At 48.6% G+C, this 42,470-nt stretch carries 28 protein-coding genes; 12 read left to right on the top strand and 16 right to left on the bottom strand.

Annotation, left to right across the window (positions count from 1 at the left end; genetic code table 11):
- From KDK17_RS13700 to KDK17_RS13690, 3 genes are all read right to left on the bottom strand, one after another.
- Positions 1 to 1,284: hypothetical protein (locus KDK17_RS13700; protein WP_257288286.1), on the bottom strand; the 1,284-nt coding region annotated here is incomplete at its 3' end.
- A 123-nt stretch (positions 1,285 to 1,407) separates the two neighbouring features.
- On the bottom strand, positions 1,408 to 3,552 hold the full coding sequence (locus KDK17_RS13695) for a hypothetical protein (RefSeq protein WP_257280682.1): 2,145 nt from the start codon (positions 3,550 to 3,552) through the stop codon (positions 1,408 to 1,410).
- Positions 3,553 to 3,693: 141 nt separating this feature from the next.
- On the bottom strand, positions 3,694 to 4,020 hold the full coding sequence (locus KDK17_RS13690) for a hypothetical protein (RefSeq protein WP_257288285.1): 327 nt from the start codon (positions 4,018 to 4,020) through the stop codon (positions 3,694 to 3,696).
- 337 nt (positions 4,021 to 4,357) lie between these two features.
- Here KDK17_RS13690 and KDK17_RS13685 point away from each other — a divergent pair, with 337 nt between their 5' ends.
- The 3 genes from KDK17_RS13685 (at position 4,358) to KDK17_RS13675 (ending at position 10,857) form a co-directional block, all read left to right on the top strand.
- A complete protein-coding gene (locus KDK17_RS13685; protein ID WP_257280681.1) occupies positions 4,358 to 6,409 on the top strand; it encodes a hypothetical protein in 2,052 nt (683 codons plus the stop codon).
- A gap of 123 nt (positions 6,410 to 6,532) precedes the next feature.
- On the top strand, positions 6,533 to 8,491 hold the full coding sequence (locus KDK17_RS13680) for a hypothetical protein (protein ID WP_257254320.1): 1,959 nt from the start codon (positions 6,533 to 6,535) through the stop codon (positions 8,489 to 8,491).
- 146 nt (positions 8,492 to 8,637) lie between these two features.
- Positions 8,638 to 10,857 carry a hypothetical protein gene (locus KDK17_RS13675; RefSeq protein ID WP_257288284.1) on the top strand — a complete coding sequence of 740 codons (2,220 nt, stop codon included), beginning with the start codon at positions 8,638 to 8,640 and terminating at the stop codon, positions 10,855 to 10,857.
- An 86-nt stretch (positions 10,858 to 10,943) separates the two neighbouring features.
- On the opposite strand, the gene KDK17_RS13670 is transcribed toward KDK17_RS13675, so the two are convergent.
- The 7 genes from KDK17_RS13670 to KDK17_RS13640 form a co-directional block, all read right to left on the bottom strand.
- On the bottom strand, positions 10,944 to 12,740 hold the full coding sequence (locus KDK17_RS13670) for a hypothetical protein (protein WP_257280679.1): 1,797 nt from the start codon (positions 12,738 to 12,740) through the stop codon (positions 10,944 to 10,946).
- A gap of 307 nt (positions 12,741 to 13,047) precedes the next feature.
- Positions 13,048 to 14,781 (bottom strand): hypothetical protein, encoded by a 1,734-nt coding sequence (locus KDK17_RS13665; protein WP_257280677.1) that lies wholly within the window; start codon positions 14,779 to 14,781, stop codon positions 13,048 to 13,050.
- 119 nt (positions 14,782 to 14,900) lie between these two features.
- Entirely contained in the window at positions 14,901 to 16,781 is a 1,881-nt protein-coding gene (locus KDK17_RS13660) for a hypothetical protein (RefSeq protein ID WP_257254068.1), read from the bottom strand.
- 16 nt (positions 16,782 to 16,797) lie between these two features.
- Positions 16,798 to 18,729, bottom strand: a complete 1,932-nt coding sequence (locus tag KDK17_RS13655; RefSeq protein ID WP_257288283.1) for a hypothetical protein — start codon at positions 18,727 to 18,729, stop codon at positions 16,798 to 16,800.
- 129 nt (positions 18,730 to 18,858) lie between these two features.
- A complete protein-coding gene (locus tag KDK17_RS13650) occupies positions 18,859 to 20,451 on the bottom strand; it encodes a hypothetical protein (protein WP_257280674.1) in 1,593 nt (530 codons plus the stop codon).
- A 372-nt stretch (positions 20,452 to 20,823) separates the two neighbouring features.
- Positions 20,824 to 22,692, bottom strand: coding sequence for a hypothetical protein (locus KDK17_RS13645; RefSeq protein WP_257288282.1), 1,869 nt, complete (start codon positions 22,690 to 22,692; stop codon positions 20,824 to 20,826).
- Positions 22,693 to 22,790: 98 nt separating this feature from the next.
- Positions 22,791 to 24,671, bottom strand: a complete 1,881-nt coding sequence (locus tag KDK17_RS13640) for a hypothetical protein (protein WP_257288281.1) — start codon at positions 24,669 to 24,671, stop codon at positions 22,791 to 22,793.
- Between the two features lie 146 nt (positions 24,672 to 24,817).
- Here KDK17_RS13640 and KDK17_RS13635 point away from each other — a divergent pair, with 146 nt between their 5' ends.
- Positions 24,818 to 25,951 carry a hypothetical protein gene (locus tag KDK17_RS13635; RefSeq protein WP_257254892.1) on the top strand — a complete coding sequence of 378 codons (1,134 nt, stop codon included), beginning with the start codon at positions 24,818 to 24,820 and terminating at the stop codon, positions 25,949 to 25,951.
- Positions 25,952 to 25,980: 29 nt separating this feature from the next.
- Here KDK17_RS13635 and KDK17_RS13630 read toward each other — a convergent pair whose 3' ends face one another.
- The 3 genes from KDK17_RS13630 to tsaD are packed head-to-tail and all read right to left on the bottom strand — an operon-like array spanning position 25,981 to position 27,888.
- Complete coding sequence (locus tag KDK17_RS13630) at positions 25,981 to 26,478, bottom strand: 2-amino-4-hydroxy-6-hydroxymethyldihydropteridine diphosphokinase (RefSeq protein WP_257254893.1); 498 nt, start codon at positions 26,476 to 26,478, stop codon at positions 25,981 to 25,983.
- Positions 26,475 to 26,840: a dihydroneopterin aldolase gene (gene folB / locus KDK17_RS13625; RefSeq protein ID WP_257254894.1), complete on the bottom strand. Its 366-nt coding sequence runs from the start codon at positions 26,838 to 26,840 to the stop codon at positions 26,475 to 26,477. The genes KDK17_RS13630 and folB overlap by 4 nt, the downstream gene beginning before the upstream one ends.
- Positions 26,833 to 27,888, bottom strand: a complete 1,056-nt coding sequence (gene tsaD, locus KDK17_RS13620) for a tRNA (adenosine(37)-N6)-threonylcarbamoyltransferase complex transferase subunit TsaD (protein ID WP_257254895.1) — start codon at positions 27,886 to 27,888, stop codon at positions 26,833 to 26,835. The genes folB and tsaD overlap by 8 nt, the downstream gene beginning before the upstream one ends.
- Positions 27,889 to 28,552: 664 nt before the next feature.
- On the opposite strand from tsaD, the gene rpsU reads away from it, so the two are divergent.
- The 3 genes from rpsU to KDK17_RS19610 all read left to right on the top strand — a co-directional run bounded on the left by rpsU (position 28,553) and on the right by KDK17_RS19610 (position 29,351).
- A complete protein-coding gene (rpsU, locus tag KDK17_RS13615) occupies positions 28,553 to 28,768 on the top strand; it encodes a 30S ribosomal protein S21 (protein WP_034839300.1) in 216 nt (71 codons plus the stop codon).
- A gap of 86 nt (positions 28,769 to 28,854) precedes the next feature.
- The gene (locus tag KDK17_RS13610; RefSeq protein WP_257288280.1) at positions 28,855 to 28,977 is read left to right on the top strand and encodes a hypothetical protein; all 123 of its coding nucleotides are present in this window, start codon (positions 28,855 to 28,857) and stop codon (positions 28,975 to 28,977) included.
- A complete protein-coding gene (locus KDK17_RS19610; protein WP_373691596.1) occupies positions 28,953 to 29,351 on the top strand; it encodes a GatB/YqeY domain-containing protein in 399 nt (132 codons plus the stop codon). Before KDK17_RS13610 ends, KDK17_RS19610 begins: the two co-directional genes overlap by 25 nt.
- On the opposite strand, the gene KDK17_RS13605 is transcribed toward KDK17_RS19610, so the two are convergent.
- Entirely contained in the window at positions 29,305 to 29,463 is a 159-nt protein-coding gene (locus tag KDK17_RS13605) for a hypothetical protein (protein ID WP_257288279.1), read from the bottom strand. The genes KDK17_RS19610 and KDK17_RS13605 overlap by 47 nt on opposite strands.
- A 176-nt stretch (positions 29,464 to 29,639) precedes the next feature.
- On the opposite strand from KDK17_RS13605, the gene KDK17_RS13600 reads away from it, so the two are divergent.
- From KDK17_RS13600 to KDK17_RS13580, 5 genes are all read left to right on the top strand, one after another.
- Positions 29,640 to 30,191 (top strand): hypothetical protein, encoded by a 552-nt coding sequence (locus KDK17_RS13600; RefSeq protein WP_257288278.1) that lies wholly within the window; start codon positions 29,640 to 29,642, stop codon positions 30,189 to 30,191.
- A 322-nt stretch (positions 30,192 to 30,513) separates the two neighbouring features.
- On the top strand, positions 30,514 to 32,463 hold the full coding sequence (gene dnaG / locus KDK17_RS13595) for a DNA primase (RefSeq protein ID WP_257254898.1): 1,950 nt from the start codon (positions 30,514 to 30,516) through the stop codon (positions 32,461 to 32,463).
- A gap of 461 nt (positions 32,464 to 32,924) precedes the next feature.
- Positions 32,925 to 34,748, top strand: a complete 1,824-nt coding sequence (rpoD, locus tag KDK17_RS13590) for an RNA polymerase sigma factor RpoD (protein ID WP_257254899.1) — start codon at positions 32,925 to 32,927, stop codon at positions 34,746 to 34,748.
- A 266-nt stretch (positions 34,749 to 35,014) separates the two neighbouring features.
- Positions 35,015 to 36,406, top strand: a complete 1,392-nt coding sequence (locus tag KDK17_RS13585; protein WP_257280668.1) for a C2 family cysteine protease — start codon at positions 35,015 to 35,017, stop codon at positions 36,404 to 36,406.
- A gap of 131 nt (positions 36,407 to 36,537) precedes the next feature.
- Complete coding sequence (locus KDK17_RS13580) at positions 36,538 to 37,923, top strand: C2 family cysteine protease (protein WP_257288277.1); 1,386 nt, start codon at positions 36,538 to 36,540, stop codon at positions 37,921 to 37,923.
- 37 nt (positions 37,924 to 37,960) lie between these two features.
- Here the strand turns inward: KDK17_RS13580 and KDK17_RS13575 are convergent, their stop codons facing one another.
- Positions 37,961 to 39,481, bottom strand: a complete 1,521-nt coding sequence (locus tag KDK17_RS13575) for a hypothetical protein (protein WP_257254624.1) — start codon at positions 39,479 to 39,481, stop codon at positions 37,961 to 37,963.
- A 240-nt stretch (positions 39,482 to 39,721) separates the two neighbouring features.
- Positions 39,722 to 41,818, bottom strand: a complete 2,097-nt coding sequence (pnp, locus tag KDK17_RS13570) for a polyribonucleotide nucleotidyltransferase (protein ID WP_257254623.1) — start codon at positions 41,816 to 41,818, stop codon at positions 39,722 to 39,724.
- Positions 41,819 to 42,470: the final 652 nt, after the last annotated feature.

The raw sequence follows: 42,470 nt of genomic DNA, 5'->3' as shown, positions 1-42,470 counted from the left end.
GTCTCTGCTTTTGTGATCTGACAGGGCATGAGCATTTCTGCAGACCTTTCCGCAGACTCGCTGCCGACCATCCTCTTCGACCAGGATAACATCACATGTTTTTTGCCCACTGTGGATTCTACTTTTGTGAGACGACAGGCTATTAGCATTCTTGAAGAGCTTCCCGCATGGCCGCTGCTGGCCATCTTCCCTGAACACAATCAGGTCACAGATTTTTTGCTCCGTGTCGTATTTTTTTTTGTGATCTGACAGGGATTGTTGGCAATGGGTAGTCGCTACGGGTGTGAGACAACTCGAAGCTGATATACCCATTGGGCCTGTGAAACAGACAACCGAACAAGAAATCCCGCCTTCTTCTGGAAGAGTACGAGCACCCAGACTAAGTAACCCATCGATTATAATCTGGTCATCATCGGTGACAGGTGAACTCTCAGACATTTGCAGATCATCATTGAGTCGCTCATCAGGGGCAGTGCCAGAGGCCAGCCCTGCATTCATCGAATGTGTAGCGTATCCGGGGTCAAAATAGTGTCTGTAACCAAGGTCGTCTTCATTGGCCGAATGAGGGCGTAAGCTTTGTCCGGGTGTTGCTCCTGCTGGCCGGAATTGACAAACGCCATGACAGGGGTGAACGAAACAATTTAAACCTAAACTGTGCAAATGTTCTTGTGGACTTCCAGTACCATCGCCAGAGTCAAAATACAGGAGTTGAGTGAAAGAGCCAGCAGGATGGCTGTTAGCTGCCAGGACTTGCCGGCAGGATGATTCTGATGGCAAGTTTTGTGGTGGGTTTTCAACAGAGCCATGCATCATGGTAATAGTCACAAACGGGTGATCTCCCTCCATCAGCACAAAGATTCCCTCCTGTTGTTCAGTCGATTTATAGAGCGGTGAATCGAGGTTCCAACAGCCTTTTAAGAGCCAGACAACACCGAAAACTACTTCAACAGATAGCCATGAGCTTGCAGGAGCATCTTTGGTGGTCATAATCAGTTCGTAAGCAACCAAAAGATGAATGGCATAAAGCCATTGCCACGAAATCGTCTCAATAATCACCGCTCTTGCTCCGTAACCTCCAGGTCTGCGTTGTTTTTCATCAGGCGACTTTGGTCTTGCGTAGCCATTGGTTCCGGTAAAGTCTGACGGGGTGCCTGATAATGAATACCGTTGAAGTTTTTTAGAAATGTTCTGTTCTGGAAAACCTGCATCCTGTTCAAGCTCGACAATATGATGCCTTGTCAATGCTTCGGTCTGGCAGACGACAAACAGCAACAGTAACAACAATGGCAAAAACAGTGGTAACAGCAGTGCCCCAAAAAGTGAGTGTTTAATAATTCTATCCTTGAGTTCTGGTTCTGAGAGAGAAAGGATAGATCAAGAAAACCTCCTGAAAGGACGGGTGTCAGATCAAGGACTGAGGTCATCGTTCTGGTCCAAATCAACAGGCTTGCGTTTTCGATGCACTCTTTTGTGATTAAAGAGGGCTCGAGCATTCCTGCAGACTGTCCCACATGGTTTCGGCTGGCCATGCTCCCCGACTACGGTGAAGTCACAGGTTTGATGGCCGGTGTGGTCTCTGAATTTATGATCTGCCAGGTTTTGAGCATTCATGCAGACCTTTCCGCATGGCTGTGGCTGGCCATCTTCGCCAAACACTTTTGCTCCACAGGTTTTTGGCCCGCTGTGCTTTTTTCTTTTGTGATTACTCAGGCTGCGAGCATTCTTGTATACCTTCCCGCATTGCCTCGACTGGCCATCCACCCCGACTGCTGTGAGATTACAGACTTGCTGCCCGGTGTGCTCTAGTCTTTTATGATGCGACAAAGATATTGCACTCTTGCAAACCGCATTGCATCCTTGCTGCTGGCTATCCTCCCCAACCACGATCAGGTGACAGGTTTGTTGCCCTCTGTGCTCTCTTCTTTTGTGACTTAGCAGGGCGTAAGCATTATTAGAGACCTTCCCGCATGGCCGCGGCAGGCCATCCTCCCCGACCATGGTCAGGTCACAGGTTTGTTGACCGCTGTGGACTCTGCTTTTGTGATCTGCCAAGGCCCGAGTATTCTTGCAGACTTTCCCACATGACCACTGCTGACCATCCTCTCCGACCACGATCACGCCGCAGGTTTTATGCCCACTGTGGATTCTGTTTTTGTGAACTGACAAAGCATTAGCATTCTTGCAGACCGTCCCGCATGGTCGAGGCTGGCCATCCTCCCCAATCACTGATTCGTCACAGATTCGTTGCCCTCTATGGTATTTGCTTTTGTGACATGACAGGGATCGAGCACTCTTGCAAACTGCACCGCATGGACGCTGTTGGCCATTCGTCTCGTTCACTGTCTCGTCACAGGTTTTTTGTTCGCTATGGACTCTGCTTTTGTGATCCCACAGGGCTTGAGAATTCTTACAGTATTTACCGCACGGTCGCTTCTGGCCATCCTCCCCGACCACGGTCACGTCACAGCTTTTTTGTTCAGTGTCGTATTTTTTTGTGTGATCTGACTGAGCTTGTTGCCATTGGCTAGCCACTCTGGTGATGAGACAACCGAGAGATGAAAAACCTTTTAGTCGTGAGGAATGGGCAATCGTACAGGAAATTCCATTTTTTTCTGGAAGACTATGACCTCCCAGACTGAGTAGCCCATCGATTATAACCTGGTCATCAGCTTTAGCAGATAAATTCCCGGGGATTTGCACATCTTCATTAAGTGTCCCGTCAGGGACAGTAGTAGATGTGAGCCCTACAGTCATTGAACGTGAAGCGTATCCAGAATCAAAATAGTGTATGCAACCATGGCAGTGTTTATTAACCGAATGAGGGTTTGAACTTTGTCCGGCTGATGTTCCTGATGGCCGGAATTGACAGACGCCATGACAAGGGTGAACGAAACAACTTAAACCTAAAGTGTGCGAGTAATGATGAGGGTCTCCGTTACCACCATCAGAGTCAGGATGCAGGAGATGAGTGAAGTAGCCTTTAGGGTGGATGATGGCTGACGGGACTTGCTGGCCGAACGATTCTGATGGCGTGTATTGAGGTGGGTTATCTCCAGAGCCGGGCATCACAGTTGTGATCGCAAACATATAACCCTCCTTTGTCAGCACGGAGGTTGCCACCTGTTGTTTAATCGGTTTAAACAGCGGTGAACAGAGGTTCCAATAGCTTTTTAAAAGCCAGCCGACAGCGAAAACGACTTCTACAGGTAACCATGAACAGGAGATGACGCTTATAGGGGCATCTTTGGTGGTCAGGATCAGATTATAAGCTACCAAAAGATGAGGGCCATCAAGCCATTGCCATGAAAGCGACTCCATGATGATCGTTTTTCCTCCATAACCTCCAAACCTGTGCCGATTTTCATCAAGCAGCGAAGTTGATCCTGCGTAGTCGTAGGTGTCGGTGAAGCCTGACGAGTCGCCCGGTTCTATACACCGGTGAGGCTTTATGAAAATGTTCTGTTTTGGAGAGCCTGCATCCTGTTCAAGCTTGACAATAAAATGTCTTGTCAACGCTTCGGCCTGACAGACGACAGACAACGATATTAGCAACAGCAGTGTCCCAAAGAGTGAGCCTTTAATAATTCTATCCTTGCGTTCAGATTGACAGAGAGGAAGGATAGATCAAGAAAATTAGTATGTTTTTCTCTCAGAGACCTTTCGCTGAAGCAGAAGATGGCACCAGACATAACTTCACTCGTTGTGCTCCACATCGAGAGGCTTGCGTTTCCGATGTCTTTTTTTGTGATCCGACAGAGCACTGGCATTCCTGCAGAGCTTCCCACATTGCCGCAGCAGGCCATCCTCACCGACCTCTATTACGTTGCACGAGGTTTGCCCGGCAGGTCGGGTTGTATCGGCTGTCCCGGCATCTTTTGATTCTGAGGCGACCCCGTCTGAGGCGACCACGTCCGAAGAGTTACAGCTATTGGTTGGTTTACTATCTCTGTTATGTGCCTGACATAGATGATCATTCGCACATTGGAACTGAATGGCAGGGGGACTATTTAATGCTTCCAAAGGTAAATACATTAAAGCGAGGTTTTAAGATGCTTTGCCAGTGAATGGGTGTGTTGCACGAAAGGTGACTGCTTGAGGTAATGGGCTTGCAGAATACTTGCTATCGGTCACCTATTCACCCTTTCATATCAAGCTTTGTCTCGAAATTGTCCCCTACAGAGAGAGGTAACAAGGTTAGAATGAACAAATAACAGCCAGATCTGACAATAGCCCTTTCACGAGCTTTTCCTGATCTATCCTTCCTCTCTGTCCACCAGAATGTAGGGATAGAATTATTAAACATTCCCTCTTTGCAGCACTGCTGTTGCTGATGTCTGCCTTCTGTCAGGCGAAGTCGTTGACGGAACGTTTTGTTGTCGAGCTTGAGCAGAATTCCGGTTCCCCAAACAAAAGCTTTTCTATAAAGCGTGGCTGTCATACATTGACGCAGGATCCACCAGTCATTGCCAATACCAACGGCGATGCAGGACCAGATTTGCCGCCTGATAACAAACGACACAAATATAAAAGTTACGGAATAAAAACGACCCTTATTAAGTCGATTTCGTGGCAGTGGCTTCACGCTGCTCACCTGCTGGTGGGTTACGAACTGATCCCGGTCACCAAGGACGTGCGTCTGAGTTCCACCCCTTATTTATGGCTACCTATAGAAGTGGTTGTTGTCAGTTGGCTTTTAAAAAGCTACTGGAATCCCACTTCACCGCTGTTTAACCACAGTCAACACCAGGAGGCAGCCTCTGTGCTCACACAGGACGGTCAACCGTTTGCGATCATCACTATGATGCATGGCTCTGGTGATAACCGACCACAATGTACACCACTAGAATCATCCGGCCAGAGAGTCGGGATAGCGAGCTGTCACCCTGCAGGCTCTTTCAATCATCTCCTGTATTCTGACTCTGATGGCGGTGACGGAGGGCCCCGGGAAAACTCACACACTTTGGGTTTCAATTGTTTCGTTCATCCCTGTCATGGCGTTTGTCAATTTCCGGGAGCAAGATCGGGACAAAGCTCACGCTCTCATTCGCTGAATGAACACGGCCTTACTTGCATAGGCTATTTTGGTCCCGTAAACGCAATACACCCAATGAGTCCCGCGTCTGCCAGCAACAATGGCCCTGACGGGGCAGTGAAAGATGATGTACCAACACATCGGAATGTGCCTGTCTCTGCTGATGACTTGGTTATAATCGATGGGTTACTCAGGCTAAGTAATCCCGGTCTTCCAGAAGGAAGCGGGATTTCCTGTACAGCTCCCCGTTTCTCATACCCAATCGGGATTTCACCTCTGGGTCGCCTTCCTTCCTGCAACGTGACCGTGTTCGGGGAGGATGGTCTGCAGCGACCCTGCGGGAAAGTCTTCAAGAATGTTCGATCCATGTCATCTCACAAAAGCAAATACCACACCGGACAAAAAACCTGTGACCTGATAGTGGCAGGGAAAGATGGTCAACAACAGCCATGCGGGGAAGTCTTCATGAATGCTCATACTCTTGCGAATCACAAAAGAAGCGTACATAGCGGGCAAAAAACCTGCAACGCAACACTGTTCACAGAAGATAATCAGCCGCGACCATGCGGGACCATCTTCAAGAATGCCCAATCTCTGTCGACTCACAAAAGCCAATATCATACCGGGCAAAAAACTTGTGAGGTGACCGTAATCGGGGAGAAGGGTCTGCGGCGATCCTGCGGGAAGCTCTGCAAGACGGCTAGTGCCTTGTTGGTTCACAAAAGAAACGAACACATCGGCGAAAAAATCTGTGGCATGACCGTGCTCGGAGGGGATGGCCAGCCGCATCCCTGTAGGAAAGTTTGCAAGAAACCTCAAGAGCTGGCGGATCACAAAAGAAGAGACCACAGCAGACAGCAAACCTGTGAAGAGACAGACATTGGGGAGGATGGCTTGCAGCGACCATGCAGAAAGATCTTCAAGAATACTAAATCCCTGACGGAGCACAAAAGCAGATACCACAGAGGGCCACAAACCTGTGGTGCAACAGTGGTCGGTGAAGATGATCAGCCGCGACCATGCGGGACAGTTTGCAAGCATGGTAAAGCCCTTTCGGATCACAAAATTCAAGTCCACAGCGGGCAAAAAAGCTGTAAGGTGACCATGGTCGGGAAGGATGGCCAGCCACGGCCATGCGGCAAGATCTGCAAGAATGCTCATGCCCTTGCAAATCACAAAAGCAGACAGCACCGTGAGCCAAGAACCTGTGAAATGATAACAGTTGGGGTGGATGGACAGCAGCAGTCATGCGGAAAGATCTTTAAGAATGTTCATTCCCTGTCGGATCACAAAAGAAGACATCGAAAACGCCAGCGTGTTGATGAGAATCAGGACGACGACAGAGCTCCTGAAGAAGGTAAAGTGAAAAGTGAATAAGCAACGATCAGACCGGACAGCAGCGCTCCCACGAGCTTTTCTTGATCTATTCTTCCTCTCTGTCAACCGGAATGCAGGGATAGAAATATTAAACAATCACACCTTACTGCACTGGTGTTGCTGATGTTGTTGTCTAACGTCTGTCAGACCGAACTATTGACAGGATCTTTTATTGTTGAGCTTGACCAAAATGCAGATTATCCAAATCAGAGTTTTTCTATAAAGTATGGCTGTCATACATTGCCACATTACCCGCCTGTCATTGCCGCCTCTAAAGTTTATGCAGAGTCAGATTTGTCATCTTATAACAAACGACAAAAAACGTTCAGTTATCGAATAAAAACGATTTTTGTTGAGTCGATTACGTGGCAATGGCTTTACAGTTGGCACCTGCTGGTGGTTTACGAGCTGATCCTGACCACCAGAATCACCCCTCTTGGTTCCACCTATTATTCATGGCTACCTGCAGAAGTGGTTGTCGTTGTCAGTTGGCTTTTAAAAAGCGATTGGAACCTCAATGCACCGCTGTTTAAAGCGCTTGAACTGCAGGAGTCAAGATCCATGCTGATACAGGAGGAGGATCATCCATTTGCGAGCATCCCTATGATGTATGGATCGGGAGATAACCCAACACAATACCCACCCTCAGAATCATCGGGCCAGCAAGTTACCAAAGCCACCACTGAACCTGCACGCTCTTTTACCAGTCTCCAGTATTTTGTCTCTGGCGACGATGAAGGAGACTCTCAACAAAACTCACATACTTTAGGTTTAAATTGTTTTGTCCATCCCTGTCATGGCGTTTGTAATTTCCGGATATCATTCGATAGTACAGAGTCCGTTGAATCGCAGCAGAACTCTCTGAATAGCTCGTACCCGTATTTGGCTGATGGACACCGCTTAAGTTGCGTAGATCAGAATGATCTTTCTGACGTTCAACTCCCATTCGATTATGACCCTGTATTTGATGGAAACCCTGGAGACGAAGTCGCCCATACCACCGACGTTGCCGGGTCACTCATTGATGATGTGGCATTGTTCGAAACCCTACCTTCCAAGACAGAGGATTTTGAGGTCGTTAATAAGTCACTCGATTTGCGGTATCTTCTCGAAGGAGACCAGATACTCTTTACTCATGACCATTCAGAAAGACAACCAACCACCACCGAATCATCCCAATTGGATCAGAGCCAACTTCATCTTTCTCACGAAGGAGCAATACCAGTTACACACAACACTAGACAATTCATATGTGATGTAACTGTGGTTGAGGAGAATGGTCTGCGACGACCATGCGGAAAGGCCTGCAAGAACGCTCGCGTGCTGTCGAATCACAAATGCGGATACCACCGCGGGGAACGAATCTGTGATGTGATCGTGATCGGGGAGAATGGCCAGCAGCGGCAATGCGGAAACGTCTGCAATAATGCTAATGTCCTATGGGAGCACAGAAGAAAAGTTCACAGTGGGCAACAAATCTGTAACGTTACCGTGGTCGGAGAAGATGGACAGCCAAGACCATGTCGGATGGTCTTCAAGAATGTTCCATCTTTGTCAACTCACAAAACCAAATACCACACCGGGCAAAAAAACTGTGCCGTGACCATAATCGGGGAGAATGGCCGGCAGCGAGCATGTGGTGTGGTCTGCAAGAACGCTGCAGCCCTGTCACATCATAAAAGAAGAGAGCACTCCGGACAAAAAATCTGTGATTCAACTGTGGTCGGGGAGGATGGCCAGCTGCGGCCATGCGGGAAGGTTTGTAAAAATATTCAAGATCTGTTGGGTCACAGAGGCAAAGTCCACAGATTACAACAAATCTGTGACAAGTTCGTGTTCGGGGAGGATGGCCAGCTGCGGCCATGCGGAAAGGTCTGCAAGAATGCTCCTGCCCTGTCGCTTCACAAAAGACGAGATCACACCGGGCAAAAAGCCTGTGACGTGATAGTGTTCGAGGGGGATGGCCTGTCGCGGCAATGCGGAAAGATCTGCAAGAGTAAAGAAGAGCTGCATTATCACAGAAGAAAACATCGGAAACGCAAGCCTGTTGATTTGGCACAGGACAATGATATCAGTCCTTGATCTGGCACCCGCCGTTCACGAGTTTTTCTTGATCTATCCTTCCTCTCTGTTAACCAGAATGCAAGGATAGAATCATTAAGCACTCTCTTTTTGCAGCACCGTTGTTGCTGATATTGTTGTTATCTGTCGCATGTCACGCGGAACCGTTGACAGAATGTTTTGTTGTCGCGTTTGAACAGAATACAGGCTCTCCAAACAAAAGCTTTTCTATAAAGCCTGTCCGGCACACGTTGACACACAGCCCGTCAGTGATTGCCAAAACAAACAGCTATGCAGAACCCGATTTACCATCTGATAACAAGCGACATAGACCTGGCAGTTACGAAATGAAAACGCCCCTTGTTGAGTCGATTTTCTGGCAATCGCTTTACGTTTCCAATCTGCTGATGGGTTACGAACTGACCATGACCACCAAAGACGTCTCTCTTGGTTCGACCCCTTATTCATGGCTACCTGTAGAAGTGATTGTCGTTGTCAGTTGGCTTTTTAAAAGCTATTGGAACCCCCAATTATCCCTGTTTAACCCGATTGAACTACAGGAGGCAAACTCTGTACTGAGAGAGGGGGATGAGCCGTCTGCGACGATCAGTATGATGTATGGCTCTGGTGATAACCAAACACAATACCTGCCATCAGAATCAGCTGGCCACCGAGTCCCGGCAGCTAGCAGCCAACCTACAGGCTCTTTCGTTCGGCTCCAGTATTCTGACTCTGGCCGCAGTAACAGAGACCCTCATCAATATTTGCATAGTTTAGGTTTAAATTGTTTCGTCCATCCCTGCTGCGGTGTTTGTCAATTCCGGCCATCGGGAGCAACCCCCGAACAAATCTCATGTCCTTATTCAGAGAATATAAACATGCATAGTCGTATACAACATTTTGATTCTGGAAACGTAACGCAACCAATGAATTCAGGGGCCACCTATATTAATAAGCCTAACAGATCAGTCAATGACGATGTCCCAATGCCCGGGAATGTGCGTGTCTCTGTAAATGACCAGATTATAATTGATGTGTTACTTAGTTTAGGTGGTCGTAGTCTTCCAGAAGAAAACAGGACTTCCTGTACGCTTGCCCAATTTTCACGCCCGGTGGTGCCATCATCTTCGGGTTGTCTCCATTCCGGAGGGGTTACTCATTGCCAGCAAGCCCTTTCTAATCGTAAAAGAAGAGACTGCACCGTGCAGCTAACCTGTGACGTGATAGTGGCTGGAGAAGATGGCCAGCAACTACCGTGCGGGAAGGTCTGCAAGGGTCTTAGAACCCTGGAAAATCACAAAAGAAGAGCCCACACGGAGCAAAAAACATGTGACTTGAAAGTGGGCCGTAAGGATGGCCAGTCGAAGCCATGCGGAAAAACCTTCAAAAATGCGTTATCTCTGTCGGTTCATAAAAGCAGATCTCACAGTGGGCAACAAATCTGTGAGGTTAATGTGATCGGGGCGGATGGCCAGCGGCAGCCATGCGGAAAATCCTGCAAGAATACTCATGCTCTGTCCGAACATAAAAGAAGAAACCACGGCAGACATCAAACCTGTGAGGTAGCCGTGGTCGGAGATGATGGCCAGCAACGGCCGTGTGGGAAGGTCTGCGAGAATGCTAATAACCTTTCGATTCACAAAAGGAAACACCACACTGGGCAACAAACCTGTGACATATCCGTTGTCGGGGAGGACGGCCAACAGCGGTCATGTGGAACCGTCTGCAGTAATGTTCAGGAACTGTCATATCACAAAAGCAGGTACCACAGCGGACAACAAATCTGTGATATGAGTATGACCGGGGAGGATGGTGAGCTGCAGCCATGCGGGTCGGTCTGCAAGAATGCTCCCTCTATGGCAGTTCACAAAAGCAGATACCACAGCGGAAACAAAACCTGTGATGTGACCGTGGTCGGGGAGGGAGGGCAGCAGCGACCGTGCGGGTGGGTCTGTAAGAATGCTGGAGACCTGTCATCTCACAAAAAAAAAGTCCACACCGGCCAAAAAACCTGTGAAATAAGCGTGCCCGGGGAGGATGACCAGTCGCGGCCATGCGGGATGGTCTACAAAAATGCTCTGTCTCTGGCAGTTCACAAAAGCAAAGTCCACACCGGACAAAAAACCTGTGATGTGGCCGTGGTCGGGGAGAATGGCCAACAGCAACCCTGCGGGACGGTCTGCAAGAATGCTCAATCCCTGTCGTCACATAAAAGAAAAGAGCATACCGGGCAACGAAGCTGTGATGTAAAATTCGTCGGGGAGTGTGGCCAGGAACGAGCATACGCCAAGGTCTGCAAGAGTGCCAGTGCCCTGTCGGATCACAAAAGAAGACATCGGAAACGCAAGTTTGAAGACCTGAAGAAGGATGATGACCTTAACCCTTGAGCTGACACCTTCTCCTACAGAGCCTTGTTACTTTATCTTTTTTACTGTGAGAAATTTTTCATCACCAGGGGTGACAAAAAATTGTTTCAGTCACTCATGGTTGATTTATGAGTGGGGTGGTCGTCTTGATTCATATCAACAAGCTTGCGCTTTCGATGTATTCTTTTGTGATCCGCCAGGGCTTGAGCACTCTTGCAGACCTTCCCGCACGACTGTGGCTGTCCATCCTCTCCGACCACCTTTGCCTGACAGGTTTTTTCTCCGGTGTGGTATTTTCTTCTGTGATCCGACAGGGCTTTAGCATTGTTGAAGACCTTTCCACATGGCCGCTGCTGGCTATCTTCCCCGTCCGCGCTCACCTTACAGGTTTGTTGCCCGCTGTGGACTTTGATTTTGTGATCCGACAGGACTTTTGCATTCTTGCAGACGGTCCCACATGGTCGCGGCTCGCCGGCTTCCCCTACCACTGTCACACCACAGATTTGTGGCCCCCTGTGGTATTTGCTTTTGTGCTCCGACAGGGATTTACTATTCTTGAAGACCTTTCCGCATGGCCGCTGCAAGCCATCATCCCCGACCCTTGTCTCTTCACACGTTTGTTGTTCGCTGTGGTCCCTTCTTTTATGGTCCAACAGATCTTGCAGACTCTTCCGGGCCTTCCCACAGGGTTGCGGCTGACCATCCTCACCGATCACTATCACGTCACAGATTCTTTGCCCGCTGTGGTATCCACTCTTATGAGACGACAGGGCTTTGGCATTCCTGCTGACCTTCCCGCATGGCCGCTGCCGACCATCCTCTCCAACCACGGTCACGTCACAGGTTTGTTGCCCTGAATGTTCTCTGCCTCTGTGATCCGATAAGCTTTTAGCACCCTTGAAAATCATCCCGCATGGCTGCGGCTGTCCGTCCTTCCCAACCACTATCAGGTCACAGATCCTATGCCCGCTGTGGTACCCACTTTTGAGATATGACAGAGTTGTGACATTCATGCAGACCTTTCCACATGGCCGTTGTTGGAGATCCTCCCCGACCACTGCAATATCACAGACTTGCCTCCCTGTCCGCACTTGTTGTTTTCGATTAGACGGAGTTTGTTGGCAATGGGTAGCCCCTCCGGAAGGAAGACAACCCGGGGATTTTCGAAGACTGAGTAAACCATCCACTATAATCTCGTCATCAACGTTTAAGGGAACATTCCCGGGTATTTGCACATTATCATTGAGTATCTCGTCAGGGTCACTGATAGAGACTGCTTCTGCACTCACTGGTTGTCTGGCATTTCCAGGACCAAAATGGTTTGTGCAACCAAGACAGTGTTCATTCACCGAATGAGGGCACGCGCTTTGTCCGGGTGTTGCTCCCGATGGCTGGAATTGACAAACGCCATGACATGGATAAGCGAAACAATTTAAACCTAAAGTGTGTGAGAACTCTTGAGGGCCTCCTTTACCATCGCCTAAGTCAGAATACATAAGACGAATGAAAAAACCTCTAGGGTAAATGGTGGCTTCCCGGACTTGCTGACCGGATGGTTCTGATGGTGGATCTTGTGGTGGATTACCACCAGAGCCATACATCAGAGTGATGGTCGCAAACGGATAATCCCTCCGTGTCAAAATAGTAGTTGCCCCCTGTTGCTCAATCGGATTAAACAGGGGTGATTCGGGGTTCCAATAGTTTTTAAAAAGCCAACCGAAAATGACGACCACTTCTACAGGCAGCCATGAATAAGGTGCGCAGCATAGAGGGGCGTCTTTGCTGGTCAGGATCAATTCGTGACCCACCAGCAGGTGAGTGGCGTAAAGCCATTGCCACGAAATCGACTTAATAGGGGTCTTTTTTATTCCGTAACGGCTAGATCTGTGTCGTTTGTCATCCATTGACAAACCTGGTCCCGCGTCGCCGTTGGTTTTGGCAATGACTGACGGACACTTAGACGATCTATGACAGCCACGCTTTATAGAAAAGCTTTTTTTTGGAGAATCTGGATTTGATTCAAGCTTAACAAAAAAATGTTCTGTCAATGCTTCGACCTGACAGACGACAGACAACAACAATATCGGCAACAGCAAGGCTGCAAAGAAGGAGTGTTTAATAATTCTATCCTTGCATTCTGGTGGACAGAGAGGAAGGATAGATCAAGAAAAGCTGGAGAAAGGACTGCTGTCAGATCTGACCGTTACTTATTCACTTTACCCTTTTCGCCTCAACTTCTTTAGAAGTGAAGGCATCATTCTGGTTCACATGAACAGGCTTGCGTTTTCGATGTTGTTTTTTGTGATCCGACAGGGCGCGGGCATTCCTAAAGACCCTCCCGCATGGCCGCTGCTGACCATCCTCCCCGATTACGGCGATGCTACAGGTTTTTTGCCCGGTATGGTATTCGCTCTTGTGAGTCGACAGGGCTTTGGGATTCTTGCAGACCGTCCCGCATGGCCTTAACTGGCCATCCCTCACGATTACAATCACGTCACAGGTTTTTTGCCCTTTGTGGAGCCTTACTTTATGATCCGACAGGACTTTACGATTCTTGCAAATATGTCCGCAGGGCCGCGGTTGGCCATCCTCCCCGAGCACGTTCACGTCGCAGGTTTTTTGCCTACTGTGCTCTCTGATTTTGTGATTCGTCAGAACATGAGCATTCCTGCAAACCACCCCGCATGGCCACGACTGACCATCCTCCCCAACCACTGTCTCGTCACAGATTTTTTGGCTGCTGTGCTCTTTTCTTTTATGTTCCGAGAGGTCATGAATATGCTTGCAGACCACTCCACATGGCCGCGGCCGGCCATCCTCTCCGATCACAGTTACTCCACAAGTTCGTTGCCCGCTGTGCTCTCTTCTTTTGTGCCCCGACAGGGCATAAGCACTTTTGCAGACCTTTCCGCATGGTTCCGGTCGGCCAGCTTTTCTTACCACTGGTACGCTACAGCTTCGTTGCCGGCTGCGTTCTCTTCTTTTGCGCTCTGACAGGACATGAGCATTCTTGCAGACCTTCCCACATGGCGGCTGCTGAACCTCGTTCTCAACCAGTCTCACGTCACAGGTTGGAGGACAAACCGAGGCTGAAGCCCCCATTGAGTCTGTGAAATGGGGAGTCGTACAGGAAATCCCATTTTTTTCCGGAAGACTGCGATCACTTAGACAGAGTAATCCATCAATTATAACCTGATCATCAGCAGAAACAGGCTTATTCACGGACACGGGCACATCGTCTTTAGCTGGGCCGTTAGGGTCATTGGTATAGGTGGAGCCTGCGCTCATCGAGTATATAGCGTTTCCAGGACCAAAATGACGTTTGCAAACAAGGCAGCGTTCATTCAACGAATGATAACATGAGCTTTCTGGCGACGTTGCAACTGATGGCCCGAATTGACAAAAGCCGTGACAGGGATGGACAAAACAATGCAAACCTAAAGTGTGTGAGTACTGTTGAGGGTCTCCGTTACCGTCGCCAAAGTCAGAATACAGGAGACTGGTGAAAAAGCCTATAGGCTGGATATTAGCTTCCGGGACTTGCTGGCCAGATGACTCTGATGGCGGGTATTGTGGTGTTTTATCGCCAGAGCCATGCATCATTGCCATGGTCTCAAACGGGCAATCCCCCAGTGTCAGCGCAGAGATCAACTCCTGTTGCTCAATCGGATTTAACAGGGGTAAATCAGGGTTCCGGCAGTTTTTTAAAAGCCAACTGACAATCAGAGCCATTTCTATTGGCAGCCATGAACAAGAGCTGGAGTTTAGAGGAGAGTCTCTGCTGGTCAGGATCGGTTCATAACCAACCAACAGGTTTGTGGCGTGAAGCGATTGCAACGAAATTGACTCAAAAAGGGCTGTTTTTATCCCGCAACTGCATGGTCCTTCGACAATGAAATGACCTGTCAAAGGTTCGGCCCGACAGACGACAGATAATAGCAACATCAGCAATAGCATTGCTGCAAAGGGTGAGTTTTGAATAATTCTGTCCCTGCATTCTGATATACAGAAAGGAAGGATAGATCAAGAAAACCTCGTGAAAGGGCTTCTGTCAGTTCTGACTGTTACTTATTCACTTTGCCCTCATCAGGACTGAGGCCTTCGTCCTGATTCACATCAACAGGCTTGCGTTTACGTTGTCTTCTTTTGTACTCCGACAGGTCATGAGCATTCCTGAAGGCCTTTCCGAATGACCTCGGCTGGCCATCCTCCCCGACCACGATCATTTCGTAGGTTTTTTGTTCGCTGTGAGCCCTGCTTTTGTGAATTGACAGAGATAGCACATTCCTGCAAACCCTTCCGCATGGCCTCGGCTGGCCGTCCTCCCCGACCACGGCCACGTCGCAGGTTTTTTGCCCGCTATGAGCTCTGCTTTTGTGATCGGACAAAGATGACACACTCTTGCAGACCTTTCCGCATTGCTTCGGCTGGCCATCCCCCCCGACCACGGTCACGTCGCAGGTTTTTCGCCCGCTGTGATCTCTGTATTTGTGAACTGACAAAGATGACGCATTCTTGCATACCTTTCCGCACGCCCTCGGCTGGCCATCTTCCCCGACCACAAGCACTTTGCAGGTTTTTTGCCCGCTGTGATTTCTGCTTTTGTGAACCGACAAGGATGACGCATTCTTGAGAACCTTTCCGCATGGCCGCAGCTGGCCATCTTCCCCGACCTCGGTCACATCACAGGTTTGTTGACCGCTATGGTCCCTTCTTTTATGATCCGACAGGGCTTTAGCATTCTTGAAGACCCGCTCGCATGGCCCTTGTTGGCCATCCTCACCAACCACTTTTTCGACACAGGTTTGTTGCCCCGAGTGGGCTCTTATTTTGTGATTCGACAAGGCCACAGCATTGTTGCAGACCTTCCCGCATGGCCGCTGTTGGCCATCCTCTGAGACCACTGTTATGTCACATTTTTTTTGCCCGCTGTGATCCCTGCTTTTATGAACTGATAGCAATTTCGCATTCTTGAGGATCTTTCCGCATGGCCGCATCTGGCCGTCTTCCCTGACCACGGTCACGTCACAGGTTTTTTGCCCGGTGTGAGCTCTTATTTTGTGATCCGACAGAGCTCGAGTACCCTTGCAGACCTTACCACATGACTCTTGTCGGCCATCTTCTCCGGCCACGGTCACGTCACAGGTTCGCTGTCCGGTACGGTTTCTTCTTTTATGATTCGACACGGTTTGCTGGCAATGGGTAACCCCTCCGGAAGGAAGACAACCCGCAGGCGAAGACACCACTGGGCGTGTGAAATAGGCAAACGTACAGGAAATCCCCTTTTCTCCTCGAGGACCAGAACCACGCAGGCTGAGTAAACCGTTGATTATCATCTGGTCATCAACAGAGACAGGCACATTCCCGGGCATGGGTGCATCATCATTGGCTGAACCGTCAGGGTCTTTAGTGTAGGCCGACCCCGGACTCATTGAGTGTGTTGCGTTTCCAGAATCAAAATGGCGTATACAACCATGGCAGTGTTCATTCACCGGGTAACGGCATGAGTTTTGCGCGGGTGTTGCTCCTGATAGCCGGAATTGACAAACACCATAACAGGGGTGGACGAAACAATTTAAATCCAAAGTGTGTGTGGATTGTTCAGGATCTCCGTTACCGTCGCCAGAGTCGGAATACAAGAGACCAGTGAATGAGCCTCCAGACTGAGCAGTAGTTTCCTGCGGGACTCGCTGGCCGGATGATTCTGATGGCCGGTACTGCGATGGGTTATCAACAGACCCATACACCATTATGATGGTCGCATACGGTTGGTCACCCTTTATCAGCACAGATGTTGCCTCCCGTTGTTCATCTGCATTTTGTCGAAGTTCGATAACAAAACGTTCTGTCAATGGTTCGGCCCGACAGACGACAGATAACGACACTAGCAACAGCATTTCTGCAAAGAGTGAGTGTCGAAGAATTCTATCCTTGCGTTCTGGCATAGAAAGGAAGGATAGATCACCTTATGAGAGGATGGGTGTCAGATCCGGGACCGAGGTCATCGTTCTGAGCCGAATCAACAAGCTTGCGTTTTAAGTGTTTTCTCTTGTGCTTTGTCAGGGATCTGGAATTCTTACAGACCAGGCCACATAGCCGCTGTTGGCCATCCTCTCCGACCACGCTTACGTCACAGGTTTTTCGCTCGCCGTGGGCGCTTCTTTTGTGATCCGACAGTGCCTGAGCGTGCCTGCAGACTCTCCCACATAACCGTGGCTTGCCATCCTCCTCAACCACGGTCACGTCACAGATTTTTTGTCCGGTGTGGACTTTGCTTTTGTGACACGACAGAGCCTGAACATTCTTGCAGACAGCACCGCATGGCCGTAACTGGTCATCCTCTCCGACCACTTTTATGTCACAGTTTTTTGGCCCGCTGTGCTCTCTTCTTTTGTGATTCGTCAGTCTTCGAGCATTCTCACAGAGCTTTCCACATGGCCGGGGTTGGCCATCCCCCCCTACCCATGTTTCGTCACAGATTTTTTTTCCGGTGTGGTATCTGCTTTTGTGAACCGATAGGTCTCTGGCATTCTTGCAGACCTTCCCGCATGCCCATTGCTGGCCACCCTCTCCCATCACGATCACGTCACAGGTTTGTTGCCCGCTGTGGGCTACTCTTTTGTGATCCACGAGAATTTTGGCACATTCGCAAACTACCCCGCATGGCTGCTGCTGGCCATCCTCCCCGACCACGATCACGTCACAGGTTTTTGGCCCGCTATGATCTTTGCTTTTGTGAACTGACAGAACTAGCGCATTCTTGCAGACTTTTGCGCATGGCCGCGGCTGTTCGTCCTCATCGATCACGGTCACGTCACAGCTTTTGTGCCCGCTGTGAAGCCTTCTTTTATGATACGCCAGAGCTTTAGTATTTTTGCAAACTTCCCCGCATGGCTTCAGCTGGCCATCCTCATCGACCAGGGCCAGGTCGCAGATCCTCTGCCCGGTGTGGTCTTTTCTTTTGTGATTCAACAGGGCCTGTTGGCAATGGGCTCCCCCTCCGGAAGCAAGACAACCTGAAGGTAAAGTCTTCATTGAGTGTGTAAAACGGGTAAACGCAAAGGAAATCCTGTTTTCTTCTGGAAGACCCTGACTACTTAGACTGAGTAGCCCACTGATGATAATCAGGTCGTCAGGGGTGACAGGCAAATTCCCGGGCAATGGCACATCACTACAGGTACGTCTGGTGGGGCCAGTGTTGTAGGCGAGCCCTGCACTTTGTCCGGGTGTTGCTTCTGATGACCGGAATTGACAAACCCCATAACAGGGATGGGCGAAACAATTTAAACCTAAAGTGTGTGAGTTTTGATGAGGGTTTCTGTTATTGTCACCAGACTCAGAATACAGAAGACGGGTGAAAAAACCTACAGGGGCGCTGGCGACTGCCGGAACTTGCTGGCCTGATGATTCTGATGGAGGGTATTGTTGCGAGTTATCTCCGGAGCCAGGCACCATAGAGATGATCGCAAACGAATGACCCTGACTCGCCTGTTGTTCAATCGGGCTAAATAGCGGTGAACCAAGATCCCAATAACTTTTTAAAAACCAACCAACAGCGAAAATCGCTTCTAAAGGCAGGCATGAACGAGAGGTAAAGCGAATAGAGGCATCTTTGGTGGTTAGGATCAGTTCACAAACAACCAGCAGGGGAGTGGTGTATAGCCAGTGCCATAGAATCGATTCAATGATGATCGTTTTTAGTTCGTAACCGACTGGTCTGTGTCGTTTGTCATTAAGCAGAAAATCTGTTCCTGTGCAGCCGTTTCTGTCAACAATGAATGACAAAGTACACGACAATGCACGCAGTACACACTTTATAGAGAAGCCCAGGTTTGGAAAAACTGCTTTCTGTTTATGCTCGACAATACAGCCTTCTTTCAATGGTTCAGCCATAGAGATGACAGACAGCGACAATAGCAGCAACAGCAGTGCTGCAGAGTATGAGTGTTTAATAATTCGATTCTTGCGTACTAATTTAAAGAGAAGAAGGATAGATCACCTCATGAAAGGAGGGTTGTCGGATCAAAGACTGAGGTCATTGTTCTGGTGCACATCAACAGGTTTGCGTTTTTGATGTTGTCTTTTATGGTTGGATAGGGCTTTAGCATTTTTACAGACCCTCCCGCATGGTCGCTGCTGACCATCCTCCCCGACCACGGCCTCGTCACAGGCTTGTTGCCCGGTGTGATACCACATTTTGTGATTTGACAGGGCCTGATCATTCTTGAAGATCTTCCCGCATGGTCGCTGCTGACCACCCTCCCCGACCACTGCCTTGACACAGATTCGTTGCTTGCCATGGGATTTTCTACGGTGATAACACAAGGTTATGGCATTGCTAAAGACCTTTCCGCATGGCCGTTGTTGACCATCTTCCCCGACCTTAACCACTTGACAGGTTTGTGGTCCGGTGTGGTCTCTTCTTTTGTGATCTGCCAGAACTTGAGTATTCCTGCAAACCTTTCCGCATAACTGCTGCAGGCCATCGTCCCCGACTACTGTCTCGCCACAGATTTTTTGCTCACAGTGGTACTTGCTCTTGTGAACCGACAGAGCCAGAGCATTCTTGCAGATTTTTCCACATGATCGCTGGCCATCCTTCCCGATCACGGTCACGTCACAAGTTTGTGGTCCACTGTGTTTTCTTCTTTTGTGATCCGACAGGGTCAGAGCATTCTTATAAACTGTTCCACATGGCCGCTGGTGTCCGCCTTCAACTACCATCACGTCACAAATTTGTTGGCTGCTGTGGTCTGCTCTTTTTTTATTCGAGAGAGCTTTAGCATTCTTGGAGATCTTCCTGCGTGGTTGCGTCTGGCGATCCTCCCCGACCACTTTCTCGTCATAGGTTGGCTGCTCGCTGTGGATATTTGCTTGGTCATCCAACAGTTCTTGTTGGCATTTTTTAGCTCCGAATATAATATTCTCGGGTACTGGCAGAGCTTGTAATGTATCTTTCCGGGAAAGATGCGTTTGACTCTGATCCAACAGACTAAGTGACTCAGTAATGAACTCAAAATCATTAACAGTGGAAAGCAAACCCCTGAGCATTAGTTCATCATCATTGAGTAAGCCGATAGCATCAGTTGTATAATCGATTAAGTCTGAGGCCACTCCGTTTCCATCAGAAGTATCAATTAGTATTCCGAAAATTGATTCTTCTTCGGAATGTTTAGCCTCTACAGTATCAGAAGTACCTAAGCAACCAGGACACTGTCTATTCGCCAAATGCGGGCATGAGTTTTGTTCGGGTGTTGCTCCCAATTGAGCAACGGATACTTCTGCCCTCGCCTCTGGAGTGTGGATCGTTGCATAGGGCTCTGCCAAGTGGAACTCAGCGGCACTTCTGCTATCAAATAATGGTCCGAACTGACAAACGCCACGACAAGGATGGACGAAACAATTCAGACCCAAAGTATGCAGGTGTTGTTGAGGGCCTCCATCACCGCCACCATGGCCGTAGTCAGTATTCTGAAGACTAGTGAAAGAGCCTCTGTAGTGGCTCATTGTCTCTGGGGCTTGCAGACCGGATGGTTCTGAAGGCGGGTATTGTTTTTGGCCATGTCCGGAGCCATGCATCATGGTGATGATCGCAGACGTTTGGTCTTGAGTCAACTGTACTTCCACCGGGTTAAACTGCGGTGAATCAGGGTTCCAATAACATTTTAAAAGCCAACCGACAGTGACAACCAATTCTGCAAGTAGCCATGAATAAGGGGTAGAGTCAGGCGATGAAGTTGACCCCAGATGGCCCTCTTTTTCGGAAATTTCTGACAGGTTGTCTGTTAATGTATGCCGGTTGAGCTTGGTAGAAAAATACCGGTTTGGAGAAACTGTATTATAGTCAAAGTCAACAACAAAACGGCTACCAAACAGTTGAGCCTGACAAACGACAGATAACGACTGTAGCAGAAAGAGCGATACCGCAAAGTATGAACGTTTAATAATTCTATCCTTGCATTCTAATATACAGAGAGAAAGGATAGATCATCTCATGAAAGGATGGGTCTCAGATCGGGGACTGAGGTCACTGTTCTGGTCCTGATCAACAGCCCTGCGTTTTCGATGCCTTCCTTTATGGTTCGACAAGGCTTTGGCGTTCTGGCAGACTACCCCGCATCGGTACTTGAGCCCATCCGTCCCAACCAATGTTACGTCGCAGGTTTTTTTCCCACTGTGGTATCTGCTTTTGTGATCCCGCAGAGCTTGAGCATTCCTGCAGACCTTTGCGCATCGCCGCTGTTGTCGATCCTTATCAACCACGACCAGGTCACACATTTTTTGCCCTGAGTGGTAGTTGCTTTTGTGAGATGACAGCGCTTGTAGATTCTTGCAGACCTTTCCGCATGGCCATAGCTGACCATCTTCTCCGACCATGTTCACGACGCAGGTCTGTTGCCCGCTGTGGACACTTCTTTTGTGTTCCACCAGATTGCGAGAATTTTCGCAGGCCATTCCGCATGGCCGTTGCTGACCATCCTCTCCCACTACTGTCATTTCACAGGTTTTGTGCCCGGTATGGTATCTGCTTTTGTGAGATGACAAAGATGGAGCATTCTTGAAGACCGTCCCGCATGGCCTCTGTTGGCCATCCTCGCCGACCACAGTCAGGTCACAGGTTTTTTGACTGCTGTGCTCTCTTTTTTTGTGATCCGACAGGGCATGGGAATTCATATAGATCCTGCTGCAGGGCCGCTGCTGACCATCTTCCCCGATCACAGTCACGGTACAGGTTTGTAGTCCGGTATGTGCTTTTCTTTTGTGCTCCCATAGGCCTTGTGCATGCTTGAATATCTTCCCACAGAGCCGCTGCTGGTGATCTTCTCCGACCACGGCCACGTCACAGATTTTTCCCCCACTATGGTATTTACTTTTATGAGTCGACAGGGAAGCAGCATTCTTATAAACGCTCCTGCATGTTCGCTGCTGACATTCCTTCGCCACCACTGTCAGGTTGCAGTTCGCCCGCTTGGCAGGATTCATTGTATCGGCTACAGCAGCACCTTTTGAGCCTGAGGCGTCCCCGTCTGAGACGACTCCGTCCACAGGGTTGCGACGACAGCAATATCTATCAGCCATGGAGGGGCATGAGCTTTTTTCGGATGTTACCTTTGTACATCCTGTCGAACTTTCTACGGAATTCAGCGCTCCGCTATCGGATGAGTCGAATGATGGTCGCAATTCACAAACGCCACGACAAGGATGGACGAAACAATTGAAACCCAGAGTATGTGAGTGTTGTTCAGGGCCTTCGTTACCGTCACCAGAGACCGAATGCAGAAGGCCTGTGAAATAGCCTGCAAGGTGAGTGGTTGTTTTTGGGGCTTGCCGGTTAGATGATTCTGATGGTGGATATTGTGGCTGGCCATGTCCGGAGTCAAACATCGCAGTGGTGGCCGCAAAAGGGTAATGCTGACCCGCCTGTTGTTCAATCAGACTATGCGACGGTGAATTAGGATTCCTATAGTTTTTAAAAAGCCAACCGACGATGACAACCACTTCTATGGGTAGCCACGAATAAGGGATGGCGCTTATAGAGGCATCTTTGGTGGACAGGATCAGTTCGTAAGCAACCAGTAAATGGGTGAAGTAAAGCCATTGCCACGAAATCGTTTCAATGATGGTCGTTTTTATTCCATAACTATCAGCTCTATGTCGTTTTTCTTCAGGCAGCAAAGTTAATCGTGCGTAGCCGTCTGTATCGGTAATGCCTGGCAGGTCGCCCGGCAATGTATGCAAGTCAGGTTTTGTAGAAAACCTCTGGTTTGGAAAAACTACATTCTGCTCAAGCTCGACAATAAAGGGTCGTGTCAGCGATTCGGCCTGACAGGTGACAGACAGGAATAAAAGAAGCAACAGTGGTGCCGCAGAGAGTGAATGTTTAATAATTCTATCCTTGCATTCTAATTTACAAAGAGGAAGGATAGATCACCTCATAAAAGGACGGGTGTCAGTTATTCATTCACTTTACCTCCTTTAGAACTGAGGCCATTATCCTGGTTCAGATCAAAAGGCTTGCGCTTTCGATGCATTCTTGTGTGCTCGGACAGGGCTTCCGCACTCTTGCAGACTTTCCCACATGGGTGTTGATGCCCATCCAGCCCGACCAATGTCATGTCGCAGTTTTTTTGCCCGATGTGGCTTCTTCTTTTGTGATCTGAAAGGGCTTGAGCATTCTTGCAAACCTTTCCGCATCGCTGCTGCTGGCCATCCTTATCAACCACGGTCAAGCCACACTTTTTTTCCCCTGAGTGGAAGTTGCTTTTGTGAGATGACAGAGCTAAAGCATTCTTGCAGGCCTTTCCACATGGTTGCCCATTGCCATTCCCCCCGACTACGGTAACGTCACAGATTTGTTTTCCGGTGTGGATTCTGCCTTTGTGATTCGACAGGGCCTGAGCAGTTTTGCAGACCATTCCACATTGCCGCTTCTTGCCATCCCCGCCGATCACGGTCACCTCACAGGTTTTTTCCCCGGTGTGGACTCTGCTTTTGTGAGATGACAAAGCTTGGGAACTTCTGCAGAGCTTCCCGCACGGCCTTGGCTGGCTATCCTCCCCTACTACAGTTACGTCACAGGTTTGTTGCCTGGTGTGCTCTCTTGTTTTGTGATCCGACAGAGCTTTGGCACTGATGTAGATCTTCCTGCATGGCCGCTGCTGACCGTCTTCCCCAATCACGGTCACGGCGCAGATTTGTGGTCCGGTGTGTGCTTTTCTTCTGTGATCCGACAAGCCTTGAGCATGCTTGCAGACCTTTCCGCAAGGCCTCTTCTGACCATCTTCCCCAACCACAGCCACGTCACAAATTTTTTCCCCGCTGTGGTATTTACGTTTATGAGACGACTGGGCATTAGCATACCTAAAGACTGTCGCGCATGTTCGCTGCTGACTCTCCTTCCCTACCAAAGTCAGGCAGCAGGTTGCAAGCTTTACAGAGTCAATTGTATCGGTTGCACCAGCACCTATTAAGTCTGAGGCGACCCCGTCTATGGCGATTCCGCCTTCAGAGTTGCAATGGTAGCCATGTCTTTTGGCCAAACGGGAGCATGAGCTTTGTTCGGGTATTACTTCTTTGTGTCCTGTCGAACTTTCCACGGAATTCAGCACTCCGCTATCGGATAAGTTGGATGATGGTCGCAACTCACAAACGCCATGACAGGGATGGACAAAACAATTTAAACCCAGATTATGTGATTGTTGTTCAGGGCCTCCATTACCGTCGCCAGAGTCCGAATACAGAAGACCCGTGAAATAGCCTCTAAGGTGATTGTTGGTCTTTATGGCTTGCTGGTCAGATGATTCTGACCGCTGGCCCTGTTGTTGGTCATGTCCAGCGCCAGGCATCATAGTGGTGATTGCAAACGGGTGCCCCCCATGAGCCAAAATAGATGCTGTCTCTTGTTCAATCGGGTGAAACAGCGTTGAATCTGGGCTCCAATAGCTTTTTATAAGCCAAACGACAGTAATGACCACCTCTACCGGTAGCCGTGAATAAGGCTTGGAACGTAGAGCTGCGCCTTTGGTGGTCAGGATCAGTTTGTAACCAACCAGCAGGTGAGTGGCGTAATGCCATTGCCAGAATATCGACTCAATAAAGCTCGTTTTTATCCCGTAACTGTTAGCTCTATGTCGTTTGTTATCAAACAGCACGTCTGATCCTGAATACCCGTTTGTATTAGCAATGATTAACGGGCTGTGCGTCAATTTATGCTGGTCACACGCTATAAAAAAGTTCTGGTTTGGAAAACCTGCATCCTGCTGAAGCTCGACAATAAAGCGCTTTGTCAACGGTTTGGCCTGACAAACAACAGGCAACGACAGTAGCGGCAACATCAGTGCCATAAGGAGTGAGTGTTTAATAATTCTATCCTTGCTTTTCGGTTTACAGAAGGGAAGGATAGAACACCTGATAAAAGAGATTTCTACAACAGCATCCGAGCAGTTAAGATATTTTACTCAGCGATACAGACAGAGGTGACATGAAAATTTTTCTGGTCGGCGGTGCCGTCCGAGACAAGTTACTGAATCTTCCGGTCAAAGATCACGACTGGGTCGTGGTTGGCAGCAGCCCTGAGCAAATGACCAATAAGGGCTTTCACCCTGTTGGCCAGGACTTCCCGGTCTTCCTTCATCCTGACAGCAAAGAAGAATATGCACTGGCCCGAACCGAAAGAAAGTCGGGTCACGGTTACAGCGGCTTTGTTTTTCATACAGCCCCCGACGTCACACTGGAAGAAGACCTGATCCGCAGAGACCTGACCATTAATGCCATGGCCCAGGATGATCATGGCCATATCTATGACCCCTATGGCGGCCGAAAAGACCTGGAACACAAGCTGCTTCGCCATGTGTCCCCGGCCTTCCAGGAAGACCCCCTGCGCATTCTGCGTGTAGCACGATTTGCTGCCCGGTTCCATCATCTGGGGTTCAGGGTGGCCCCCGAGACTCTTGACTTGATGACCTCTATGGTAAAAAGAGGTGAAGCCTCCTATCTGGTTCCCGAGCGAGTCTGGCAGGAAACCACGCGCGCCCTGTCCGAGCCCGCCCCTGAAATCTTTTTTGAAGTACTCTCGAACTGCCATGCCATGAATGTAGTCATGCCGGAATGGGTTCCTCACCTGAGAGAGAATTCGACTGGCATAAGAGCACTTCGGACAGCAGCCACTCAACAAACGTCCTGTGACGTACGATTTGCAGTCACCTTTGCGCCCGAAAAAGAACTCTCCGGAGATTTACTTACTGCACTGGTTAAACGACTGAAAACACCTTCCCAGTTTGCAGAACTCGCCAGCCTGACTTTTCGGCATAGTGCTTATTTAATCGAGCACGCTGAAGACAAAACAGCAGAACAGTGGATGACTCTGTTTGAAAACACCGATGCATTCAGGCGGACAGAACGCTTCGAAGCCTTTCTGAGAGCCAGCAGCTGCATTGCCGAAACTCAAGAAAGGACACTCTCCGAAAGCGACCAGAACAGGATAAAATCCTTGCTCACTCTCTGCCTTTCGATCAATGCCAAAGAGATTGTTGCCCGGGGCTTTAAGGGCAAGGCGGTGGGTGAAGAACTAAGAAAAACGAGAGTGTTACAAATGCAGAAACAATTGGATCGTTAGAATCCTTGAGCCCCTCAAGGGGCTGATGATCAGACAGCTTCGAATTCAAGCTCAGGCAATAGGCAAGGCTGATTGCCAAGCTTAACGCCTTTTTCAAACGCCAGATTAATAGCACCGGTAAAAACACTGATTGGCCTGCCCCTTTGAAAATTCCATAACTGTTTTAGCAAGGGCCGATAGTAAACTTCCTCGATGGCGCTGACCTTCACTTCGCGGACATCCTCAACCACCTGAAGAATATCGAGATCAGCCCGGCATTTGAGGCTGCCTCTGACTCGCCCTAACCGGTCTTCTATCTGCTTGCACCAGCTGTTAATCAGGGTCGATGACGCTTCGCTCTCAAAACAGACGACAGCATTATAATAATCAGCTACTTTCTCCTTTGTCATCGCGTTACCCTCGGCAGACGTTTGAATGAGGCTGCTGACCAATAGCGTACCAAACTGCTGGCGAAGGGCCTGAATCATCTGCCAACAGTTTTTCTCGGCCTCATCATTGGAGCCTATCCCAATGTAAAAAAGTGTCATGGCTGGCGCATCTCTTCCCTGGTTCGTTCGCACCACACGGAGGCTAAAGCACCTCTCAATGCCTGCGGTTTGCGGATCAGTACACCGACCCGGCCAACATTGAAATTCGCCTGAATCAACTGAATGATCCCGCCCGCCAGAGCTTCCAGCAAAGCGTATCGGGACGTTTCGCAAAAGGCTCTGACAGCTTGACTGATAGCATCGTAATCCAGGGCATCGTCCAGGTCGTCAGAACGAAATGCCCGGGAAAAGTCAGTTTCCAGTTCTAAATCGATCATCAGAGGCTGAGGTGCTTCGTGCTCAAATTCGTAAACACCAATCACAGCACGGGTTTCCAGCTGTTCGATACGAACCTTATCCATTGTTACTGCCCTCTGACTTCAAGTTAACGGCTTCCAGTGTTTCCATATTCCAGCGTGGCATTGGGGCCACTTCAAGAAGCTCCGTCTGACCAGCAAGCAGACGCTGGCAACCGGCGTAGGCGATCATTGCGCCATTGTCTGTACAAAACTCAGCCCTGGCGTAACGAAGGCTTCCGCCTTCTTTTACTGCCATGGTTTCAAGCTGATTTCTCAACCTGCGATTGGCACTCACACCACCGGCAATCACCAGCTGTTTCAAACCGGTCTGTCTCAGAGCCCGACGGCATTTGAATGCCAGAGTATCGACCACGGCATCTTCGAATGCCCAGGCAATGTCCGCTCGATCCTGCTCGGTCAGCTCACGTTCTTTTTTGCAGGCAGCCACAGTATTGAGCGTAAAGGTTTTCAAACCACTGAAGCTGAAGTCCAGTCCGGGGCGATCGCACATCGGCCGGGGGAAACGGAAGCGTCCTTCGGCGCCCTTCTGCGCAAGATTAGAAACCCTGGGACCACCGGGATACCCCAAATCCAGCATAGCTGCCACTTTGTCAAAAGCCTCGCCGGCGGCATCATCTATAGACTCGCCCAGCAGCTGATATTGACCAATACCATCAACCCGTACCAATTGGGTATGACCACCTGACACCAGTAAGGCAAGAAAAGGGAACTCAGGCGGGTTTTCTTCCAGCATGGGAGCCAGCAAATGCCCTTCCATATGATGGACACCCACGGAAGGAACACCCAGTGCCCAAGCCATGGAACGACCTATACAGGCTCCCACCATCAGGGCACCGATCAGGCCCGGACCTTTAGTGTAGGCCACGGCATCAATCTGCTCGCGTGTGATGACGGCTTTTTCCAGCACCTGATTAATCAGAGGAAGAACCCTCTGGATATGATCTCTGGAGGCCAGTTCAGGCACAACACCACCGTACTCGGTATGCATTCCAATCTGGCTGTATAGAGCATCTGCCAGCAACCCTTTCTTACTGTGATAAAGGGCAATGCCTGATTCATCGCAGGATGTTTCAATCCCCAGCACTATCATCTTTAAAACCCACTACTGTTTTCATCAAAAGCTGTTTCCGCTATAGCAATGCCACGATCGGTGAACATCGGCCTGTCAGATATACTCAAAGATCCTGTGGATTACCTTCACCCGGACAGGTTTCCAGTCCATCAAAGTCAGCATAAATAACAACAACCCGGATAATAAAAACCAACATACAACGTCACTGCCCACTTCCTGCAGCAGGGTCTGGGATGATACTGCAAAGCAGCCTTTGCGGGAAATGCCAGGCACAGCAACCCCGGAGACTCTTCAAGGGATGAAAGCAGGTCGGGTTTTTGCATTTATTGAAAATAGTCTATAGAATTCCCACCCTTAAAAATACGCGGCTAGTCTGGACATTTTTTCAGACTTGTTTTGCGGGTCGGAATTAGCTTCTTCGCACGGCCCTTCAGGGAATCAGCCCTGCTGATCTCCGGGAAAAAGTGTGAATGCTCAACCGGTTACTCTTTATCTGGCGTGACTCATTTATTATGAAAACCGCCAGATCAGGGAATAAATCCTTGCCCGGCCAGCCTTGGTCCGGGATTAAAAGGCAAAGTTTTCTGAAGGAGAGTAGGTGGTGCCAATAGCAAATGTTGTGATGCCGGGCTGCAAACCTTTATTAATGTACTCACTATTTTTATAGGAAGGTGATCTCTGCATGCCTGCTGTTAAAGTTAAAGAAAATGAACCGTTTGATGTAGCGCTGCGCCGTTTCAAGCGCTCTTGCGAAAAGGCTGGTGTACTGGCTGAAGTACGTCGTCGTGAACACTACGAAAAGCCTACCTCCGTTCGCAAGCGCAAGGCGGCAGCAGCTGTCAAGCGTCATTTGAAAAAACTACAGCGCGAACAGCGTCGTCGCGAGCGTCTGTATTAAGACCGGATTTCCGGTTTTGATAGCTTCGACCCCCAAATTTCTGCTCGAAACTTTCTTTCGGGAAAGTGACGTGTTGAGGTAAGAACATGAGCGAATGTCAGGCCAAGGAACAACTGACTGCTGCAATGAAGGATATCATGCACTATCGCGACAGGGTTCACCTGGGTACCATTGCCCGGCTCTTATCGAGCTTAAGCGAGTCGAAGTAGACGAAAAGTCGATTGACGACATCCGTGCCCTTGCAGCACTCGACAAGATGGCCAAGCAACGCCGCGATGCCAGCAACCAGTTCGAGTCTGCAGGGCACCCCCATCGGGCTCATCAGGAAAAACCGGAACTGTCCATCATTCCGGACTTTCTGCCTTTCCGGCTCAGCACCAAAGAAATCAGCCAACTCGCCTCAGCAACCATTCGCGAAAGCGGAGCCCGGAGTACGCGCATGATTGGACTTCTTCTGCCGCAGGCCACGATATACCCAGCGACCAGATGGACCGGCTTGGTTAGCGAAAAATCATCTGGACGCCATGCTCTGCAGTCTACGGATCATGCAATAAACATCGCAGTGCAGAGCGGCGCTGAGTAGCAATGCTACCAAAGTCCTGAACGGTACACTGTCGATCTTCACCGATATAAGCGACGGTGGTTTTTGAGTTGTGAGTGTCCAAGCCGTGAAAAAGGGTGCTATCTTTACTCATCACTGGCCTCCGATTATTCCGTTTTACCTTTTGCGGCAGAACCGTTTTTTCGGCTCTGGCAAAACCAGCCAGCGTTTCACTCGGAGGCCCTCTTACCTTTCAGTGAGAGTCGTAATGTTTATGTTCTTTTTTTCTGGAATATAGATTGATGATTCACGAATATGAGCCTGTATACGATGATCTCTACAAAAATCGCTGTTCTATCATCTTTGTTTTTTGCTTGTACTTCTTTTTCCTCTGAAGAATCTTTCATGGGAGAATGGGAAGGGCATCAGGATGTTACTAACTATTTTTGCAGTATATTATTTACCTATCAATCCGATCTTGAATATTCAAATGATCAATATTTTTACGTACCTTTATCGGAGGGCATCATACTTGAAAAATATCGCTCAGGCTCTTACGGCCAATACTCTTTGGTGATTTATGATAAAGCCAATGGTAAATTGGTTGATTATCAGAGTTACAAGTTGTGGTTTTATATAGATGCTATTAATCGTAAAGATGGAGTGAGCACAAAAAAAATGCTGTTATTAACCGGCTTGACAGATTCTAACAAATTTGAGGACAAAGACTTGCCAACGGATATTTTGACAGCATTTTACAATTTAAATATTCAGCCTTTAACTGACGAAACTCTTTCCATTGGTTTGATTGAGCATATAAAGGGAAATTTTAAAAGCTGTACAGTAACAAAAAAAATCAGACCCTTTGAGCACGAGCTTTAGTGTCCCCGCAGAGAATTAGAGCAAGAGGTCGTTCAGGAGGTCGGCCTGGAGTAGCGTCTGTATTTTTTTGTACAATCGTACGGTCAAAAAAGCATACAAAGTTCACAAGACAAAATTTTCATACGTTCGATCAAGCTAATAAACTGCAGAAACGTTCAGGCAAATCCTTAACCGGACCCGTTCTGAGCAAATCCGTCATCAACGCTGGCAACAATCGCTGACAACCGCCCAGTGACGATGATAAGATCAAGTCACTGTTTCAGGTGCCGGTCTGTTTACTTCAATGGCCGACGCTCACACTTATAGGCATATATAAGCATTTATGGCCGGACGCATCCCCCAGACATTTATTGATGACCTGCTGAACCGCCTGGACATCGTAGACATTGTTGATAGCCGGGTAAAGCTTAAGAAGACTGGCAGAAACTACTCCGCCTGCTGCCCTTTCCATCAGGAGAAAACCCCCTCATTCACAGTCAGCCCTGACAAGCAGTTTTACTATTGCTTTGGCTGTGGTGCCAGTGGTAACGCCCTGGGCTTTGTCATGGATTTTGATCATCTGGACTTTCCGACAGCCGTGGATTCCCTGGCCAGCCTGGTCGGACTGGAAGTTCCCAGGGAACAACACAGTCAAAAACGCGGTCCGGATCACAGCCCGCTGTATGAACTGATGACCCAAGCTAACGCTTTTTACAACGAACAATTGATTCAGGCTTCTGATGCACCACGAGCGATCCACTACCTGAAACAGAGAGGACTGGACGGTCAAACATGCCAACGTTTCGGTATCGGCTTTGCCCCACCGGGCTGGGACAACCTTCAAAACCATCTGGCAGAGAATCAGGAGAAAGAAGACCTGCTGGTTAAGACCGGCATGCTGGTGGAAAAAGAAGAAACCAAAAGCCGTTATGACCGCTTCCGCGACCGAATCATGTTCCCTATCCATGACACCCGTGGACGAATCATCGCTTTCGGTGGTCGGGTATTGGGGGATGCCAAACCCAAATACCTCAACTCTCCCGAATCCCCTATTTTCCATAAGGGACGGGAGTTGTATGGACTTTACGAAGCCAAAAAACACAATCGTCACCTTGAACGCATTCTTGTCGTGGAAGGCTACATGGATGTTGTGGCTCTGGCTCAGCAGGGAATCAACAATGCTGTTGCCACCCTGGGCACTGCAACGACCCCGGATCACATACAGAGACTTTTTAAAACCGTATCGGAAGTCGTATTCTGCTTTGACGGCGATAGTGCAGGCAGACGAGCAGCCTGGCGCGCCCTTGAATCGACACTTCCTCATATGAAAGACGGCAATCAGGCACGCTTTCTGTTTTTACCCCAGGGAGAAGATCCTGACAGCATGGTCAGACAGGAAGGTGCCAATGCCTTTCTGGAAAGAATAAAAGCCACAGCTCTCAGCCTCGACACCTTCCTGTTCCGGGAGCTTAGTGACGGTATTGACCTTAATACCATGGACGGACGTTCACGGCTGGCCAACGATGCACAACCTCACTTGCACAAGATTCCCGACAGTTTGTTCAAACAGATGATGATGCAGAAGCTTTCAGAAATCACCGGTTTGAATACTGACACCCTGGCAAGCTACTTAAATGAAAAGAATGAACCCGAGCCTGCCGCCGACTCTGCATACGACAACCACCCTATACCTGCTGAAGCCGACTATTATCCGGAAACACATTATGAGCCTGAGGCCGTCCAAAGTTATCAACCTCAGATGCACACTTTCGAGCGCAAACCCTTTAAAAAAGATTTTAAGGAAAAGTACGAACCACCCGTTCCTGCCCCATTAAAAGTAGGTCGATCCCTTTATGCCATCCGCCACCTGCTCTGTAACCCTGAACTAGCGGCCGATGTGAAATCAATCAGTGAGCTGGAAGGCGATGAGCATCCTGATACACAACTACTCATTGCCCTGATCAAAACGCTTCAGGAACAACCTAAGCTCCCAACTATCGCCCTGATTGCACAATGGCACGGCACCCAACACGGCATCCGACTTCAGGAAATTGCATCATTGGAGCTTGGACACCAACCTAACGACCAGGAATTCCACGAAGCGATAGAGCGAATCAGGGATACGGTCCGGGAGCTTGAGCACAAACAGACGACACTCTCTCTGAAACAGACTTTTTCACAGAAGAAGCCAGGTCAGATAGACTCGGCACAACGTAGCATTCTGGAAGCTCTTCTCGAAAAGCAAAAGAAAAAACTCGGTATCAAACCCACAACCACCAACACCAAAAAATAGCCTTCTGACAACCTCAAAAAACCGAGCAGTCAACGACAAACGCCTTTTTTTCAGCCCTTGTTGTAAACAAATTGTAAATTGCTTTTTATCGCTTTATTTATGGCGACGCACGTATTTTTAGGTATATACTTGGACTTCACTGTGCCATGTGGGAAGCCGTTATTAACCACACACCTGATTCTGAATCCGGTCTGAAACAGCAATGAGCGAACAAAGCATCTAACTGACTCACCTGTTGTGAGAGGGTGCTTTCACGGTAAAAAAGCCAAGGAAGGGGATCCTCACCATGTGTTGTTTTTCATGGACCGTTTTTCCGGTGCCCCGTCCACTGAACATCGTGCAGATCCACGAAAGTGTACTCTTTTACACATTATTGTGGAAAACCTCATGTTTTATGAGCTATAATTGCCTGCTTACGTTTTTTTCGTCCGGCACTCCACTTTCGCTGTTAAAGGGTTGATATGTCAGCTAACTCGCAACAACAATCCCGACTGAAAGAGCTTATCTCTCGCGGTAAGGAACAGGGATACCTGACTTACGCTGAGGTAAATGACCATCTTCCTGAAGACATCTCCGACCCTGATCAGGTTGAAGATATCATTCGCATGATCAATGACATGGGTATTACCGTCTACGAAACAGCGCCGGACGCCGATACCCTGTTGTTGTCAGAAGCCGATACCGATGAGGCTGCTGCCGAAGAAGCAGCAGCAGCTCTTGCAGCTGTTGAACAGGAAGCAGGTCGAACCACTGACCCTGTACGCATGTACATGCGTGAAATGGGCACGGTCGAGCTGCTGACTCGCGAAGGCGAAATCCAGATCGCCAAACGCATTGAAGAAGGGCTGCGTGAAGTCATGTCAGCTCTGGCCAAATTTCCTGGTTCCGTTCAGATTGTTCTGGACGAATACGATCGGATTATAGAAGAAGAAGGCCGCCTGACCGATCTGATCAGTGGCTATATCGATCCAGATTCCGAAGAACCTGTCGCCCCTCCTGCCCCCTCTGTCGAGAACATCGGAGAAGACTTCGACGATGGTGACTCTGATGAAGATGAAGATGAAGACGCTGGCGGCCTCGACCCGGAAGAAGCCAAGGAGCGCTTTGATCTCCTTCGCGCAGGCCATGAGAAGGTTCTAAGCACTCTCGAAAAGCATGACTTTGGCTCACAAGAAGCCAAAGCTGCAATGGATGAGCTGACTCTGGCCTTCATGCCCCTGAAACTGGTGCCCCGTATTTTTGACATGCTGGTTTTTCGCATCAGAAATACTCTGGACACTATTCGGGGCAATGAGCGTGCGATTATGCAATACTGCGTTCGCCGCGCGAAAATGCCTCGCAAGATTTTCCTGAGCACTTTCCCGGGCAACGAAACCAGTCTGCAATGGATTGATGACATTACTTCCGGCAGCGCTGACTATGCTAAAGCCATTAACCATTACAGGGATGAAATTGTTCGTGCTCAGAAAAAGCTGATCACCATTGAAAAGGAGTTCGGCTGCACGCTGGTCCAAATCAAGGACATCAATCGCAGAATGTCTCTGGGCGAAGCCCGTGCCCGTCGCGCCAAGAAAGAAATGGTTGAGGCTAACCTGCGTCTGGTTATTTCCATCGCCAAGAAATACACCAACCGTGGCCTGCAATTCCTCGATCTGATTCAGGAAGGCAACATCGGCCTGATGAAAGCGGTAGACAAATTCGAATACCGTCGCGGATACAAGTTCTCGACCTATGCTACCTGGTGGATTCGTCAGGCTATTACCCGCTCCATTGCGGACCAGGCCAGAACAATCCGTATTCCGGTTCACATGATTGAGACCATCAATAAGTTGAACCGTATTTCCAGACAGATGCTACAGGAGATGGGCCGTGAGCCCACTCCCGAGGAACTGGCTGTTCGGATGGAAATGCCAGAAGACAAGATCCGCAAGGTACTGAAAATCTCCAAAGAGCCTATCTCCATGGAGACACCGATCGGTGACGATGAAGATTCCCATCTGGGTGACTTTATCGAAGACGCGACGATTCAGTCCCCTATCGATCGTGCTACCGGTACAGGTCTGAAAGAATCTACCCGCAACGTGCTGTCTGGCCTGACAGCTCGTGAAGCGAAGGTTCTGCGCATGCGCTTTGGTATCGACATGAACACAGACCACACTCTGGAAGAGGTGGGCAAGCAGTTCGACGTTACCCGTGAACGTATCCGTCAGATCGAAGCCAAAGCTCTGAGAAAACTGCGTCACCCAACGCGCTCGGATCACCTGAGAAGCTTCCTGGACGAGTAATATCTTCCTGCCCTCAAGTGCCAGAAAAAACCGCACTTCTCAGCTTTGAGAGTGCGGTTTTTTTATGTCTACCCATCATCATCTGATTAAAGTAAACCGCCTATCGTTGGTCGCTCTGCTAACAAGGGTGTCCATTTCACTGACCTATATATGAACTCTTAGCTGCCTCCTGCCATCTAATGTTTAACAGGTCGCGCGCAACCTCGGCCCACACCAGAGGCTTCTGCGTAATACCAACAAGGTTCTTTTCAGGGAGGTAAAACGTTATGGATCGATTACAAGCTCTGTTACTGACCAGCCTGCTCTTTTTTTCTGCACAGGTTATTGGTGGGGAATTCTCACCCGGCTACCCGGCGGCATACCGCCACTTCCCAGAGCTGGCAGGTGCACTTGATAAAGACTTTGATGGCCTGCTCTCCTACGATGAGTTAATTGAGGGCTACCATGCTCCGTATCTGAACAAAGACCTTTACCAAACCATCAGGCTGTACCTTGTTAATTTCGAGTCATGGCAAAACCCCGTCACCGCTTCATTAAGCAGGGAGAGCATTGAACTGGCTGAACTGTCGGGGCAAGTCGCAAAGTATCACTATGAACAGGACAATAGTTTCTGGGATGCCTGGCTTGCAAAACCCGAGCGGCAACCATTTGCCGACACTTATAGAAGACTTTTTCCCCACGGTCTGACCAGTATTACTCCAGACAATCTCCTGCAGGGGCATTTTCCAGATTGTGTTCTGATTGCCTCGCTGGCTTCAATTGCCAGCTCTGAAACCGGAAAAAGACTGATATTCAATTACTTTCATACGCCGGTTGATGAACAGGAATTACGCATTGCTTTTCGCGGCATTCGTACTGGCGTGTTTATTCAATTCAGGGAAGTAATGCATCACTCAGACTTTGCCAAAACACGCGATGGCGGTATCTGGCTGGCTGTATTGGAAGCCGCTTACGCACATCTTTCGAAAAGGTTCATTAATAGTCGTCGACAAGATGAGTGGGCACAACGCAAATACGGTCAATACTCAGAACTGAGCGGGTTATATGAGCAGCATGCTTTAGCTGTACTAATGAGTTCAGACTCCTATTACATCAACCCGCAACTTCAAACTCAGGAACGATTGAGGGAGCAACTCAACTCTTTTGTTGATAATGAAAAAGCAGCGACTGTTTCTATTAACCCATCAGTTTCAATTCACTTGGAGTTAAGGCCGTTTGCAGGAATCAAAACCCTGCATGCCTATAGCCTGATTGGCTATGACAAAGAAAAAGATATTGTTTATATCCGTGACCCTCATGGCGAGTCTGATGCGGTTACAAATATCTATACCATTAATCGACACATTCAGCCTCTTTCCTCAAAAGATAGCGAAATATTTGAAGTCATACTCAACTATCCCGGCCTTCCTGAAAGCGGATTATCTTACGGACTGACGAAGCCTCGATTGAACAACTTCCTTAATCAAACTGTGCCGGATATGATGGACAGCGTAGCCAATGGGATAATCCCTTCCAATATTCTGGGATTCATGCCTATTTCTGAGAGAAGTGCTGCCAGTACCGGCATCATTGAAATGACCCTGGAACAGTTCATTAATACGTTTAATTTCATGCAGATTAGCCAGTGCGAACCGTACCAATGCCCAAATAAACAATAACCAAGCGGGCCAGTTGGATATGAACTATTCTTTGGACCTGCTGTTATCTAATGGTTAATTAGCCTTGCCGAAAATCTTGATCAGACCAGAAAGCATTACACAATAGCAAGCTGATTTTTACAGGGGTCAATTTGATAGATCGATTACGCACTTTATTAATGGCCTGTCTGCTCTTTTTTTCTCTCCAGGTTTTTAGTGGGGAACTTTCACCCGGCTACTCGTCAGCATATCGCTACTTTCCAGAGCTGGCGGACGCCCTTGATGAAGACTCTGATGGCCTACTCTCCTACGATGAGCTGATTAAGGGCTACCATGCTCCATATCTGAACAAAGAGCTTTACCAAACCATCAGGCTTTACCTTGTTAATTTCGAGTCATGGCAAAATCCTGTCACCGCCTCATTAAGCAGGAATAGCATTGAGCTGGCCGAACTTTCGGGGCGAGTTGCAAAGTATCACCACGAGCAAGACAACACCTTTTGGGATGCCTGGTTGGCACAACATTCGGAGCAACTGTATGTCTACCCCTATAGACGACTTTTCCCTCACGGTCTGACCAGCATCACTCCGGATAACCTCCTGCAGAAGCGTTTTCCAGATTGCACTCTGATCGCTTCGCTGGCCTCAATAGCCAGTTCTGAAACCGGAAAAAGGTTGATATTCAATTACTTCTATACCATTGATGAGCAGACATTTGGTATTCTTTTTCAAGGCATTACTACGGGCATCCTGATTCAATTCAGAGAGATTGAGCACCACCCATACTTTGCTAAAACACGGGATGGTGGTCTCTGGCTGGCTATGCTGGAAGCCGCATACGCTCAACAGTCGAAACGCTTCATTAATAGAAGACGACATGATTACAAGGCACAATACAAATATCATCTATATTCGGAACTGAAGGGAGTCTATGAAACAGATGCTTTCCCTATTCTAATGGGGTCGCATAACAACCTCATCAACCCGCAATCACTGACTCAAGAGCGACTGAAGGAACGACTCAACTCTTTTATTGATAATGAAAAAGTAGCAACTGTTTCTATCAACCCATCCTATTCAGCCCGCTTGGGGCTAAGGCCATTTTCAGGAATCAAAACCAAGCACGCCTATAGCCTGATTGGTTATGACAAAGAAAAAGATATTGTTTATATTCGCGACCCTCAAGGTAAGTCTGCTGCGGTTGAAAATATCATTACCATTATTAGACATAAACAGCATCTTTCCATAAGAGATAACGCAATATTTGAAGTCATGACGAACAAACGCGGCCGATCTGGCTACGGAGTCAGTTATACCATGACGGAGCCTCAAATAAATTACCTGCTTAATCAAGCTAATCTGGGGGTGATTGACATGGACAAGAAAATAACCTCTATTGGAAAACCCAAGTCTACTTCTGAAAGAAGCCCTGCCAATACCGGCATCATCGAAATGAGCGTAGAGCAGTTCATTAGCACGTTTAATCTCATGCAAATGAGTCAGGACGGGCCATACCAATGCCTGAATAACAACAATTGACTCCCACACCAACACAACCCTTTTGACTCGCCCGTCATTACCTGACCAGAATTTCAAAGTCCTTTGAATCAACTAAAGCGTGAGAGTCTCCGCAGGGCGTTGCAAATGACGCTTTACAGACCTTGTCCTTCCCAAAATACTTGCCGTAGGTTTCGTAACCGTTATTCTTAAAACGACAAAAATATTGCGGCACTTTGATTATTTTTTTGCCAGAGTTTGAATAGCTGTAACCGGCAATAATAGCCTTTTCTGGCAGATCACCCTCAAAAGCCTGCCAGCGAATATAACCACCAATCACAGGTCTCAGGTAAGAACCAATAGTGCCATCCTGATTAGTAGCGACGTAGCCACTTTTTCCACTGGTACCTATGTATCTACAATACTTATCAGGTCCCTCCCCTGCCAATGATCCCAAGATAAACGCTTCGTAAGGCTCTATGGGGGAGCAAAAGTATGTGTAAGCCTCAAGATTGGCCACTCCTTTGAGACCCTCTTCTGATGTCACTGTTTGCCATATAACGGGAGACCGCGTGGCTGGACGGGCTTTCTGTCGCACAGGGATAAAATGGGACATACTGCCTGCTGGATTAGCCTCAGCTGTCAGGCCTGAGCATCCATAACCGCTTCTATGACCCCCATCGCTGTACCATTGGGTTCCGGGGCTGGAATCACTTTTACACAAAGTTTCATGACGCAGACTTCCAGACAACAGCACTGTCGATGCAAAGGGTGCCGGATGCTTGATCCTTTTCCGAAATCGGTAGGTGACGCTGTCGTAAGTAACATTGATCTGATAATATTTTTTGTCAGTGACCAGAATGTCTCTGGGCAGTAGATTTTCATCCCCCAAAGAGTCCGGGAAAAGACCTGTTTCACGACTCGATAAAAGACATCCGCTGACATTATCGGGTGTATTGGCCAGCATACCAACCAGGGTGCTGGCCCTACCATTCTGCATAAACTTGACTCGACAGAATCCGGTCAGTTGGTCATCATTACAGCGGGACTCTTTGGCTAAAGGCTCTGGCAGTGGGGAAATACAATATTGTCTTGATGACCCGTAGGGATAAGCCGGATTATAGCCAGTGTTTAATGGAAATAGAGCTGGCTCTGGCTGGAGACCGCCTTCATTAGTGCCATGATTAGGGCGCAATGAGGGGTCATCAAGAAAAGTTGCCCTTGCCCAAAGATACGTCAGCTTTCTCTTAGCGTCAGCGTAGTTATCCTCACTGACATCAAAAGGAATCAGGTTGTACTGATCGTGCATCGCTTTCTGAGACGGCTCAGGAACCTCTGTGGCCTGCAATAGCGGACTGGTGCTGTTGATAACACCACCTTGACTTGATGAGGAATCCACAGAATTTCTTTTCTCAGCTTTTGACTCGCCCGACGGAGACATCGTTCCCAAAACGAGCGGAAGAAGCGTTTTATTTTTTGATTGCTTTGAATGTGAGTCCGTGGGCCCTCCGTGCCGTTGCTCACTGGCAAAAGCAATTCCGTAGTGAGTCAAAGCGATGGATAAGATCAGCGCGCTCAGAGCCCCTAAAACTTGTCTCATGCCCAAGCTCCTCGACCATAGTTACGGCAAAATCAGGTTAAAAACCTGTTCGTAACACTCGATAAGGGGGTAAGTATAGTGTTGATTTCAATGATAAATAGAATATAAATGACTTATAAAAACTTATTCTTATGAAATCTGGCTCAGAGTATGCGGGTTCAAGAATTTAGCTGTGTGGTATGGAGATAGCAAAACAGGAGCCACTGACTCCTGTTTTTTTAGAAAGCCTCGCGTTTAAGATCAGCTTTGCTGTTCTCTTGCACGCTCAACTTCTTTCATGCTCAGTTTTATACGACCACGAGAGTCTATATCCAGCACAACAACGTCAACTGTCTGACCAACTTTCAGGTAGTCAGTCACATTCTCAACACGCTCATTGGCGATTTGAGAGATATGCACAAGGCCGTCTTTACCAGGCAGTACGCTGACAAATGCACCAAAGTCCAGAATACGGGTAACTTCACCGGTATAGATTTTACCAATCTCGGCTTCAGCAGTAATGCCGTAAACCATGTCGTAGGCAGCTTTGGCTTTTTCACTGTTCTCGGCAAAGATCTGAACCATACCACTGTCGTCGATATCAACAGACGCACCGGTTTTATCGCAGATACTGCGGATAGTAGAACCGCCCTTACCGATCACATCACGAATCTTGTCCGGATCAATTTTCAGAGACATGGTCATAGGCGCATTGGGGTTCAATTCTGAACGGGCAGTACTGATGACCTTGTTCATCTCACCGAGGATGTGCAGGCGAGCCTGCATAGCCTGTTCCAGGGCTATCTCCATGATCTCTTCTGTAATACCAGCAATCTTGATATCCATCTGCAGGGCTGTGATGCCTTCAGAGGTACCAGCTACTTTAAAGTCCATGTCACCCAGGTGGTCTTCATCACCCAGTATGTCGGTCAGAACAGCGAACTGATCACCTTCTTTAACCAGACCCATGGCGATACCGGCAACTGGCGCTTTCAGAGGAACACCTGCATCCATCAGAGCCAGGGAAGAACCACAGACAGAAGCCATAGAGCTGGAGCCGTTGGATTCAGTGATCTCGGAAACAACTCGGATGGTGTATGGGAACTCATCCTGACTCGGCAGAACCGCCTGAACACCACGACGAGCCAGACGACCGTGACCAATTTCACGACGTCCAGGCGCCCCCATGCGACCACACTCGCCCACAGAGTAGGATGGAAAGTTGTAGTGCAGCATGAATGGGTCTTTGACTTCCCCTTCCAGATTATCAACGATCTGAGCGTCACGGGACGTACCCAGTGTCGCGGTAACAATAGCCTGAGTTTCGCCACGAGTGAACAGGGAAGAACCGTGAGTCTTCTGCAGAACACCGATCTCAACACCAATGTTACGAACCGTCTTGGTGTCACGACCATCTATACGAGGCATGCCGTTGATAATGTTGCCACGTACAACATTTTTCTCCAGCTTGCCGAAAGCCTTTTCAACATCAGAAGCGTCGAACGCACTGTCTTCAGCGATCGCTTCCATCACTTCCTGACGCAGTGTTTTAACGGCGGCAGTACGATCTTGTTTGATGGTGATCTGGTAAGCTTCACGCATCTTACCTTCGAAAGCCGCTACTTTTTCTTTCAACTGGATGTTCTCAGCTGGCGCTTCCCACTCCCAGCGAGCCTTGCCAGCCTCTGCAGCCAGCTCCTTAACGGCCTGGATGACGGTCTGGTATTCCTGGTGGGCAAACAGAACCGCTCCCAGCATCTCGTCTTCTGTCAGTTCCTGAGCTTCAGATTCAACCATCAGAACAGCGTCGTTAGTACCCGCTACCACCATGTCCAACTCGGAAGTCTTTAGTTCTTCATAGCTTGGGTTTAGCAGATAACCTTTCTCTTCGTTGAAACCAACACGGGCAGCACCGATCGGACCATCGAAAGGAATACCGGAAACAGCCAGGGCTGCAGAGGTCGCTACCATGGCCAGAATGTCCGGATCATTCTTCTTATCAGTGGACATGACTGTACAGACAACCTGTACTTCGTTCATGAAACCTTTAGGGAACAGAGGACGAATAGGACGGTCGATCAAACGAGAAGTCAGAGTTTCTTTCTCACTTGGACGGGATTCGCGCTTCAGGAAGCCACCCGGAATTTTACCGGCAGCGTATGTTTTTTCTTGATAGTGAACGGAGAGCGGGAAGAAATCCTGACCTTCATTCGCCTGTCGGGCTCCGACAACAGTTGCCAGAATAGCAATATCGCCCATCTTGGCCAGGACAGCACCCGAAGCCTGACGAGCAACACGACCGGTTTCCAGAGTGATGGTCTGGTCACCGAACTGAAATGTTTTAATTACCGGATTCACAACGTTTTCCTATTAAGTGTGAACAAACGAATACAGTACCCGGTCATAGTGGTGTGACAGATGCAATTCAAAACCCTCTGGATAACTTAAAGACCCTGCCTACCCAGACAGACTTGGAATTGCACCCTCTACTGACAACCAGGGTGCTGACAAATAAGTACCTAACAAGATACTTAAGAGAGCGGAGATCCCGCTCTTTAAAACCTTAAAAACAATGTCGTCTTTATGGTTCTTTTAACCACAAGAAAAGCTAAAACTTTATTATACACTGTATTGCAGTAAAGATTTCACAGCCTGACTGCAATACCTTGCTGCTCTTCTGCAACAGGCTGATTTTTCTTATGACCGACAAAGCAAAACACCGCCTGCCTCACAATGGAAGCCGGCGGTGCTTTGACTACACAGAAACACATTAACTGGCTTCGAAGCTGCAATTCGTTCGAAGCTGTTTAATCCACTTCTGTCTAACCCTGAGTTGAACACAAAATTTCAACTCAAAGCATGCTACTACGTCTGGGAGGCTGACCGAGAATATTGCCCGCCTGGGCTAGCCCGTAGCGAGGACGGAAAAATTGGGGATGAAAATTCGGTTTTGTAAGGAGAATAGCGAGCTATTTGACGAACAAAAGCGGATTTTCAGACCAATTTGCTG

The organism is Endozoicomonas sp. SESOKO2, from assembly GCF_024606245.1.
In the GTDB taxonomy this organism is placed as follows: domain Bacteria; phylum Pseudomonadota; class Gammaproteobacteria; order Pseudomonadales; family Endozoicomonadaceae; genus Endozoicomonas_A.
Note: the sequence above shows the minus strand (reverse complement) of the source record. Positions and strands in the feature narration are given on the sequence as shown.

Bases quoted from the DNA above. Each gene is read 5' to 3' on its own strand.
- KDK17_RS13585 (WP_257280668.1), top strand. From the start codon at position 35,015: ATGGATCGATTACAAGCTCTGTTACTGACCAGCCTGCTCTTTTTTTCT.
- KDK17_RS13660 (WP_257254068.1), bottom strand. From the start codon at position 16,781: ATGCCAGAACGCAAGGATAGAATTCTTCGACACTCACTCTTTGCAGAA.
- KDK17_RS13610 (WP_257288280.1), top strand. From the start codon at position 28,855: ATGAGCGAATGTCAGGCCAAGGAACAACTGACTGCTGCAATGAAGGAT.
- KDK17_RS13680 (WP_257254320.1), top strand. From the start codon at position 6,533: ATGTTGTTGTCTAACGTCTGTCAGACCGAACTATTGACAGGATCTTTT.
- KDK17_RS13635 (WP_257254892.1), top strand. From the start codon at position 24,818: ATGAAAATTTTTCTGGTCGGCGGTGCCGTCCGAGACAAGTTACTGAAT.
- rpsU (WP_034839300.1), top strand. From the start codon at position 28,553: ATGCCTGCTGTTAAAGTTAAAGAAAATGAACCGTTTGATGTAGCGCTG.
- KDK17_RS13665 (WP_257280677.1), bottom strand. From the start codon at position 14,781: ATGTTGCTATTATCTGTCGTCTGTCGGGCCGAACCTTTGACAGGTCAT.
- KDK17_RS13670 (WP_257280679.1), bottom strand. From the start codon at position 12,740: ATGGATGACAAACGACACAGATCTAGCCGTTACGGAATAAAAAAGACC.
- KDK17_RS13640 (WP_257288281.1), bottom strand. From the start codon at position 24,671: ATGTTGCCGCTACTGTCGTTGCCTGTTGTTTGTCAGGCCAAACCGTTG.
- tsaD (WP_257254895.1), bottom strand. From the start codon at position 27,888: ATGATAGTGCTGGGGATTGAAACATCCTGCGATGAATCAGGCATTGCC.
- folB (WP_257254894.1), bottom strand. From the start codon at position 26,840: ATGGATAAGGTTCGTATCGAACAGCTGGAAACCCGTGCTGTGATTGGT.
- rpoD (WP_257254899.1), top strand. From the start codon at position 32,925: ATGTCAGCTAACTCGCAACAACAATCCCGACTGAAAGAGCTTATCTCT.
- KDK17_RS13605 (WP_257288279.1), bottom strand. From the start codon at position 29,463: ATGAGTAAAGATAGCACCCTTTTTCACGGCTTGGACACTCACAACTCA.
- KDK17_RS13630 (WP_257254893.1), bottom strand. From the start codon at position 26,478: ATGACACTTTTTTACATTGGGATAGGCTCCAATGATGAGGCCGAGAAA.
- dnaG (WP_257254898.1), top strand. From the start codon at position 30,514: ATGGCCGGACGCATCCCCCAGACATTTATTGATGACCTGCTGAACCGC.
- KDK17_RS13600 (WP_257288278.1), top strand. From the start codon at position 29,640: ATGATCTCTACAAAAATCGCTGTTCTATCATCTTTGTTTTTTGCTTGT.
- KDK17_RS13575 (WP_257254624.1), bottom strand. From the start codon at position 39,481: ATGAGACAAGTTTTAGGGGCTCTGAGCGCGCTGATCTTATCCATCGCT.
- KDK17_RS13655 (WP_257288283.1), bottom strand. From the start codon at position 18,729: ATGGCTGAACCATTGAAAGAAGGCTGTATTGTCGAGCATAAACAGAAA.